This is a genomic window from Burkholderiaceae bacterium DAT-1, from assembly GCA_019084025.1.
Lineage (GTDB): Bacteria > Pseudomonadota > Gammaproteobacteria > Burkholderiales > Chitinimonadaceae > DAT-1.
The window spans coordinates 1-57671 of sequence record JAHRBI010000008.1 but is presented as its reverse complement, the minus strand read 5'-3'; the positions used below and the strand labels follow the sequence as shown (position 1 = coordinate 57671).

Below are 57671 nucleotides of genomic sequence, written 5' to 3'. Positions count from 1 at the left end.
TTAACACCTTTTCCAATTACGCTTTCTAACGTATTTGAAGTTCCCTTACACTTCAAAGTACGATCGTTCAGTACACATAAACCTTTACTTCCCCAGAAACGGTTTAGTCCATCGCCAATTGGATCCCCAATCGAGCCGCCGATAGCTTCGGAAGACGCAGCGTCAACAGTAAGTGGCTCCCCCCAGCAATCCACACCTACTTCTGTACTCAAGCAGATAAATCTGGACGCCCCTTTGCCGCCTGCGGGCATAATGGTACCAGGTGGATAATCAGGAGGCGTAGACACGCTATTCCCACCTCCGAAATCCCAAGTATACGGCCACGTATAAAAGACGAAATCGGTGAGCCCACTTCCCGTCAGGCTACCCACAGTTGCTCCCGATGAAATGGCGGGCAGTGCAAAGGCTGGATTACTTGGTTGCGTAACCGATGCAAAGAAAATAGTCTGACAATCAATGGTGCCTTTATTTGTACAAACCGTTACTCCCTGGGTTGTACCGGATGTCATTTTGCTCCTATTGCTCCAGACAGAATAAAAATCTGTCATGTCATACCGGCTGGAATGAATGGGAACCGGGTTAAAAAGCATTTGAGTAAACGGATTAGATTGAACTGGACCTCCAATAAATTTACCCAATACATCCTTACAATCAAACAGCTTGCTCGCGTTATTGTATGAACATGACTTGGATTTGTATTTATCACTTAATCCATACAGAAACTCCATCTTCCGATCATTGTCCATGTCAACCAATGTCGGCAGGCTATCTTCCCAAGAGTCCGCGGTCATATTCGCAACGGGTCCGCCACCGGAGCAGTCGAAGTCAGGTTCACCATTTACCTTTGGTCGGCTGAAACAGACTGCAAATACTTTATTGCCAATGGCATAGCTACTGACCATAGCAATATCGTCAATACCATCTCCATCTAAGTCGCCAATAAACAGTGTACTTACACCGGATTTAATCCCAGTGGATAAAGCCGTCGACCCAGTCCACACTCGGGACATAGTGAGTTGTTTATCAAACTTTCGGCCATCTGGCAGAACAAGGCTAATTTCACCTGTAAGTACGTTCTTACCAGTCCACTCTTTCTTCTCATCAGAGATTGGCGGCTGTTTGGGGCATTCAACATCCGCGCTAAAACCACATCGAATAGTTGTTTTAGCTGCAATTAGAGTTGGGCGACCCGAACCATCCAAATTTCCCCTGTAATTTCGGGTTTCTTCTAACGGAACAATCATTGCCCGTTTGTATTTCCACGAAATGTCAGTGGTATTTCCCCAGTCAAACGTGGTTTTGGGGAGCATATCCATTTTTTGGGTAGCCTGATTGAGTGCAGACAATTGCACATAGTCAATCAAACTACGTCCGCTTGTAGGGCTATAAGTGTAATGGATAGCGTAATCCTGAACCATCCCACCACCAGTCCCATCACTTTTAACATCACTTAATACCTGAATATTAGTTAAACGGCTGCGCACGTCATTTCTAGCCCCTCCGATATACTGAAGAGAAATGTCGTCTCGGCTCTCATATTTAAACTGAATCATCAAGTCAGGTGTTTGACCCGCAACAGAATTTCCACCATATTTAATTGAGCTAGGCAGGTATTCACCTGTTGTAGAATCATTGGTGTAGGTGAAGGTCATGTAATTACCAAAGCGATCTTCTACCTTGCCAAGCGCCCACAGCAAAGCCTTAAATCTTAATCCGTTGGCATTATTATTAGTAAAGTTAATAAAGCTACTTGGATCAGAACCATAATAGTGCGTTCTACCATCACGGGTTTCAACCTTAAAATATGGCTCAGACTGACTATTAGTCAGCATGGTTATCCTAGAGAAATCATCTATTTCGGTTCTAAACTCTCCGCCGGTCTTCCAATAAGCTTCATCAACATCGGCGCTATTGCCAGAGTTTGGCTGTGGGTCGTTAACGCGAACCAGCCTTTTCCCGTCAATACATAGGCGATCCGCTTTATCAAAGTTAATCCGCCACGTTTGACCATCTTGCGCAATTGTTTTTGCACAGCGATGAATCGTTGACAAGCCGCCAAGCGTCCATCCTAAGCCGAGGTAGCCATTTGGCGCATGACTGTTATAACTTAAGTTCAGCGCTGGCTGCATGCCAGCAGTTGCGGGCGGAACCGCGATTGGAAGTGAATATATAGCCGCGCCGTTTTGGATAGTTAATTCCCCCGGCAAGGTGCCCGCATCGGCATTGTTCAGCCCCGGCGGTGTAATCGTCACCGCCTTCGGCGTAGCATCACTGGCCCCCCCCGTGCCGCCTCCCGACCCCGCCGGCACCACCACCGTCTGCACTGGAGACGTCATCAATATGCCGCCGCTACTATCCTGCGCGGTCGCCGTGATTTGATACGTCCCCGCCGCCAGATTGCTCACCGCATAGGTGTAATTCCCGTTCGATCCCGTCGCGCTGCCGCTCACAACGGTCGTGCTCCCCTGCCCCACCGTCACCTTCACACTGGCAATGCTGCCCATGGACGCACCGGTGGCATTGATCGACACATTGAAACTTGCCGGAGCGGACGGAATCGTGGCCGGTGCGCTCACCGCCAGATTGATTGCCCCTGCTTCGATCACATTAATCGTGATCGGCGCCGAGGTCAGTGTGGTCACCGTGCCATTGGCCAGACGCAGATCCGCCATCGTTTTGATGACATAGGTGCCTTTCGCCAAGGTCGTCGTGGTGCTATAGAACCCTGCCCCCAGGCTGCTATCTGCCTGGGCGGTGATCGCCGCTTGCGTCCCCACTTGCATGCGCACCGCCGTCACGGTGGCACCTGCCGGTACCCCGCCCACTTGCGTGCTCATGAACACATTGCCACCGCCGTAGGTCTGCCCGTTTTTCGGGGTGCTGAAGCCAATGGTGGCCCCTGCCGTCAGCTGGCAGCTGCCGGTACACGGCAGATTCGGGCTCGCCCCAGAGGTGACCGGCACTGCCTGCACATACACCGTCGCCGCGTTGTAGCCGGTGAGACTGGTCAATTCGTGCTTGAAGTAATGGCCCAGCCCATCGCCACAGGCAGTGGCGAGATTGGCGGTGGTGGTGCTGGTGGACACATCATTGCTTAAGGCGCTGGCCTTCCCCGCCCCTAGCGCTGTTGCGTTGGCATCCGGCTGCGCGCCGACAAACACCTTGTAGCCAATCGCCTGGTTCTGCCCCTTTTGACAGACCCAGCCTTCGACAAAGGTCTTGCCGTCGGCACTGATATAGACACCCGACACTTCCCCGTTAATGCCCGGGGCGCCGGCGATGGTGGTCAGCGTCTCGGTATACTGTGCACTCCCCCCTGCCCCGGTCGCCGTCCAGGTACAACTTGACGGTTTTCCGACCCACTCCGCTTTGGCGGTGTCGGTCACCGATCCATTGGGGGCCAGACTTAAATTCGTCACCGCATACCCACCCGCCGATGCGGTACAGGTCAGCGTGACCGAATCTGCATCGGTCGTCGACCACGTGCTGGTATAGCTGTAATTGGACAGCATGGTGCTCGGGGTTCGGTTAACTTGAAGGGTCGGCTTTTGCGCGACCTTCACCTTGATGTCCGGGCTAATCGCCACGCCATCAAAGTCATCCCAGACCTTCACACTGAGCAGATGCTCGCCCCCCGACAAGGTCGGCGAGGGTACATTAATGGCATATGCTTGATTCTGCAGCCCACTGCCGGTCTGCGGATATTCCTTCCCATCGACAATCAGACTGAATTTGCTGATACGGCCGTACGCTTCGCTGGCCGATCCCTTCACCGTGACCGTGCCACCTTGGGCCAGGACGGTGTTGTTCGCGGGTTCCGAAATCGATACGACGGGCGTCGCCGAGATATTGATCTTCACCTTGGCGGATTGTACTTGCTGCCCTGCCCCATCCTTGACGATGACATAGGCGGCGTACTGGCCAGGGATAAATGTTTCTGTTGCCTGGCTACGAATACCGGCTCCGGCAAAATCAAAGCGGTCTTGCACACCCAAATATTGGCCAGTTCCGCCCGGACCATCTAAATAATACTTGAACTCTGCCCCCCCATACGCATTGGTGACGGCGCGCATCCCAAGCGTATCCGGCTTCCTCACGGTTAAATTATCTGATGGATCAGTCAGCGAAACCGTCGGCAACGGGGCAATAACGCTATTTACCCCAATTTGCCGACTGTACCCAACATTCCCCAAACTATCGGTGGCCCATACTTCTACCTTGTGCGTCCCCAACGGCAGGGCCCAGGCACTGGTTAGGCTCGCGGCATTGGCGGTGTAGCTGATAACATTGTCTACTACCAGATCCAACTTGCTGATGCTTGCCCCTGTTTGCGTCGCCGATGCTTTGATGGCAAAGGTGGCTTGCTGGGTTGAGCCTTGCGGCAGGTATTGCATGCTATTGGCAATGTCCAGTGTCACCACTGGCTTACCTGCCACCGTCACCGTGGATTTCCCGCTCGAGCCCATCAGGTTCTGGCTATCCCACGCCTGCACTTCCAGGGTGTGGTTGCCTACGGCTAAATCCGTCACCGAGAACGAATACGGCGAGGGCTGACCCATGCTGCCGGATAGATCCTGAGTGGCATAAGCGGTTCCATCCACCACTAAGGCCGCCTTAACAATCCGGCCACTGCTCGGCGTCGCCTTCCCGGAGACGGTGAGAGTGCGGGCGATCGTCGCGTTGTTTGATGGATTATCCAGGCTGACCACAGGAGCCGTCGGAGCCTTGACGACATTCCCCAGTACTTTGCGCGAGACCGTCGTGCCGCCAAAACTGTCTGTCGTCGTCAACCAGATTTGATGCTGGCCTTCGGACAATGCGATCGGTGTCGAGACCGTCGCACCGGCAGTGCTGTACACCACAGAGCCATCGACCACCACTTGCATCTGGGTAATGGTGGCACCGCAGCCTGGTGCCGATGCAGTACCTGACACTGTTACCGAGGGTGTGGGATTTCCTGTGCTCGCTTGCAGTTCAAACCCATCAGTGGGTGCGCTGATCGACACCCCGGGCAGGCCCGGTGCCACAGTTGAAAATGAATCATTTGAATTGATCGTGCCCCCCGGCCCGGTTGCCGTCCAGGTACACGATGATGGATGCCCCACCCACGCCGCACTGGCGGTATCGGTCACTTGCCCCGATGTGGGCAAGCTGAGGTTACTGACGGTGTACCCCCCTGCGGAGGCAGTACAGCTCAAACTCACGGATGTGGCATTGGTACTCGACCAGGTGCTGGTATATTGCCCGCATGCCACCAGCGTTGTTGGATTGCGCGTGGCGGAAAATGTCGGGGGGGCGGGTAGCCTGATGGTGAAGTTTGCCAGACCCGATACGCTATACCCTGTTGCATCATCGGCTTCGGCATAGACCTCATAGGATCCTTCGCCTAAGGTAGACGCATTAATCGATGCCGTGTAGGTGTTGCCACCCGCCGCACTCGCTACCACCCCACTCGGGGCGCCACTGGCGGGGGTACTGGTCCCCGGGTAACGGATCCAGAAAATCTGCCGGCTCATCGGATAGGTTCCGGCGGTCGCTGACATCGACAAACTAATGGTCTGGCCAGGCGTAAAAGTGGCGCCGTTCGAGGGGGCATTCAGCGACACTGACGGCTTCACCACCACCAGCGGGGGCGACACCATGACGGATACATTCGTCGAGCCGGCGGTTCGACCCAATTCATTGGTCACCCGTGCGGAGACCGTATGCTGTCCGGCTCCGAGTCCTTGAATGGTGGCCTTCCACGGTGGACTGACTGTCGTCGATTGCAGTGTGCCATCGAGATAGAAATCGACGCGGCTGGGATCCATGGTGTGCCCATCCCCGTCCGTTCCACCATCGGGGTAAGCCGTCAGTTGAATGGTGGCAGGTGCGGTCGCGCTGACTGGGTCGGCGCCCAGAGAGATAGCGGGTGCCTTATTGCGGATCACCACCGCCATCGCTGGCTGCATGATCACCATCCACACACCCAGCATCACGAGCGCGGATGTGCCCTTCCCTCTCAACCCCAACAGCTTGCGCAGCATTGGCATACCTGAATCTAAATATCTTGATTGAATACGCGTCCGGCCGTGCATCGACAAAGCGGACGGCCGGACGTTTACAAGGGACGCGAGTATAGAGATATCTTGAAACAAATGGAAATACAAATTTATATAGCGTTACTTATTAATTTTAAAATTAAGCCTCCGCATTTTAAGATGCATTCGAAATTGAAGGCAGGACTGCAAATTGTTTCAGTATCCTCCGACGTCCCTCGGATTTGAGTAGCCCGCCGATTTGGAGTCCAATCACATCCAGGGAAGGGGATAGAACATGAAGAAAGAGTTTACTGAAGAGCAGATCATCAGATTTCTACATGAAGAGGAGGCTGGTTTGCCCATTGAGGAACTGTGCCAGATGCACGGCTTTTCCGAGGCAAGCTGTGATCTGAGTCGAAGCAAGTTCGGAAAAACGTCTGAAAGACCTTGAAGCAGAGAATTCCCAGCTCAAATGGATGCTGACCAATGCGCTGCTGGAAAACGAAGTCACTAAGGTCGTAGAACGATTCGGTGAAGTCGAACACTTGTCTGCTTTGATTGAGTAGCCTGATTCGAAGATCGGAGGCATCAAGTTTGAACTCCCCCGTATTTATGTCAGGTAATCATTCATAAGTATCACTGTCGCCCATTACGAATGCAGCACAACACGATGGATGAAATGTGTCCAACGGTTGGACAGTCAGTCCATATGGGCTTCTACATTTTTACAAATCATGTGACATCTTGTTCCCATCGACCGCAACCAGCCGGTACAATGAACACACTTTATTAAACTATCGGGCACACAAATGAGTGGGATAGCAACGAAAGTCATCGCCATTACCAACCATAAGGGTGGCTGTGGCAAGACAACTACTGCAGTTCAATTAGCAGCAGAGCTCGGTCGGCAGGGATATTCTGTATTGCTTGTTGATCTTGATCCTCAGAGCAATGCAAGCCTACATGTTGGAAAGCTCCACCCTAGTGAAGTGTTGGTTAATGCTTCGCAACTACTTTTAGGTGACCTTGATTTGCTGCCCCGTGCAGTGATTGAGGAAACCGAAATTCCCAATGTATCTCTAATTTGCGGTCATCTTTCACTGAATGAAGTCGAGGAAAAGCTCAGAGATCAGTCACCGAGACCAAATGAGGAACTGAAAGAAAAGCTTGCGCCAACGCTTGGTGTCTTCGACTTCATTATTATCGATACCCCACCGAGCTTGAAGCTCTTAACCAGCAATGCACTGGCTGCAGCAACTCATATCATCATTCCGATCGAGTCGGGATCTCAATACGGTATGTACGGTGTAAGCGATTTAGTTAAACATCTGGAGAAAGTAAAAAGGATCAACCCCAAGCTTGTTGTCCTGGGCGCTCTTCTCACCAAACATGACGATAGAACCTCGGTTAGCAAAATTATTGAGAACGCTGCACGTCAGGAATTTGGCGTCATTTTGAATACAAAGATTCCTAGTAGCACCAAGGTCAATCAAGCTGCAATGGTTAAAAGCTCAGTTCATCAAGTTGACCGAAGCGCAAAGGTTGCACGTGCATTTACCGCACTAGCAGCAGAGATATGTGAAAAGTTGAATATGCCTGTCATGAGGCATGAAGCGGAGTTAGAGGAGTCAAGTAATGTCTAAAAAGTTGAGTGATCTGCTGGCAGAACGTGCGAATGCACAGTTAAAGAAACATCATGATGCAGTACAAACAGTTGAGTTTGATGAAGGCAAGCGACATGAGCGTATTGCCGTTGATTCCATTGCTCCAAATCCCTATCAACCTCGACGATTGTTTGATGAAGCTAAGCTAAATGCTTTGGCCGAATCCATCAAACATCAGGGACTGATACATCCAATCAGCTTGCGCATGGTAGAACATGGCAAATATGAAATTGTTGCAGGTGAGCGACGCTGGCGGGCTGTAAAGTTAAACGGTGGCGCGTACATTGATGCCATTGTGGGTGCTTGCAGTGATGACGACATGCTCATCAATGCAATGACCGAAAACATTGCTCGCGACGATCTGACTGATTTTGAAAAGGCACTGCAAATCAGATCTATGATTGCTCATTTTGATGAGAGTAAAACTTCACTTGCTGCACGTCTTGGGATGGAGCGTAGTGATTTGTATCGGTATCTTGCTTTCTTTGATCTACCAGAATCTGCACTTGCTCTGCTAGAGGCACAGCCCAATCTGTTGTCGCGACGTTTTGCCGAAGACGTAAAAAAGGCGATTAGTAAATCGGATGATAAGGTACTAGCAGAGGCAAATTTGCTTGAGGGACTTCGATTAGTTTCCGAGAAGTTGCTTGAGCCTAGTTCACTAGCAGCTCATGTTCTCGAACAACCAAAGCTTGTTAAACCTGTAACGACTGCATTACCCCTATCCACCTTTATGATTGGGAACAAAAAGGTTGGAAGCATGGTTGTTAAAGGTAAACAGCTTCAATTGACCCTACCACTGGAACATGTCGACGTGCTCAAACAGAAGCAATTGTCAGATTTTGTCACGGCTCTTCTTCTGGAACATACAACAAGCTAGCTTTTTATAAAAACTAGCAAGCTTTATGGTCTTGTATCTATATGATAATAAAGCGTTTTTCTGACCTAAAGTGTACTGTGGCGTTTAAAGGTGTACTTCTGTGGTCGATTTTTACCTGCAAAGTGTACTTTTTTGTTGTTCCTATGGTGTACTGCTGTTCTTAAAAGTGTCCGTTTCTGATCAAAGGTGGCTATCAATGATATCCACCTTTGTACTCAGCCCTACTTTTCTCCAGATTTGCCGGCAAAGTACATGTGATTGCCGGCACTTCTTTCGAAAATTCCAATGAAAATTCGTCATCGCCGGCGATGGTGTACGTTTTTGGTATTGGCTCTGTTTCTCGTTGCTTGCGTTTCTTATTAGCCCCATCAGATTCGTACACCTTTCTGTCAGGGTAAGTACTTTGGTTTGCCGGCAATGTGAATTTGAGCGCCTCGACTTATCAAAAACGTACACTTTGCGTCCGGTCTTCCTGCTCTTCATCCTGCTATGGTGAGTCGCTCATTTTCCCTATCATATCTGTACACTTTTCAAGTACATCAAAGCGTTAGCATGGCATTTTCGTTCGTGATGAACGGCTAGTAAGCCTACCTCTGCGTTGCAAAAATACCAATTTCTGCTTTTTTGATCACCAAGATGAAGCGTTCAGGGCTGAGCGGGGGAAATTGACGATTTTTCTGCCTGGAGCCGTTATTCTCGCCCCAAAAAAGTACACTTTGAGCAGAAGAAAACAATTTTTCTCCTGCACACATTTCTGCTCAGATCGATCACTCGTGGGTGATTTCGTCTAAGTATATGATTTTAAGCTATTTTTTGGAACAAATTAAAATTTTTTTGTCAACAAATCTGTACACCTTTGCTCACTTGTAGAAACCCGACGTTTAGATCGGAGGCAGCTTCGGATGTTCATTTTTGGGGGCGACGATTGGGTAGAGGGTTGGTTAGAAAGGACTTTCTTGCAGAAGGTGTACGTTTATGATGTTGACCATCCGAAACACCCCTAGTATGGTGGAAAGATGTAGACACAGGCGTACACCATGAGCACATCAGAGATGGTTGTAAAGCAACTTGCGTTTGAACTTTTCCAAGAAGCGGATCGTAGCGCAACACCCATTACCGACATTGAACGAGATATTGGATTAAACAGATCCAATGCGACGATCCATGTTGGTGGGAACAAGCTGTCCCTCCTTGGTCGCCGCCTTGTAAATGCGTTGTTCTTCATTGCCCATCGTGATGCGATGGAGACAGAAATCCATTCGGCACCGCTAGACTATTTCAAGTGGTTAGCGAACTACGATAGCAACAACCACAAGTATCTAAAAGATTGCCTACGCGAGGTTCAGAAAACTTTAATTGATATTCAGATCGACAATGCTGATTTGGATACCAATCATGAGAAATGGGCATCGATTCCATATATCAACGAAGTGTACTTTACCAATGGAAAGATACACTTTTCTATCCCGAAAAAGCTGCGACCGACCTTGCAGCAGCCGACCAGTTTTACGTACCTGTCCCTTCGCATGACAAATGCGTTTTCCAGTGAGTATGCACACAATCTGTATGAGCGTTGTGCAGCTGTAAAATATATTGGGCATACGCCTTGGTGGTCTGTCGAAGAGTTCCGGCGCCTGACTAATACGCTGGACTTAGCTTCCTATGACGAATTCAAAGAACTTCGTCGTAAGGTGATTACACCGGCGATTACTCAGATCAACGAGTTCTCAGATATCAAGATTGCACTGGAGACGCGCTCGGTGACTGGCTCAAAGCGGATTGGCGCGTTGCGATTTGTGATCGAAGACAACAAGGAAGGCAAGTATGTGCTGGCCAAGCCGTTGGACGAAATGCTTTTCAATGTGCTCAAGGAAGAGTTTGGTTTAAGCAATACGGAAATTGCTGCTATCTCAGGGCAGTTTGACAATGAATACATTCAATCCAAAGTGGATTTCATGCGGCAGCGCATGTTGAAGAAGAAGATCGAATACCCTGGTAAGTACTTCCGTAAGGTACTGGATGAAGACATGAATCTGGTACGACAATCTTTGCCGGAGCAACCTGCGTCGTCAACGACCAAAACACGAAAGCCGAGAAAAGCTGTGATTGTTGAGGAGGATACCTTGTCGGTGGTGGATGCCTCATCTTCGGAGGTGCGTACGTTCTGGGAAGCTCAGAGCAGAAAATCTCAGTCAGAGTTACTCGAAGCCTTTAGAGCCTCTCCATTTTTCTCTAGCTTCAGACGTCGCTTTGCTGGTAAGGAAATAGATGTGGATAGCAATCCGATGATGCGTGCGCAGTTAGATGCATTCCTGATGACGCGGCTGGAAACTAAAGCGTGACTGAAGACCAGATTATACGCATTCCGCCAAATGCAGCGGAGGCAGAGTCCTCACTGATCGGTGGACTGCTATTAGACAATGCGGCGTTTGATTCAATCGCAGATATCGTCTCAGTCGACGACTTTTATCGTGGAGATCACCGCGAAATATTTGAACATACCGTAGGGCTCATTGCTGATTCACGACCGGCTGATGCCATTACCGTGGCTGAATCTCTGGATCGATCAGGACGCCTCGAGTATGTTGGCGGACTAAAAGTCATCGCCAATATAATCCAGAACACGCCCAGTGCGGCAAATATCCGGCGCTACGCAGAGATTGTTCGCGACAAGGCAATCTTGCGCCGTGTGATTACTGTCACCAACGAGCTCGCTGAGGCGGCGTTTAATCCTGCGGGGCGCGAAGCGCGGGATATTCTGGATTTGGCAGAGGCTCGCCTCAGCAGCTTGAGTCAAGCTGCTCAGCAAAAAGCCGATACTGGGCGGGATATGCCGCAGATCATGCATGATGTCGTACTAGATCTTGATCGCTTGTATTCTCTGCGGGGGGAAGGCGGCCTTTCCGGTATCGCCACTGGGCTGAATGATTTTGATCAGTTGACTTCAGGATTGCAGCGCGGAGATTTGATTATCTTAGCTGCGCGGCCATCCATGGGGAAAACTGCGTTGGCGATCAATATTGCAGAACATGTTGCTTTGACCCTTAAGCTCCCAGTCATGATATTTAGTATGGAGATGTCGGATCAGCAACTTGCTAAGCGTATGCTAAGTTCTATCGGCCGTATTCATGCATCAAAACTGCGCAATGGTGATATTGAAGCAGATGACTGGGCAAAACTGACCTATGGATCAAGCAAGCTTTCTGAAGCGCGTATTCACATTGATGATTCACAGGCATTGACAGCGTTTGATGTCCGATCTCGTGCGCGGCGTTACCAGCGCAAGATTCGTGAGCCTCTGGGTCTCATTATTATTGACTATATCCAGATGATGGCGGGAGCAACCACTGGACGTGAATCCAATCGTGCAGTGGAACTAGGTGAAATCTCGCGTGCGCTGAAAAATCTAGCTCGAGAGCTAAACGTGCCTGTAATCGCGTTGTCGCAGCTGTCTCGTGGAGTTGAGTCCAGAGTGAATAAACGTCCGATGATGTCGGATCTGCGAGAAAGTGGTTCTCTGGAGCAAGATAGTGATGTAATCGGGTTTCTTTACCGAGATGACTATTATCATCCCGATACGATGGATCCTGGGGTAACCGAACTCATCATAAGCAAGCAGCGCAATGGTCCAACCGATACCGTGAAGTTGTTATTCAGAGGAGAATATACCCGTTTTGATACGTTAAAAAGCGGCTAATTGAAATGTCCAACGGTTGGACACAAGCGACTAAAGAGCTTTCCCAGACGAATCTTGTTAAACCGGCGATGTTGAAATTGACGGAATAGGTGTTAGGGAAATTCCTAAGCGAGTGATGCTATCGCGCCGAATCTACCAATGTACTACCAATTCAAATTCTACCGTTTCCACATGTTCCCGACTCAGCTGGACCTCATGCTGTAGCTCCGCGTTGCGCACAAGCGGGTGATGGCGCATGCGATCTACATACGCAGCAATATCCTTGAATTGCCGTGCTTCGCCTTTCAGAATCATCTGTTGACGCGTGTAGTCTGGATGAAACTCTAGCAGTGCAATGTCTTTGTGCGTTGATTGTTCCACAATCAGTAGGGGCGTGGCCCACGTGCGATCAAGCTGAGCAAGGATGTCATTGGCTGCTTTTTCCTGTGCTGCACGATGCTTGTCTGACTGTGGATCAACAACCTGGACAGGGGATCTGCTAGGGATATGGGCACGGGCTTGCGCTGCCTGCAGCCAGAGCCGATCCGGACGATTGATCGCGAACGCCGTTACGGTTGAGAGAAGCCCTGCAAGCAGAGCCATATTGACCAGTGTATGGTGTGGCCGGGGGGGGCGGGTAAGGTAGCGGGCGGGCTTCATGCTCGTTCCCACGAAGTTTCTCTAACCATGATGGCCTCACTCAAGCCGGCTTGACGGAGGTCACGTTCGCTACAGCCAACACACTCCACATGGGTGATCTGGTCGGGCGGCAACACAAACGTAAGCCGTTGCAGCAATCGCTTCAACGCGACAGGTTGCTCTGAATCCGCCTCCTGTAGCCAATCGAGCAGGCGTGCATGATGATAGGCAAGGGCACTGATTCGGTGGCCCTGTCGCAGCAGATGCACATGCACATGCTTTTGGCGAAGCAGTGGCCGGTAATGACAATGGGCGGAGGCAGGCATCAGGTGATCGAGTACAAGCCCATGTGTGGCCAGATGAGCCTGAATGCGCTCAATCAGCTGATCTGGCAGCGCATAGGCAAGCGCTGATGCGCCTCGCGCATGCCAATCACACTGCAGCGTCCAGCCTTCTTTGAGGGCGAGTCCTTGCAGCTCGAATTGAACGCGCGCATATTGCAATAGTTCGTCGCCCTGTCGAATGTCAGGGCTCCATGGGACGGTTGTCAATCGTGCCAGCGAATCTGGGAGCTGTACCGCCACCGTACCGGCCATGCGGATCCCATTTAGCACCGCTGGGCTCACCATGCCCAACGCCACGTCTAAGGCGAAGGGAACCTGTTCCGCATCCTCTAGGCGAACATCAGGCGAATGCCAGGTGTGCGACTGCATCCCGGCCCATTTAACCTGAACAATGCACTGATGCGCCACATTGATCCGCAACTGCGGTCCGAGCTTACGCCACGAAGGTAACACGGTTGACTTCCTGTAGAGTGGTATGACCGGCCTTGACCAGCTCCAGTGCGACATCGCGCAGGAAGCGGGTCCCTTCGAGTCGCGCTTGCTCCTTGAGGCGGCGAATGGAGGCGCGCTGGATGATCAGTTCGCGGATGTCATCCGATAATTTCAGTACCTCGGCGATGGCGCGTCGGCCTTTGAAGCCGGTGCCCCGGCAATGCGCACAGCCCTTGCCGGCCATAAAGCGATAGGACTCAGGATCACTGATCCCCGAGAAGGCCAGCAAGGCGGCATCGGGGGTGACCGGTTCGGCGCAGTGACTGCAGTTTTGCCGCACCAGACGCTGTGCCACCACCCCGGTGAGCGACGATACGAAGCTATACGGATCGACGCCCATATGGATGAAGCGCCCGATCACGTCAAACGTATTGTTGGCATGCACTGAGGTGAACACCAGGTGGCCGGTCAGCGCCGACTGCACGGCGATCTGGGCGGTTTCTGGGTCGCGGATTTCACCGACGAGAATCTTGTCTGGATCATGACGCAAGATGGAGCGTAGACCCACCGCAAAGGTCAGGCCCTTTTTTTCGTTCACCGGAATCTGCAACACCCCGGGCAGCTGATATTCCACTGGATCTTCAATGGTGATCAATTTGTCGTGCCCAGTGTTGATTTCACTGAGCGCCGCATACAGCGTCGTGGTCTTGCCGCTGCCGGTGGGGCCGGTGACTAGCAGCATACCGTAAGGCTCTGCCGCCAGACGGCGCATCAAAGCCATGGTGGCCTCATCAAAGCCCAGCGTATCCAGGGTCAGCCGTTGTAGTTGGTCAATCAGCGCCTGTTTGTCGAGAATCCGCAGGACGGCGTCTTCCCCATGAATACTGGGCATGATGGACACACGGATATCAATCTCGCGGCCATGCATGGCAATACGGAAGCGCCCATCTTGCGGTATGCGTTTTTCGGCGATATCGAGATCCGACAGCACCTTGACGCGTGAAATAACCTGTTCGGCCAGCGTCGGGTTGGGCAGGGTGGCCACATTGATCAGCACCCCATCCACGCGGAATTTGACCACGAGACCGGATGGAATGGTTTCCAGATGGATATCGCTGGCCTCAAAGCGCAGACCGTCAAACAGGGTTGAACTCACAAACTTGACCGCTGGACTCGGTTCGTTGGCGATGGAAATCAGCGTCAGTTCGTCGCTGAGTGCTTTGGACACCTCTTCGGTATCACTGTGACTGACCGCAGCAGCCACCGCATTGAAGTTGCCGGCATAGTGATGCAGCACGGCATCCAGGACCCACGGATCAACCAGTACGGTGCGCTGGACGGGCACGTCGAGGTGGCTGATCCAGCTACGCGGTGCCTGGGCAATGGGCGCATCGATGCCGGCCAGCCAGTCACCGTCGGCTTCACGAAACAGTAGCACCCGTCGCGCCAGCATGGCTTCATAGGGCACCACATCGTATCCGGGCAGATGCCGCAGGATGGCCTCCTGCGTGAGGGTGGGCAGGCCCAGATAGTCGGCGACGGCGTCCAGCGCCTGGGCGCGATCAAGCTGCAGGGCGTCACTCATGCGTGTCAGCCAGTCGTGGCCGACCGTGTCGCTGCTCAGTGCCTGCTGCAAATGGGTCATCAGGGCGGTGGGGGAGGTCATTGTACGGAATTCGCCAGTTCAAAAATGGGCATGTAAAGCAGCAGTACCACGACGCCAATGATGAGGCCAATGCCCACCATCAAGGCGGGTTCTATGATGCGGCCAATCATATCGACCCAGCCGGCCACTTCCTGATCATGAAAGTCGGCGACACGCTCCAGCATCTCATCAAGATTACCTGAGGATTCGCCGGCTACCAGCAACCGTGCCGCCACCTCGGTCCCCAGTTGCTGCTGAGACAAGGCACGCGAGAGCGGATGACCCGCTTCGACCAGCATGCGCGCGGCATCGATGGGGGGCTGAAAATAGGCGGGCATGGAGGCGCGAGCCATGTGCATGGACTGGGTCAGTGGCAACCCGCTGCGTTGTAGCAGACCGAGCGTGCGGTAGAGCCGCGCTAGCTGGAAGATGCGGATGCGTCGGCCAATGGCCGGGATGGCAATCAGTGTCGTCAGCGCCTTGTGGCGGGCCGCTGGATGGATGACTGCTGACGCCATGGCCGCAATCAAGGCAAAAAAGGCTCCCCACGCCAGAACGGTGTGTTCGCGCACCACATTGCCCCAGGCAAAGACAAAGCCGGCCACCTGCGCTTTGTTCTGCACATCATCAAACGCCAGGCTAAAGCGCGGCACCACATACAGCATCAGAAACCCAATCACCAGAAAGCCGACACTGACCAGAATGGCCGGGTAAATTGACGCCGAGACCAACTTGCCGCGAATCAGTGCCACCTGCTGGCGGTACCGCATGAACCGCTGAACAGCAATGGGGACACTGCCGGTGGTCTCACTGGCCTTGACCAGCGCAACATACAGCGGCGGAAAAACCGTCGGCAGTTGCGCCATCGCCTGCGACAGCTGCTTGCCTTGACGCAAAGATTGCAGGAGTTGTGCGTATACGTGATGGGTGGTGCCGCTACTGTCGTTGTGCTGCAGGATATCGATGCAATCGACAATGGATTGCCCGGCCTCTAGCAGCGAATACAGCTGTTGATTGAACACATCCAGCTGAAAACTGCTGCCTTGAAAGGGCAGACGCAGGCCATTGCCTTGCGCCTGCACGCTCAAGACGTGCAGGCCTTCGGTTTTGAGGCGCGCTTCAGCAGCGTCGCGGGAATCGGCTTCCAGTTCCCGGATGTCAATTTGCCCGGACGCACGGACGACTTTGGCCTGGTAACGCATGGCAATCGCCGCTGACCTTAGTAACTCAGGATATCTGCGTCGTCATCGCTGCCACCGGCCGCACCATCCCGGCCGAGCGACACAATGTCGTAATCGCGAGCGGGGGTACCTCCCCCTGGAGCGGTGTACACATAGGCATGACCCCACGGATCCAGCGGGATGCCCTTTTTGAGGTAAGGACCCGCCCAGCGGGTGACATCGGTGGGTTGTGCCACCAGGGCATTCAAGCCCTGGGCGGTGGTGGGGAACTGGCCGGTGTCGACCCGGAATTGATCAATGGCTTTGGAAAACGCCTCGATCTGTGCTGCGGCCACGGTGCGGTTAGAGCGCCCGATTTGCGAGAAATACTTGGGGCCGACGTAGCCTGCCAGCAAGCCGATAATCAGCAGTACCACCAGCAGTTCCAAAAGCGTAAAGCCCCCTTGATGCGTCCGTTTCATATGTCTTCCCGAATGATGAAGTTGATTGCCGGTGTCTACGCGTCAGGCGTAAACACAAATTTCCAGTCTTGATACTGTTTTGCACCCTTGAATGCGGCATCACTGGGTGCGAAGTTATCCTGCTTAATCGGTTGTCCGGTAGATCGCGAATAGACGCCGATGATGCCGACACCGTCCTTGGGATCCATCACCAGCCCCCACTCGGACGTGCGGGTCATCGGATCGATAAATATCTTCCGTAAGGGGCGCGCCGTACGGGTCAAATTACGATCAAGTAGCAGGTCGCTCAATTCATGCGGATAGCGCTTCTGGCTGCCCGGTGACTCGGCATAATACAGTGCAATGGCCTGACGGAACTGATGGCCGATGTACAGCAACTCGTCCTCGCGCTGTCTGCGCTCGCTCATGGTCCATTCCTCGGCCACACGCAGGCTTAGCACCGACAGGATGACCAGGATGCACAACGCCGCGATATAGGTAAACCCGGCCTCACCAGGTTTGATAATAGGTGCCATCCAGCCCTTTCCCCGGCGCGGAACTTTTGATATCAAACACGCCCCCTAGCGCAGGATTGTCCGGTGGAATGACCACCCAGCTCACATTACTGCTGGTGACCGGATCGACCGGAATCTTGCGGAGATATTTGTCGGTGACCAGATCCGCCAATTCCTTCGGGTACTTGCCGCGATCCGCGTAGTAATGATCAATGGCTTGACGCAGGCTGTAGAGGTTCTCGCGCAGCACATCATCTTGCGCCTTGGTGATGCCCCCCAGATAGCGGGGCGCAGCCAGTGTCAGCAAGGTCGCGATAATCGCCAGTGCCACCAGCAACTCGATCATGGTAAAGCCGGGTATACGGTTGCGCATGTCACCAGTTCCTATAGGGAATGCCGTTGAGTCCGGTGAGCGGCGACTGCGAATACACATCGAAGACGTCATCCCCTGCCAGGGGCGTCTCCGGATCAGAGGCATAACTGCGCAGGCCCCAGCTCTGATTGGCAGGCAATGCCTCATTGGCAAACGGATCGCGGGGAATCCGCCGCAAAAAGTACAGTTTGCTACCGGGCTGTTTAACATTGGTGATGCCGCCCGCAAGCGTATCCAGTGTTGCGGGATAGCCGGTGGATTGACGGTCTTTGGCGATCAAGCCTTGATCTACCGCTGCCTTGTAGGCATCAATGGCCGTACGAATCTCGCGCAGGGCGCGGCGCAACTGCACTTCCTTGTCGCGCTTCACCGCGACTTCTGCCAGCGGCAGGGCGCCGAGGGCCAGGATCGACAAAATGGCAAGCGAGATCACCAGCTCGATATAGGTAAAGCCGGCATGGCGCGAAGCCAGATACCTGCGCGAGTGCATCAGGATGGCGTACATGTCATGCTGACTTTCACTGGCAAGGCGGGACGCTGGATGGACTGGCTGCTGCCGACCGGGGTCACCGATTCGAGACTCAGGCTGGATGCGCCGGGAACCACTGCCTTGACCTTGACCACGAGCAGGGCACCTTGTCCAGGCGTGGCTTCTTGATTGCCACCTGCCGCGATGGCAATGCGGCCGCTGGCCGGGTCAATGGTATAGCTGAAATTGGCTTGGTTGCCGTCACGACTGAAGAAGCCCCCCTCACGGATCGACACGATCTCCACTTTTTGCGGGTCGAAGGCCAGTTGCGACGGCAAACCGCGTAGGCCGGCGGTGCTATTCAGCTGCAATTGATATTCGGCTTGCTCGCCGACTTTCAAGGTAGCGGGGCCTTGCCAATTCAGACGCAAAGGACTGTCAACGATCTGGGGTGCCATCTCACCGGGGACGCTGGCCGGTGGGGTGGCGGTCGCATTGGGCTGGGTACCCGGAACCGGGGCGGCCGCTCCTTCCGGCTGGATGCGCAGCTGCAGCGGCTTATTACGCAGCACCGCATCGGTTCCCGACCAGAACATCTCGGCCCCTGGCCCCTGGCGCGGTATGCCGCGAATGAGGTGTGGGGTGATCGACAGCACGATTTCCGACTTGTTGCGACTGCTGGTGCGGTTGCCAAACAGGCTGCCGATGATGGGCAGACCACTGAGACCGGCCAGCCCCTTGGCGCTGGCGCGTTCCTGATGGTTGATCAGACCAGCCAGTATTTGGGTTTCACCATCTTTGAGGCGCAGCGTGGTTTCCGCGGTACGGGTGCCGATCTGGTAGGCCACGGTACCCGTCTTGGTTTGCACCTGCTGCCCGAGCGAGCTGACTTCCAGGTTCACCTTGATGGCCACCTCGTCCTTGGGGAAGATGGTGGGCTCAACATTGAGCTTCATCCCCACCTCTTCATACTGAATGTTTTCTGCGACAAAGCCGGTATTGGAGGTCGTCGTCGAGATCACCGGAATCTTGTCGCCGATCAGGATGCGCGCCTTGTCATGGTTACGCACGCGGATGCGTGGATTGGCCAGCAAATCGGAATCACCATCTTGTTGGTCGGCACTGATGGTCACAGACGGGGTGGTGACGCCAAAATTGTTCTTGTTCAGATGCAGCAGGTTCTGCAAGGTCATTGACGAGGTGGTGGTGGTGCCGGTCGTGGTGGTGGTGGCATTCAACGGCGTCACCGTCAGTTGATCGGTGATCTGGATGCCGAGATTCAGCGCCAGATTACGGTCGATCTCCAGTACTTCGACTTCCAGCATCACTTCCGGATCGGGAATATCGTAGATGGTCACCAGCCGTTCGGTGAGCGCAATGGCATCGGCTGTATCACGCACCACCAGCATATTGAGCTTGTCGTCGACATATAGATCCTTCAGCTTCAGGATCGCCTTGATCAGCTCGGCCGTCGCCTTGGCGTTGGCGCTGTTCAGATAAAAGGCTCGTACCACCAGATCCTGATATTCCTTGGTTTTGCTGGGGGTATTGGGATAGATCAGGACGCTGGTGGGGTTGAGGATCTTCTTGTCCAGCTGATTGGTGGCCGCCAGCATGTCGATGGCGTCTTCGAGTGAGGCCTGCTTCAGGAAGATCGACGTCCGCTGATCGGTTTTGACCTCACGATCGAGCACAAAATTAATGCCGGTACTCTTAGAGAGCACATCAAAAATCATCTTCAGGCTGGCTTCACGGAATTCCAGCGAGATGGGCTTCTGATACAGGTTTGACAGGGTCGGGGTAGCCAACAGGTCACGCGCCGCCTGCTCATCGAGTGCCCGAATCACTTGTTTGGCGGTGGCCTGATTGGGCATGATGCTGAGGACCTGATTGGCCAGGTCGCGTGCCCGTTTGAATTCCTTATCAAGCAAGGCTTGATTGGCGGCATCGGCGGTGCGATTGGCTTCGTCCAATGACTGCAACCCATCGAGCGCTGCTTTGGCACGGACATTGTCCGGATCATATGCGAGGATGGTGAGGTAAATCTCGCGCGCCTTGTCGACATGATTGCTGTCGATGGCCTGTTTTGCCCTGGTCATCAGTAGATTGGTGACTTCCTCCCGTTTCACCAGCCAGTCGCGGCGGAAGGCCAGGTTGGTCTTGGCGCGTTCGGCGGCGCTTTGTAGATCCTGCAGACCGCGGGCATAGTCTCCTGCCTGAATGCGGGTCCACCCCTGCATGTGCGACAGCTCAGCGCAGGCAGACAAACCCGCCAGCGCCACAGCACAGGCAAGGCGGGTCAGGGCAGTGTGGGCGAGATGCGTGGGCGGAAACGTCATTGCGGTTTGTCCAGACTGATTTCGTGGCGGTTATTCATGGGGAGGTATTCAATCACCAGCGTGCTGTCATCGACCGAGATCAGCTTGTAATGGCCATCGATCATGTCGCCGGCGCGGCTGATCAGCGTGTCCTGACCGCGGGCAAAGTAGACGACGGTCGCCCCGTGTTCATCGCGCATGCGCCCCATGTATTGGAACGGGATAGGGGGTTCAACGGGCGGGGGCGGCGGTGCCACGGTCGTGACCAACACCGGTGCTACGGGTGCAGGCGTGGGAGTGGGGGGGGCGCTGTCCCAATCGCGGGGGGCAAAGGGGTCCGACTCCAGATCGGCAAGGACTGCTCGAGTATGGGTAGTGGAACCCGATTGACTCATCAACGCAGATACCACCGCGGGACGAGGGGCCACCGGCCCTGTGGAGACGACCCGGCGGGGCCGGGTTGCCGAAACTTTGACGGCATCGTGCTCTTCAGAAGGGGCAAACCATGCGGCAATCAATGTGGCGACTAGGATGATGCCGATTATTCCTTGTCGAACCGAGGCCTTCATGTGCCCGACCGTGCTGGCGCACGCCAAGCCACCAACCGGATGGCGCACTCCACCTCAGGCTCAGCGATGTCGGGCCGGGTGCACTGTAAGGTATCCAGCGCCGTATTCGGATGATTGGAGAGTATAGAAGTCAGAAACGTACGCACTGTTTGATAGCGTGAGGTCACCGAAAAGGAGGCTGCGCTTTTGTGCAACCCCAGCGAAGTAACCTCCGCTTGTTCATAGTTGATTTCATCAGCTGATAATTGACTACTGTCGAGTGCTTGATGAATCACAACAGCGAGATCGGCATCCGCTTGGCGAATAATCGCGTTCAGTTTCAGATGCTTAGCATCCGGTTGCCCGGTGGGCATGGATGGCTTCACTGCTGCGCGAACAGGCGTAGCAAGATGCTCGCTGGATAAATGCGAGGATGGGAAAAAATTGATTAGAACTGCACTTGATATTAAAAGCAATGAGGCAATTAACTTTAATGCATTTGATTTATTTAAGAACATCTTTAAGTGTTATGAATTGCGACGTCAGCACTTCCTCCCGTGAAGGATTTTACAGACAGATGATTGAAATGGCAAAGAATTTTGATGGATGGTCAGGTACCGAACCAAGCCTTCGTGTCGAAAAAACTGATCTTGATAATATTGGAGCGATGGGAAAACCAATACAAGTATTAGCGACACAAAATGTGTTACTTGAATAATTCATTTAAATGGAAATCACGTTATATATATTTGTATTTCCATTTGTTTCAAGAGATCTCTATAATCGCGCCCCTTGTAAAAGTCCGGTAGTGGGTCCTGTGGACGCGTGGTCGGACGAGTATCCAATAAATACATTCAGATTCAGGTAAGCCAATGTTGCGCAAGCTGTTGGGGTGGAAGAGTGGGGCGTCGTTTGTAGGCGCTGTCCGTGCGGTATTGATGGGTGGGGTGCTGGCTGTGGTCGCCCCTGCGCTGATGCCAGTGGCGGATGTGCAGGCAATTGGCGGCAGTAAGCTCACTAATCCAACGGTGTCTTTGCGCGCATCGGCGACAACGGCCACGGCGCCGGCGACGATCACGCTGACGGCCAACCCGACACCGGCTTACGATAACGACGGCTTTGATCCGGTTGATAGCGTTGCCATTGTTGTTAATGGGAATGTCCACCAGATTCTCGGCGGTGCGCCTTGGCAAAGCACGCTCAGTAATCTGGGCCAAGGTACTTATAACGTACATGCCGAAGTCGTCACCATGAATGGCGCGCGGGCAGGATCTGCCGTGACGACGATTACGGTCTCTTCGCCGGTTTCACCGCCACCAACTTTTACAGCAAGTCGCTATCCCGCGCCTTTGGTGGCGGGACGGTCATGGTCATCAGAATGGCATAGTACGAACGCCACTTCCATCACCTTTAATTGTACCGCTTCAGGTACCGGGTACAGTGGAACAGGTTCCTTGCCACCTGGGGATGGTAAGTGGGACGCGCCATCGACGCCCGATGAATGGATTGGCTATCCGTCCCGATGCGTGTACACCGCAACGGGACCGGGCGGATCGACCCAGTTTGTTGAAAACCTGGTGACCTACCCACAAGTCCCCGGCGTATCCCAGACATCTGCAACGTCGCAGATGGGGTCGACGCTGCAGCTGTCGGCCAACGTGAGTAACCCGAACAATCGCCCGCTGACGGTTAAATATTTCAATGCGGATACCGGTGCGGTGTTAGGACAGTCAAGCAGCGCACCATACAGTGTGAGCGTTGGCGGACTGGCTGCTGGGACATATCGCATTAATGTTGTGGTGACCGATGACTTTGGTCAAAGTGCCTCAAGCTTAACAACCATCACGTTGACGCCACTGCCGTTGCCGACGTTCTCTGCGAATCGAACCCCTACAACGTTGACAGCGTGTGGGCAATACACCAGCACTTGGTCGAGTACCAATGCCTCGTCAGTGAGCTTGAGTTGTACTGCTTCAGGGGGCGGGTATTCCGTCAGCAACCTCAGTTTGCCTACGTCGGGCAAAGTGACTGATACCGCCAGTGCGGCGTGGGTGGGCTATCCATCTTCGTGTACCTGGACAGTTTCAGGACCGGGCGGCACGATCTATTCAAATGAGTCATTTTCGACGGTTGCTCCTGGCTTGCCTGGCGTATCGATCTCAGTGCCTGATGCGAATAAAACGCTACAGGTCGCCAATGGCAACGCGACTGTCTCATTGTCAGTAACGGGCAATGCATCGGCCCCGGGTTGCGGCTCCTCCATTACCCAGATCCAAGTGGTTGTGGATGGTAGCGTGGTGAACAGTACACCCAGCGCCGCAGTCTCGACAACGGTTGCCTTGTCCGAAGGCCAGCATCAAATCTGGTTGACGACAACGGACAGCTTTGGCGGAACCGCCGTTTCAACCAAAATTCCGGTAACGGTCACCAGGGCACCAAGTGCACCTTCAGTCAGCCTGGATAGTCCGTCAAACAACGCGACGATCGCCAGAAATATCACAGTCTCCGGGAAGGCGACGCCTAGCGTTGTTCGCATCGTCAAGACGTCATTGCTGGTCGATGGGACTGTTTATGCCACTCAGGATATAGCTGGCAGCATGGGGCAGCCCTCGCCGTATTCGTTCTCGGTGACGGATTTAGCCGTAGGCAACCACACCCTGGAAGTGCAGGCATGGGATAGCCAGAACCTGATGGGCTCGAGCGGGAAATCCACGGTGACGGTGGCGGGTAAGCCAGTGGTGACGCTGGATATTCCCAATTCGACACGTTATGTCGTGGCCGGAACCAGTGCGGTGAGCTTTGCTCTGAGTGCATCAGCGTCTCAAAGTGGTGCCACGATCGCGAAACTGGAACTGGTGGTCGATGATGTCATCAGTTACACCACCAGTAATGCAACCTTGAATGCCTCTTGGTCGATGCCAGTGGGATCGCACTTTGTAGAGGTTTGGGCGACAGATAGCCTCGGGAACGTGGGTCGCAGCCTTCGCAGACAAGTGTCTAGTTATATTGCTGTTGTACCCTCGATTAGTCTGAGTAAGCCAACGGCGAACGCAGCGTATACGCGTCCCGACACCATCAATTTGTCAGCATCGGTCAGACAATCCGGGTCGGGTGATATTCGCTTCTTTGCAAGTGGCCCCAGCGGACAAGACCAATTCCTCGGCAATCCATCCTCGTATGACTTTGCCGGCAACCCCTTGCTAAGTGTGAGTACCAGCACATTTGTTCCGGGTAACTATACGTTCTTTGTAGCGATCAAGGATGAGGCTGGACAGCAAGCACGCTCTCCTGATGTGAAGGTCACGATTTCCGCGCAGCCACAGGTCTCGGTGAGCGAACCGGCCAACAATACCGTGCTGACACAATCGGGTACGGTTACCATCAAGGGCACTGCCAGCGAGTCTCTGGGTCGCATTAGCAAGCTCAGCCTGTTCGTGGATGGCAAGGAATACCCGCAAAGTGGTAGCGGCGTGCAAAATCAGGTCTACGCATTCAGCATCGTGTCGCCGGTATTAACAGGCGGCGATCACACCCTGAGCATCAAGGTGTGGGATGATTTCAATGGCGTGGCGATCAGTCCGGACATCAAGGTAAAGGTCGCGCAAAAGCCGACCATACAAGTCACCCGAATCCCGAGCACCATGCTGTCCAACTACAGCTACACCAGCGCGTGGTCGACGACCGACGCAGATTCGGTGACGCTCGACTGTACGACAACAGGCACGGGCTATCAGGTGAGCGGTTTGCAACTGGCCACCAGTGGATCCGTCACCGATACTGCGAAAGCAGAGTGGGTCGGTTATCCCTCCAGCTGTACGTGGACCGCCAAGGGTGTGGGCGGCACGGCCACCAAAACGGAAACCCTGACCACAATCGCCGGCGCGCCCGGCATCAAGGGTGAAGTGTCGGGTGTCTACATCAGTGCCGACGGCAAGACCTTTGTCGAAGGCTGGGTGTGTCAGGCCGGGCAAAACAAGGCGATTGGCTACAAAGTGTTTGTCGGCGCGCAGCCGGATGCCAACGCGACCGCGACGGGTGCAGGAACGGCCAGCGCCTTAAGCAACGATGTCTCCACCAGCACCACGACCGCCAATATCGTTACAGCCTGTGGCGATGCGCTGGGCCATTACTTCAAGCACGAATTGACGAGCCTGACGGGCTACAACGCAGCGACGGTGTATGTGCAAGCGGTGCCGGTTGCCACTGCCACGGGTGCCAGCCCGAACCTGCCGTGTACCGGTAACTGCCAGCTGACGGCAGGGGCCACCATTGGTTTCAGCACCCCGAAAAATGGGCAGACCTATGGCGGCGGCAATGTGTTCATGAGCACGCAAGTGGGCGGGGTACCGGCAGGTGCCACCGTGACGGCGGTGCGCATGCAAGTGGGGACGCAAGCGGCGATCACCGCTCAGGCAGATAGTAGCCTGGGGGCAGGGTTCTATAGCACACAGATGGTTCTTTCTGAAGGAACATACTCGGCCAAGACCATGGCGGATATCCGACTTGCGGATGGTACTGTCACGACCATCGTATCCGCACCCATTTCGTTCTATGTCATTTCAGGCGGAGGCATTAATTTGAATGTCGTTCCGCTGACATCCACTCTCACAGCACCAGCAACCTTTAATTTGCAAATCAATGCCACGGGTACGTCCATTGGCAGCATTGGCAGTGTAAAAGTTGAATTAGCGCAGGGTAAGGACATTAAAGCCAGTGGCAAGTCGACAGGTTCAAACGGCAGCTATACCTTTGGTGTGAGCAATCTGGCGGCGGGCACCTATCAAGTTACTGCGATGGCGTTGGACGGCGCGGATAAAGTGCTGACTACTTCACCGGTGATGAATGTGGTGGTTACTTCATCATCAAGCAGTGGTGGAACAGAACCTGCGCAACCTGTTATTTCTGATCCAAGTAAACAGATTGTGCTTGAGACAGGTAGCCCTTTGCGTGTTTTACCGCTGACGGCCGATGTGTCTTCGCGAGGAGCGGCGACATTTGGTGTTGATATTGGATTACCCATTGGCTCGGGTGGCGTTAAACCAACGCTGGGATTGACCTATGATAGCCAGGGCGGTTATGGCCCACTCGGGATTGGTTGGGGTATTAGTGGTCTATCCTCGATTACCCGTTGTCCACGTCAAATCAATATTGATGGTGTGCGCCGTGCTGTAACACATACAGCAGAGGATCGGTTCTGCCTGGATGGTCAGCGTCTGGTCATGGTGAAGGGGGATACCTACGGGGCAGAGGGCACTGAGTATCGCACTTACTCTGAGTCTTTTAGCAAAATTGTCTCCTATGGCACATCAGGAACGGGTCCGCAGTATTTCAAGGTATGGACCAAGAGCGGTTTGGTGTTTACATATGGTGGAACTACTGAGTCCCGTTTGCTGGGTAATGCCAAGGCTTCAGATAAAGCCGAAGTTCTGGTCTGGGCTCAGAGCTCGATTGCTGATGTAGTCGGGAATACGATCAAGTTCGCGTATACCAATGATTTTGCCAGCGGCGAAATGAACATCGCCAGCATTAAATATGCGGAAAATGCTACGACTACGCCGGTTACAACAGCTGTAAATGAAGTGAAGTTTGTGTACAGCACCCGTAATGATGCAAGTGTGGCATATGCGGTGGGTTCAAAGATCACTGCATCGAAATTGCTTAAAAACATCGAAGTCTGGATCGATAGTAAAAAACAATACCAATACGATACAGCCTATGGCACTAGTCAAGTAAACAATCGGAGCTTGCTGCAATCGATCCAGCGATGTGTGGGTGAATCAGGTGCCGAGTGTACCAAGCCGCTGACCTTCTCTTGGGATTCTGCAAGTGGTGGAGCTGGTGACTTCTTTAGTATGCCGTCTGCATTTAATGGAAGGGTGTTTACGGGGGGAGACCTTTCAAATAAAAAGCATTTTTTTGAAGGGGACTTCAACGGAGATGGTAAAACAGACTTGCTTTCGTATAAGAATGATCAAAAAGAAGGTGGCCAGGTTATTTGTTTGAAAGGCGAGGATAACTTTTCGTGTAAAACCATCACTGCGACATGGGGCGAACCGGATATTGTCGGAGATTTCAATGGCGATGGGATGACCGATATTGCCCACCGGATGACGGATTATGCTTCGTCTAAAGAAACTCTGGCGGTTTGTCTCTCAAAAGGGGATGGAGAGTTTGATTGCAAAACGCTGGATGCCGAACCTGAGGTTGATCATCAATCCCCGTTTGTGCCTGGGGATTTCAATGGAGACGGGCGTCTCGATTATATTCATGGAAAATATGTTTGTGCATATACAGGCATTCGCAAAGAGGGAACTGAAAAATTAGCGTGCGATAAATGGGATACAGCATTGCCACCCAAATTGGCCGCATCGGTATTTGGAGCAATGATAGCAAATGGGATCGCCACAAAACTGACCACGCCCAATAGTTCCAGTACAAATGGAGCTTCTGTTCTTTCGTCGAAAGATCATGCGGTGATATTTAATTCACCTGAAAATCCTAGTTCAACAGGTAAGTATACGATTGCTGAATTTAATGGTGATGGTCGATCAGATATGTTGTATATCGAGCCACAAGTATCAATCGACGAAAATGGTACACCCATCACGACAGGGTTCGTAAAACGTCTTTTACTTGCCTCCGATAAAGGATTTATTGATTCGGATGTTGATCTTTCCAACTTAGATCTCAATATTGAAGATTACGCTTCACCTGGTGCTTTTATTCCACATGTGGCTGATGTGAATGGAGATGGCCTTCCTGATATTTTGATTTTTGGCACAAATTATAGAAAAATTGCGATTAATGAAGATGGGAATACGAGGCCTGTTCAGGCTGCTTACTGCCTAAATACTGGCGACATTAGAAGCGGAAAGCGGGCATTTAAATGTGCTGAGTTTAAATTGAAAGGCGAAACCAGCTATTGGCGGGATGGAAAGCTGCTTGGGCAAGATATCAAAATTCCGGTTAACCTCAATTTTGACAATCTATTTAAAGGAAAAATTGCGGATTTCAATGGCGACGGCTTGGCTGACTTTGCAATGTACATTGATGAAGGCAAGTGGGCTGTTTGTTCTGGCACAGGTAGCGACTGGAACTGCAAGGTTGTCAATGGAGGTCTGTGGGAAAGTGATAATGATGTTCGCATGGGCGACTACAACGGTGATGGTTCCACAGACTTCATCCGTTATCGCTGTGCGGACAACACTAAGAAATGCTACGGTAATTATGACCCTCTTACGTGGGAGTTACGTCTAGGTGCGGCTCCCTATCGTGATCGCATAAAGGCCGTTGATAATAGCCTGCTGTCGGCCAAATTTACGTATAAATCTGGAACTGATTCAACGGTATATACACGCCCGTCAACACGGCCGGTGTATCCAAAACGTGAAGTCGATTCGCCCGTTCCTGTCGTGAGTGCGCTGGAGATCGAGAATGGCTTGTCAGCAGGCGGTGTGACCACGCAGCAATATACCTACGCCGGATTGGTAACCAATATGGAGGGTGGCGCGCCGCCGACCTATACTAGCCGCACGGTGACTGCCATTACAGGGGATATCACACGTAGCAGTACCATGCAGTTCCGTACAGATTGGCCATATGCAGGCATGCTCGATTCGCAAATCGGTTACGTTCGCAAAAATGGCGTTGATGTCAAAGTTAGTGAAACGACTAATGTATTCGATCTGCTCAATGGTAGCGAAGCCAAGGATCTGCCGGTCGCCGCTGGCAGCAAGCGAACCTTTTTCCCTTATGTCTCGAGCAGTATTGCCAAAAATTATGACCCGGATTCGACGTCCTCAACTCTGCTGAGTACTGTGGAAACCAAGACCGAATACGGCGCGGTGGAAAAGGGGGCATCATCATGCGGCCCAAACAAGAATTGCGGTAATCCGACCACGATTACGGTTCAAACAACAGGAAATGATCCTGTTTCTGGATTGAGCAAGACTTACAAAACCACTACGGTGAACACTTACTACGACAACGAGTCGAGCTGGTACTTGGCTCGTTTAACGAACACGAAGGTGACACACGAGTCGGGCGGAAAGAGTGTGATTCGTGAATCATCATTCTCCTATCGTGCTGCAGATGGTCTTTTGGAGTCAGAGACGGTTGAGCCTAATCAACCGGACTACATGAAAACCACCAAATATGCATATGACCAATGGGGGAATCGTCAGTCCAGTACAGTGAGCGGGGATAGCAAGGCAGCGAATCCGTTTACGAGTTTCAGCAGCAAAGTGACGTATGAAAAAACCGGACGGTTTGTTGAAACAACCGAAAATGCACTCAAGCATACGGAAACAAAGACGTACACGGATCTGGGGTTGCCGTCGACGCTGACCGGGCCGAACGGGCTTAAAACAAAGTGGGAATATGATGCATTTGGTCAGGTGATCACCGAGTATCAGGCCTACGGCACCAGCAATCAGACCAAAACCGAAAAGCGCTCGCTCGCATGTACAACCTTTGGCGATACGCCGGGGACGGGTGGCATTGCCATGACCGGTGAAGATAGCGGTCATGTATGCCCCAGCCGTGCAAAGACTTTTGCGGTTGCTGTGTCAACGGGGGGCTATCCGGTTTACAGCTATTACGATGCGGCTGGCCGCTTGCTGCGGACGCATACTCGAGACTTGAACGGCAAATCTGTATTTGTAGACGTCGACTATACAAGCGCCGGACAGGAGTATCGCCGCACACGTCCATATCGTCGTGGGGATGCGAGCGTCAAATATGCACTAACGACCTATTACGACTATATGGGACGTGCATACAAGGCATGCCGTTTGGAACATTCGGGCGAAGTGTGTGATGGCATCGCTTACGATGGCTTTAGCACGACAACAACCAATGCGCTGAAACAGGTTCGCAAGGAAACCAAGAATCTGATTGGGAAGTTGGTGAAGGTCGTTGATAACGGCAACAACGTATTGGGCTACGAATACGATGTTCAAGGCAATCTGGTCAAGATGGGTGCCGCAGATGCACAAGGCAATGTGTTGACCAGTAGTGCCAATATCAATGAGGTGGACTTGCTGGGTCGTGTGACGAAGCATACTGATCCAAATCTGGGAGTAGGAACTAGCGTATATAACGCGCTGGGGCAGGTAGTTAAAAAGACCAATGCACGCAAGCAGGATACGACCTACGAGTACGATCTCTTGGGCCGGATGATCAAGCGTGTCGATGTCGATATGACCGCAAGCTGGGTGTACGACAAACCTGCTGCGACAACAACAAAGACCTTGGCCAAACTGGCAGCACCAGATTGCAGTCAATCCGGCTGGATTGGCGCACTCTGCTACACCGCTGCGGACAATGGCTATCAACGCGAGGTGGTATACGATGCGATTGGGCGTGTGAGCTCCGGTACAACTCGTCTGGATGCAAGCAATGCCTACACCGTATCGTCCGAATACGATGGCGCCAATCGCGCTTTCGCGGTGACCTATCCGGGTAATATCCGTCTGCGTCATGTGTATAACGATCGCGGGCAACTGAAGGGTATCTGGCGCAAGGATGGCTATATCTGGGAAGGCAAGGAAACTGATGCGGCCGGTCGATGGACCAAGGAAGCCTACGGCAACGGCATGTCGATCACCAATGGCTACGACGCCCAGAGTGACCGCCTGATCAGCGTCGATGCCCTTACCTCGGCCAATATCAAAGGCGTAAGCCAGACCTATGATTACGACGATGTGGGCCGACTGACCAGCAAGACAGATTCTGGTGGCGTAGCCGCTTCCATGCTGTATGGCTACGACAAGCTGAACCGCCTTAACAAAGTGACGATGGGGACGACGGTCCAGACCATCTGTTACGACGCGACCTGTAGTGATCAGAGTGGCAGTGGCAATGGCCGGATTCTGTCTAAATCCGATGTGGGTAGCTACATCTATGGGGATACATCGCATCCGGATGCGGTTACTGAAATACAGGATGCCAAGGGTAGCAAGTTGTACGGCTATTCCTACGATGCATCGGGCAATATGCTCACAGGCAAGGGCGGCAATACCTATTCTTGGTACAGCTTCAATCAGCCGAAGAACATGACCGGCAACGGTCATTCGGTCGATTTCCTCTACGACGTGGATTACGGACGCGTGAAGGAAACCGATAACAGCAAGGTCACGCTGACCATTAATCCGCGTCTGGATCTGGGGCATGGCTGGCAACGCGAAATTGACGGCAGCAAAACCACCGACAAGGTATATGTCTCGGCTGCGGGCCATAGTGTGGCGGTGATCGAAGTCAGTGGTACGCAGGACACGACCCGCTGGATGCATACCGATATGCTGGGCTCAGTGGTGGCGGTGAGCGATGCCAAGGGCAGCATTCTGGCGCGCTATCGTTACGATGCCTGGGGCAAGCGGATCGTGGAAGAAGGCGCGACCGTCACCCGTCGTGGCTACACTGGCCACGAGGAAATCGAAAGTCTTGGCCTGATCAATATGAATGGCCGGGTGTACGATCCGATGCTGGCGCGCTTTATGGGCGCGGATCCGGTGATTTCGGATGCGGGCAACTGGCAGAGTTATAACGGCTATAGCTATGTGGCGAACAATCCGCTGATTTACACCGATCCGACGGGGTTCTCGTATAACAATAGTGGGTTGAATCGGTTCTTTGGGACGATCACCGGGTCGTATCTGGCGCGTGACATTTTGTCGCATGTTTCTGAATCGACAGGTCAGATATTGGTCACCCTTGCTTCTATGGCATGTGGTGGTGCTGCACCTGTCTGCGCTGCTAGATTCAGTTATGACAATGCACGCGCCCATGGTGCGAGTGGTGGGGATGCGGTTCAGGGCGGGATTCAGGCGGGTACATTTGCCTATGTGAATCAGGCTATTGGAGGAAGTACGGTCGCGGGATCGTTTGAAAATATAGCCTTGCATGCGCTAGTGGGCGGGGTTCAGTCGGATTTGGCGGGTGACAGCTTTTTTAGTGGTGCGTTTGCTGGTGGATTGTCGTCTGCGTTGGCGCCGAAGATTGATGGCATTATGCGAGGTGACACTGGATTTCTGGCAAGTAGCGCTCGAGTGTCTGCCGCTGCGGTACTGGGTGGCACGGCGTCAGTGATTGCTGGCGGCAAGTTTGCCAATGGAGCGATCGTGGCGGCGTTTGATCGGGCGTATAATGCTGAGGGGCATTTAGAAGGCCCATCAACTTTGGAAAAGTTTGCAATGGCGGTGCCACTTCCACAGGGGGTGGTAGATGCCGCAGGGGGGTTTGGTGATGGTGTTTCTAGTGTTTTAACTTTTGGAACGTTCTCAACTGCTGACGCACGTAAGTATTTCGATATTGGTGGGGTCGATTCTAGTTCCGGAGTTTACAAAGGTGCGAAGGCGACTGGATATGTTTGGGGTGTCGGTACCAATTGGTCTGCAGGCTTAAATGGCGGCGCAAATTCGGTTTTTTGGTCTGGAAGTGGGAATTTGGAAAGAGCAATGAGTTTGGGCAGATCATTGGAGTCTACTCCAATTGGTTCCCTTATGAATCAATTTGGAAGTAAAGTACCTTACTGGATGTGGAAGGCGGCTTCTGCGACATATGCAGCTAATGCGAAGGGAGTTGCCTTAAAAGTCGGTGTTCAGTCTGGAAATATTTGGAGGACCATTGAACAGCCAATTCTTAACTGGCGTAATATTTTGATAAAGACAGTACCATGAGTTGCTTCTTTAATTCAGTTCCTAAGAAATGGGCATTTTCGGGTGGCTTTGTCGAATGGGTTGATAGAGAAACGGTTCGATATTCAGGGCCGAAAGGGGAGATGCTGGTTTGGGTTGACTATGAGCCAGGTTTTTTTTCGAGAGGAAGGATAATTAGAGGTATGACAGAAGGCAATGGAGCCAATAAGGATTATGAACTGAAAAATGAAGTAAAAATAAAAGTCGTTGAATATTTTGAGACTCACGGAATTTCATGTCGAATAGAAAGTTGATGGGTCGTCCGTGTAGCGCGCTGCACTCCCATCATATCGGCATCCATCCTCCCGATCATACGATTCGGGAAATTTTCGGTCGGATTGTCGAATTGGCGTCGAACGATTATTGGGGTGTGCCGGGCTGCTGTTGTACTTTGCCGTAGTAGCGTCAAAAGCACCACGTTATGATGTACGACAAGCCTGCAGCAAGTACTATCCAGACACTGGCCAAGCTCAATGCACCGGATTGCAGCAAAACCGGCTGGATCGGCGCACTGTGCTACACCGCTGCGGACAATGGCTATCAACGCGAGGTGATTTACGATGCGATTGGGCGTGTAAGCTCCGGTACAACCCGTCTGGATGCAAGCAATGCCTACACCGTATCGTCCGAATACGATGGCGCCAATCGCGCTTTCGCGGTGACCTATCCGGGTAATATCCGTCTGCGTCATGTGTATAACGATCGCGGGCAACTGAAGGGTATCTGGCGCAAGGATGGCTATATCTGGGAAGGCAAGGAAACTGATGCGGCCGGTCGATGGACCAAGGAAGCCTACGGCAACGGCATGTCTATCACCAATGGCTACGATGCCCAGAGCGACCGCCTGATCAGCGTCGATGCCATTACCTCGGCCAATATCAAAGGCGTAAGCCAGACCTATGATTACGACGATGTAGGCCGACTGACCAGCAAGACAGATTCTGGTGGCGTAGCCGCATCTATGCTGTATGGCTACGACAAACTGAACCGCCTGTACAAAGTGACGATGGGGACGGCGGTTCAAACCATCTGTTACGACGCGACCTGTAGTGATCAGAGTGGCAGTGGCAACGGGCGCATCACGTCAAAATCCGATGTGGGTAACTACATCTATGGGGATACATCGCATCCAGATGCGGTCACCGAAATTCAGGATGCCAAGGGTGGCAAGTTGTACGGCTATTCCTACGATGCATCGGGCAATATGCTGACGGGTAAGGGCGGCAATACCTATGCTTGGTACAGCTTTAACCAGCCGAAGAACATGACCGGCAATGGTCATTCGGTCGATTTCCTCTACGACGTGGATTACGGGCGCGTGAAGGAAACCGATAACAACAAAGTCACGCTGACGATTAATCCGCGTCTGGATCTGGGGCATGGCTGGCAGCGGGAAATTGACGGCAGCAAAACCACCGACAAGGTATATGTCTCGGCTGCGGGCCATAGTGTGGCGGTGATCGAAGTCAGTGGTACGCAAGACACCACCCGCTGGATGCATACCGATATGCTGGGCTCGGTGGTGGCGGTGAGCGATGTCAAGGGCAGCATTCTGGCACGCTATCGTTACGATGCCTGGGGCAAGCGGATCGTGGAAGAAGGCGCGACGGTGACCCGTCGTGGCTACACCGGCCACGAGGAAATCGAAAGCCTAGGCCTGATCAACATGAATGGCCGGGTATACGACCCGATGCTGGCGCGCTTTATGGGCGCGGATCCGGTGATTTCCGATACGGGCAACTGGCAGAGCTTTAACGGCTATAGCTATGTGGCGAACAATCCGCTGATTTACACTGATCCGACGGGGTTCTCGTATAACAATAGTTCGCTGAATCGGTTCTTTGGGACGATCACCGGATCGTATCTGGCGCGTGACATTTTGTCGCATGTGTCTGAATCGACAGGTCAGATATTGGTCACCCTTGCTTCTATGGCATGTGGTGGTGCTGCACCTGTCTGTGCTGCCAGATTAAACTATGACAACGCACGCGCCCATGGTGCGAGTGGTGGGGATGCGGTTCAGGGCGGGATTCAGGCGGGTACATTTGCCTATGTGAATCAGTTAATTGGGGATGGAACCATCTCCGGTTCGTATGCCAATGTGGCTTTGCATGCTGGGGTGGGCGGCATTCAGTCAGAGTTGGCAGGTGAAAGCTTCTTGAGCGGGGCGTTTGCTGGTGGATTGTCGTCTGCTCTGGGGCCGAAGATCGATGGCATTATGCAAGGCGACACAAGCTTTCTGGCGCGTAGCGCCCGTGTATCAGCTGCGGCGGTACTAGGTGGCACGGCGTCAGTGATTGCTGGTGGCAAGTTCGCCAATGGCGCGATCGTAGCGGCGTTTGATCGGGCGTATAATGCTGAGGGGCATATGAGGGATATGAAGGAAGGTTTGAGTGCAAAGAAATCATTGAAAGCTTTCTGGGATAAGCTTTTTGGTTGGATGTCAACGCCCCAACAAGCAAGTGCAAATCGTAAAGCGCTCCGATCCACTGGGGTCATTTCAAAGATTGAAGAGGGTGGCAATATATCTTCTGGCGTGACTGGTCAGGTCATGCTCGGGCCAGGAGGCATTGCGGGTGATTTTGTTACTGTCATCGATAGCAATGGAAACGCCTGTTCTGCCTATTCCATGTGTGCAATAGTTGGTCTCGGCATCGGTGCATCTGCTGGACCAACTGTCCAGGCAGGAACGGGTGCGGCATCAAAAGGGACTTCTGTGAATGTCGGCCTTGCCGGTGTTGCTGTACCTATTGCGGGCGCAGAGCTTGATGGGTCTGTTGCAACTGATGGTGGATTGCAAGCTAGCCTTGCGCATCAGTACGGATTGGCTGTAGGTGGTGGCGTAAAAGCGTGCATTCAAACAACATTTTCATGTACAAATTAGAATAGGGTATTTTAATGGAAAAACATTTCGATAAAATAATGGCAGTGATATCCCTGCTTGCTTCAGGGATGATCATTTATACTGTTTTTTTTGGCAAGGTTCACCGAGTCTTCTGGGGATTATTTATGATTCTATTTTTTTTTGGAATCGTTTCCGCCTTTTCTAAAATAAGGGAAGACGGCAAAGAAATGCTTAAGAGCAAGGTGGAAAAGAGTGATAACGAAGAATAATACTGGATTCTGCCAAGTCTTATAGGGTTCGAATTTCCAAGAGTCATTGCGTCATACCATTAATCGTCATTCAATTTGGATGACGATTACAGGCGGAAAGGCAAATAATCCTACGGCAACGGCGCCCAGAGCGACCGCCTGATCAGCGTCGATGCCATCCTCGGCCAATATTAAAGGCGTAAGCCAGACTTATGATTACGACGATGTAGGCCGACTGACCAGTAAGACTGACTCAGGTGGCGTAGCCGCATCCATGCTGTATGGCTACGACAAGCTGAACCGCCTGTACAAAGTGACGATGGGGACGACGGTTCAAACCATCTGTTACGACGCGATCTGTAGTGATCAGAGTGCCAGTGGCAACGGGCGCATCACATCAAAATCCGATGTGGGTAGCTACATCTATGGTGATACATAGCATCCGGATGCGGTTACTGACATACAGGATGCCGAGAGTAGCAAGCTGTACGGCTATTCCTACGATGCATCGGGCAAGTGTGTTTACAGGCAAACATCCTATGCATCCTCATCGTAGCGGATGCATATGCGCGAGCAACCGGGCGATATTGCGCGCATCATCCAGCCCGCGATGGTGCGTCCCCTGCAGGGGCAGACCCGTCATGGCTAGTGCTCTGGCCATGCCAACTTCCTTGATCCGCCGCTGCCTGGCAAAGAGCCGCTTCAGATTGACGTGTTCAAAATCACTCAACGGATGAGGCACGCCGTGACGTGCACACTCGCGTGCAAGTTGTCGACAGTCGTACTGTCCCCAACTCCCCCAGGATCGCAGGCTCGGTTCATATTGCATGGCGAATGCCTGCAGCTGAGTGGCGACAGCGGGGAAGGTCGCCGCCTGATCGACATCGTGCTGCTGAATGCCGGTCAGCTGTGTGCAGAAAGGGGTGAGCGTTGGGTGAAGCACCGGCCGGACGAAAGACTGGTATTCCGCCAGTACCTGACCGGTGGCATCCGCCCATACCGCGCCAATTTCGATGATTTCCATCTCCTCTGCTGGCAGGGCATCGCCTTCGTCGCAGGTCGCCTCCAGATCAATGATCAGCATCATGATGGGTCCTTCGGTGAAGGTTGCCAGGCCATCCAGCCTGCCCGTAATGCATTTGCATCGTGCCAAGCATGAGGCCACGGTTGATTTGGCTGGGCGTGATACTGGCACACGGCCTCATTAAACATCGGCGACGCCATTGCTGGGCGCAGGTTGTGATATCCCGCCAGGTTCGCCGGTGTGGTATCGCCCAACGCATCCAGCAGCAAGTCAACATCGGTACGGTCGTCATACGCGATCACCCCCGGTTCGGGCAACCGGGCGAACCAAGTGTGCAGGCATCTGTTCAACGCGCCACGATCCATGATCTGATCCGGTGGCGCATCCAGCAGCGGCAGGACCGCGGCGTGTACAAATGCACTGCACATGTCGCGCTTGAAATCGCTCAGTTCAGCATAAAAATGATGGCTCCCATCCTCCGTGATCAGCGCAATGCTGATGAGGCCGCTGTCGATGGGGTCGGTGTATTCGGTGTCGAGGAAGATCAGCACGGTCGCGGCCCCGAGACTGCACGATGGAGGCGCGCCAGATACTCTGCGAATCCATCCAGTGTCTGCGCTTTCAACCAGGCTTGGCGCAGTGCCATCGCATCATGGAGTGCATGGTGTTCAGGGGTGGCATGGGTGTAATACCGGCGACGTTCACTGGCCAGTAGGTCTCTCAACCCGTCGCCCAGGGCATGACGGTCAAACAGCATCGCCTGTGGGTGCAGGTTGGCAGGCCACGTGTGCAGTAAGGGCTTCAACATCCGTTCCATATCGTAATATGGCGCATCGCTCAGGATGACCACCTGTTCGGGGATAGCCTTGAGCCAGGTCTGTACATTCAACGCCAGTGTGTCGAGGTCCTGGCAATAGGATCCGCCCCAGAGGTGCACCATGACATTCTCCCGTACCCAATGACTGGCACGGTAGGCGTATTGTCCGGGCGGCACCTCTGCGTATAAATACTCGCCATCTTCACGAACCAAGGCGACGCTGATCAGCAGTGGATCAGGTGCATCCAGGCCTGTGAATTCGGTATCCAGAAAAACCATCATCGTGCGGGTCCTTGCGTAAACCGGTTGAGGGCCGCGCGCAAGGCGACCTCCACGGTGGCATCCAATCCAATGGACGACTGGCAGGCAACCAGATGGTCGCGGTGATCACGGAATTGCCACTCAGCATCGTCAAGGGCGATCCATGGTGCATGGATCCGGCCATTGGCATTGAGCCACGCCAGTATTTCCTGTTCTCGCTGGGCGGGTAAATATTTCCCTGCTTCCCTCGGCACCGTCGGGGTCACATCGATGAGGCGATGGGCAAAATCGGGGGAAAAGTACGCCTTCAACGCATCCAGGGGCTGCAGCTCACGCCACATTGAACTGATGACGATGTCGACGTGCGGGTAATCACGCATCACGCCTTCAAATCGCGGCAAATGACAAAATTCCTGAATGCCAGCCTGTACGGATTCGCTGCATTCCGGATGCAAGACCCCATCGAAATCCAGAAAAAGAATCATGGTCAGATCACGCCTTCCAGTGTATCGAACAAGGTCATCCCCTGCCTGCGATTGAGTCTGCGGGCCTGCAGGCCAGAGGCCCGCGGGCCGTCCACATCGCAGCGCTGACTGTCGCCAATAAAGAGCAGGTGTTCGGGCGGGCAGGCCAGCGCCGTGCACACGGCGGCATACATGGCCGGATCGGGCTTGGCCACGCCGAGCGCATAACTGAGTAAATAGGCGTCCATGTCAGGTAACAGACGATAAAGCGCACCGCCAAAGTCATACGCCAGATTGCTGCATACCGCGATGGGTCGACCGGATGCCCGCACGGCATTGAGCACGGTGCTTACCTCGGGAAAGAGGCGAAGGCTCGCCAGCAGCGCGTCGAGTTCGCGGCGCATGTCCGGCACGACGTGGCTCAGACCCAGTTCATCGGCAAAGATGTCAATCGGGACATTGCGCGTCATAAAGGGCAGGCGGGTGGATGCATCAATATGCGCGAGCACATGGCGGTAAGGATGGTTCCACGGGCCGGTGTACTGAATCAGTGTGCCAAATGCGTCAAACACCACTGCTTGAATATCATGCATGAATGCCCCCTGGGGACAGTGGCCCAGTCGGGCCGATCAACACGAGGGGGTTCATGCGCGTAGTCACCCTGATATTGCATGAGCTGTCGCGGGTGTACCGCTGGCGCATCATGTAATGGTGGGGGCAAGGACGCATGTGAACCCGCTCACTTCATCAACGTAGTAATTGTGGTAATGTGAGTATTATGTGTAAATGCCGTATTGGCAAGTGATTTCACGCTATCCTGCGATAGGATGGCCGCTCTGTAGAGAAAAGGTAGAGGGATGAGCCGTTATCGAACCATTGCACAGACGCTGCTTGAGCTGACCCGGGTCCGTCCGGCGGAGGTGGCGCGCATGGCAGAAGTGAACCGCTCCAATTTGGCGAAATGGCTCGCCGGTCAGGATTCCGCTCTGGCAGCAGACAAGCAATTGTCGGTATGTGCCGCGCTGGGCTGGCGTATGGGGAGTTTGCGGCGCGATCGCGTGTGGCGGGTGTGTATTGAGGCCGACTGGACGCCACTTCATCGAATGCTGACGGTGCTGGACAACGCCGGTGCGTTTTCGTCGGTGGATGTGTTCCCCACTGAGGGGCGCCTACTGGCGCATGGCGCAGTGATTCTCGCCAGACGTGTCGGTGAACCGGTGCCGCTGGTGATATTGCTGTCGAGACCGCTGGCGGATCATCCCTGGCTGCCGCCCTCGGCGGAGGTGATTCCCCGGGCGCGAATGGGGGGCATTCATGCGGTCAGTGAGCGCGAATGGACACTGTGGTGGCATGGCAAAGCCCCGCGCGGGGAGGTGACGGACTATCTCATGGAGTTTGGCCAGGAGATGATGGAACAGGTATGCCGCGACGAAGTGCTGCAGGCTCCGCTTTTTGATGAAGCGGACCATGATGGATCCGTCGTACCCAGTTCGAGGTCTGGGGCGCTTACCTTTCCCGCGCTGAGCGGTGATCCAACTGGCGAGTGGCAGCGCTGGCAGGAGACGCTTGCACATGTGAGCACACGCACCGGGCTTGGGCTTGAGCAGCTCAGGGAAATCTTCTTGCGCAGTGTTCGGGTCAATCCGCCCGATGATAAATGACTGGCATGCATTTTGATGAGATATGGTGTCGTCGTTGCCATGCTTACCAACTACCTTCCCACCGGTCTGATCTCAGGCCAGACAGATTCAGTCTCGCATCCCCATAGCACGCAGAAGCGCATCGATTTGGCCGAATGCATCTTGCTGCCACTGCTCCGGCGTGCGATCGCCCAGCACCTGCGTGTCTTCTACAAAGCGTCGCACACAGGTTGGGCCAAACCCATCAATGGTGTCGAACTTTACGGCTATTTGCTGAAAGCCTCGCTTGCCACTGGTATGCTCGAGCAACGGTCGACACTCCTGTGCCAGCACATCGATCCCTTCAGGGTAATTTCGTACGCAATAGTATATGTCGTAGGCATCCTTTTGTTTGTAGCGCCCGGCCAGCGCATGACCCTTCATCGCCAGTAAAGCGGGTATTGAACACACTGCAATCTCCACGCGATTCGTCCCTCCATCCGGCATCGGTCCCGCTACGGCGACCAGTTGATAGAATCGCATCGCCAAGTCTGCGCCATCGGCCCGCTGCACGGCGAAGTCACTAATCAAGGGGGGATTATTCTTGACGATTTCAGCGTCGCGCGGCATCAGGAAATCGACCACAATGTCGATTGCCGCGCCACTGTCGAGTGCAGGAACCTTGCGCACCAATTGGAAGCGCCGTAGACCATCGCGCTGAGCATAGCCATGCTGTTGCAGCGCACTGATCAAGGTTGCATATTCACCATCACCTAGTGCTTCTGCGTCCAGTCCAATGTCCACGTCGAGTGTCCCGACGTGGGGCATGTCGTCACTGTCTAGCAGTAGCCAAGGGACGGCGCCGCCAATGATCGCAAACTTGCCTTTGAAGCTGCCAAGGATCTGGCCGATCTCGATCAGCACGGCCTTTACGGCCATGGTCGTACGGTCGTCGTACTCAGCAGCGGATTGCGGCTCTTTCATGGGGGTCATCTGGGCCATTTGAGTCGTGCCTGTCGAAGATACTCCGCAGCCTCGGCGCCGCGCTCACCCGCAATAGAGAGATCAAGATAAGTTTGAACCGGACTCGTACAGACTGCACCCTGTACCGGTTCGACGCTGTCGGCAAACCATCCCACATCCTTCAGCACAGTGATGACCACGTTCTCGCCTTTTGCGACGGGAGTGAGTTTCAGTACTGGCTGAAGTTTGTGCAGGCCTTGATCATCGCAAAAAAAGTAGTGAGTCCCGGTGCGCGCGTATGGAGCAAGCCACTGCGCCGCTGAAAATGATGCGAAAACAGCACCTCCGTTACCATTGCCGGCGAACAGTACGCTTCGCGCTGCATCTTCGAGCGAACTGCCATGCAGTGGAGTGTAAAAGCGCAGCCTCTCCCCAGATGGCGCAGTATAGTTTTCCCGCCATGCGTCCAGCAGCGCATCTGGCTCAGAGAGAATCAGGCCATTGTTCGAGACGCTCGCCCATTCTCGATTGATCAAGCCAGTTCGTACATTACTGACGTGTCCGAGGCTAACACCTGTGAGCTCCGACAATTCGTTGACCCGCCACGCACGGTTGGGCTCACGCAGCAGAGCGCGCAATACTTGAGCAGATTTCGGCTTAAACAGTGACTTGAGCTCACGCTGTTGCGCCACTGGCTTGCTTGCGACCATACGCTCGATGAATACGCCACCAAATGTAATCCTTGCGTTTCCCTCTAGGTCTAGATAGCTGACGCCATTCTCTTCGCACATTTGTCCGACGGCTGTGGAAATATAGGGGGCGATCAGGACGGGCGTGGCCTGATGGTCGTGGTGCATGACGTAATTCGATAGTTCCAGCATTGCCAATCGGGCGTATCGAGGCTGTCCATTCTGGATGTACGCGCAAGCAAGCTGGTGCGGCTGACGGCCCACAAGGAGACGAGCGACCAAGTCCGGTTGCCAATCACCGAAGGTCGCTTCCGTAGTGATGCTCTCCACCTGGAGGATCGGGATCCTCTCAAGGATCCCTCGCAGAGCCTCACTGGCATGCGCTTCTGACTTTTTCAGTGAATTTTTATCTTTCAGCATTTGCTGAAAATATCACATACAGTGAAAGCGTGCCAGTGCGATTTCACCCAATCCAATAGTTTCAACAAATGCTGAAACCAGGGCTAATAATGATGCGCTGTCCTGACAACCATAGACATACTTGCTCGGTAAAATAGCGCAGGCAAGCAGCGTAGTAGCTACTGCTTTCTGGGCAATTCAGGGGCGTTCGGCAGCCTTTAGCCAATCTGTTACTCCATTGACTCCAAGCGAAAGTAGCGTGTCTTGTATTTCTACCACGTTTCTTAGCATTACACCTCCGTCGGACTCTTCTCGCTCTTCTGCCTCACCGAAAAGCCGCGTCATTAATTGGGTGAGGCTATCCTTATAGTCATAGAGATATGGTTTGCAACGGCTAACGTAAGCCAGATAGATTTTAGCTGCATCCAGTGCTTGCTCTGGATCATTCAGAGCAACTACATTCAGCCATTCATGGAAACCAAAAAGCCGATGGTGTTTGTTTTCGCTCTCGCTGTCGTTTTCCAATACAGAAAAACAGCGACGAATGAGTTCTATCGGCACAGAAATCGTAGCTCCCTTGTCACTGAAAATGCGGCCAATTTGTCTGGCGATAGCCAAGGCATGTGCGCCACCTGCATTCAAGCCGGCATCCAGCCCGAGAAGACATTGCTCAAGGTGCTGTTGGATATTTTCAGTATTTGTCCAGACCGTTGCAGCACCAAGCCAAGCCGCTGTGTTATCAAGAGCCTTCAAAACCCCAAGGAATTCAGCAAAGTCGACGTGGCTGGTCATGCTAGCCAACGCTGAGATGCGCCCCCATGTTTCCAGATCATTGCCCCTACCCTCAAGGCGAAGACGCGCCAGCAAAGGCTTCACTACCTCAAAGTGATTGAGATAAGCGTAATAGAGACAGGGTTCGGCAATTTGCCAGAGCCCTTTTGCGTCATGCATTGCAAGATGAAATAAATCCCAACCCAGCTCTAAATTCTTGCTTTGTAAATAAGGCAGGCGGCGAAGAATCAAGGCGCGAATTGCAGGATTTTTGTCTCCTGCAAAACGGCGTAACGTGGGTTGTAACAGTTCGGGTAATACGCCTCCGAATTTTCGAGAATTCGTTGCCAGAATCATCAAGGCTTCGGTAACGTCTCCTTTGACCATGTTGATCCCCAAAGCGATCAAATCAACATTATCACCCTTGATCGGATCATCTTCATCCAGTCGCTCAAAGCCTATGGCCCAAAATACCAATCGTTCAGCATCTTCCAAATTTTGTACAACGTTGGCACAGGCTTCCAATGCCTTGGCTGCAGGGCGTCGGAGTTGCCAATGCTGCGGATGCCTTTCTAGTTCATCGAGAATATGACTAGCCAAAACATGGGCATCTGGCTCTTCGATTGGGTGCCATGTTTCGTTCGTCTGCAAGTTGCCAAAGCGATATGCCAAATATGTAGCGACACCATCCATAATTTCATCGCGAAACCTTTCGGAAATATCCGCCCAATAGGCTGATAAAAACCCCAAGAATCGACTGGGATAACGAGAGGAAGCTTCTCGAAGTTGCCAGCCAACCTCACGCTCGCCACCGACCAGAAAGTCAGCACCACGCCAATCTGAATAACCGTTGTAATGTGCAAGTAAGCGCAACACTCCATCGTCACAGGTACCGAGAAATATCTCAAACGAGAACGGCGCGCTAACTACGCCGCCACGAGAGCGAATATCTGGCTGACGAACAAATACCCCGGCCTTCTTTACGTATTCATCAACTACCGCTTGCGCTTCAGGCGAACGCAGGAAGCAAGGGATCGCACTGATTAATTCGGCGCGTTTCTTCAATACCCAAAAACGCTCTGAATCTTCAGAGGTATATTCATCCCAAATGGCCAAAATAATTGCCATAACGGCATCTTGGTCATTATCGTCTAGATAGATGAATGCTGATTTAATCAATGTGCCCAGTTCGTAATCCAGTTCGAACTCAAGCATATTTTCGTCGCGCAACATGCGGCCTATCAAATCAATATTTAATTCAGGCGATTCTGTACAAGCTAATACAGCGAAGTAGAGCAAGGCGCCTTCGTGATTGAAACATAGGCGTTCGCGGTTGTTCTGCCACCACTCTGAATGCGTTTTGGCGTGGTAAAGAATAGATGCCTCAACAGCATCAAGCAGTGTATCCATATTATCCACATGGTGCATGTCTCTTAGACTGTGGGCATTTTCGTACGAGGTTTCGCCAAGGAATCCATAGCTATAACCTACTCGTGTTTCTCCATGAAGTGATATACGTGCATTGCTCCACTGCTCAATCGCCGCTACGGCCAGATCGAGTAAATCAATGGACTGCACCATACGTTGACGGATAAAGTCGTCATTACGCTCGCCAAATTCATGCGCATGGCAGTGCAATTTATTATCGAACCGGTATTCCAAAAGATCGTTTTCGCTAACCCCACCTACCATAAAGCACCAAAGTAGGTCGTCTCCTACGACCCCCGCTTCTATGCAGCGAGCGATGGTACGTCCCAGGAAGCTGTGATCGGGATTCGGCATATTGAGCAACCGCTGGAGCAGTGGCACAACTAGAGCCAAGTTTCCCAATGTGATTTCAGATATATAAAGCGGAAGCTGCCCGGCGACTCGGTTGCCATCAATCCACTCCAGAGATAGCGCCTCCTGCCAGAATGACAAGATCCCCTGAGTGTCCTCATTCTTCCACTGCGCGATCCGATAGGCATGTCCAGCATAGCCTTCGGCGTCACGCTCGGTTTTCAATACAGGCACTAGATACTTGAGCCAAAATCGATGCCACTCTATCGCCTTGGCTGAGGCATAGATCACCTGAAATACATCGCGGTGATTTTTTCGTAATTCGCGCATCAAGGGCCAGTCATCGTCCACAGGTATCTGTTCGGAAAACGACTCGGCAACCAAGCGCCGGATGTGGAAGGCTACGTTACTAGTCAACACCGCCCGCGTTTGCTTTCTGAACTCACATCGCTCACCCAAAGCCAACTGTGCGACAAAGTTACGTATGCTGGGGCGGACAAACGGAACTGGGGGAAGGCTCTGTATGAATTGATTCAGCGTAACGCCGCTACGCAAGGCTCTACTGATGACTAAAACGTCAAGCAGTGTCTGATGACCGAAGGTCAGCTTGGCATCCTGAGTTTCTTGCAAAACGTTCAGGCTGCACAGTGCCCGCAGAATCTCTTGTGAGGACGAAAAGCGTTGATGTGGTACGGCCAGGCTACGGGATTTGAGCATTTCTGCGGCGATGGCTTCAATTGCTTGTATTGCAGAATCACCCAGCGAGGCGTTGGCCCGTACAATCACATCGAGATAACGCTGTGCCAGAGCTTGGCTGGTTACGACGCTGAAACCACCCTCTCGTTGCGCTAACTCGACAAACAATCCCAGTTCCCGAGGATTTCGAATCAGTTCTCGTGTAACAGGATCAATATTGGCGGATGCAATCCCCAGCCTTTCAAATAAAGGCGCAATGTCATCATCCCAGTCCAAGGGGAGACACTTGAGTTCGCAATCCCATTTCCTTTCCGCAATTCGGTGGTCGTACTTTCGGTCAAAGTCACGGCAAGCGGTGATTACGCTCACGTTTGGAATCAATAGGAGTCGGTCTATTTGAGCCAGAAAATAGCTCAGTACCCGATTATCACGGGCGATAGACAGCACATCCAGAGAATCGATTACGACAAGCACCTGCGCACTTTCGGCCATACGAGCAACTTGATTGACCCAATGCTCAGACAGGCCAAAAGCTTGTCGATCCTGTGAAGTCACCAGATCAGCAAATTCACGCGACTGGATGAAAAGCGGCACGATATCTGAGCGGGTTTGTGCTTGTCGCTCTAGGTTCTCCAGTACATCAAGCATCACACAGGTTTTTCCAGAACCAGGCAAACCTGTGAGCAAGATGGCACGTTTCCCGGCATTGATGGCAGCCAGCAGTTCCTTCACCACCGGGTTGGTTAAACGCTGACCTGCCACATCACGCCGCCACGATCTGCCGATGGCAGAGGTATTGGAAAATGATGCGCGCACCTCGGCAATATTTACGGAAGGAACCAGCAGTGCTCCTGCCTTGAGGAGAATGGCTTCGAGATCTTTTTTGGTGAATCGATGTGGAGCGTTTACGGATGAGCCATCGCTGCTCATGCGCCCCCCCAATTGATCTAGACGAACCCAGAGCGCGTTGAATGCCGAATCTGGATTGCTGGCCATACTACGCAAACGTTCTCGGAGCTGACTTTCCATGCGATCCAAGGCGCTGCTGGTTTCAAACTCAGTACGGCGGAGGAATTCGTAGGTGGAGAGACCTGGGGAGGCATTGGATAGCAATTTTGACAGGGCTAAATCGGTTTTCTGATTTGTGATACCCAAACTGGTTTGATAGGTGCCGGCATCATGCTGAGTCGTACTGTGTTCCTTTAGCTTTCCAAGCTCCCCAAAGTTGTTGCGTGAATAGAAACGAACTTCTGTATTTGTATACTGTTTGAGTAGCTTGGCGGCTTTATCCAATTCGTCGGAGAGGTCTGCTAAGGACCATGCTTCGAAATCGATTTGATTTTTTTTGCACTGACAAGCGATCAATCTGCCATCCGCTTTACCGACGACCACATCGTCGACTAGATAAGTTATCGAATCAATTTCAAGCCATTGATAGTTTTCGTCAGATAAAACAGTCAATGCCCAATCAAATGCTACCAAGGTCTGGTAGCCATCGCCTCTGTTAGAGCGTATGCCTGCAATACTCATATTGATTCCCGTTGATAGGGTGTCCATTACCCGGATTCACATAACGCCCAGTTTATGACGGTCACCCTCAACATCATTAACCACTAAGGGATCTGTATGGCGGCTAAGGCTCGATTCAATACCTCATACCGAATGCCGCTCAGGCCGAACTACAATCACCTGGAGGGACATCGCTGCCTAGCCAAAAGTTGCTATCAGGAGGGGAACTGGTGGCAAACCCAGCTAATCTGTGGATCCGGTGTTCGAATTGTGAGTCAGCTTCATCGACTTTTCCAAACGACGACGACTGGCTTCGCGCGCACGTTGCCGCATCTTCTCGGGTGAGAATCCTAGAAGCAGCCTTATGTCTTGGGTGGGGGACGAGTCTTTGTGAGTCATCGTATTAACCAAATCGTGTTGTGAAAAATTCAGCCGAGTTCGCTATGCTATCGGCATGCCCTTCTGAAGCCCCGTTGAAGTCCGCCATGTTGGTATGCGTGCAAGTGTTTCTGCACTGTTATGCAAATTTAGGCCTCCTCTAACTCCACCGCTTGCCCCGCTTCTGACTCGAGTTCTTCTTGATGGCGTAGCCAATCGCTGGCCAAGGATGGGTTATCCTTCAAGCGCTGCTCGATCACTAGGCTTTCTCGATATTCTTGTGCCGCTGCGCTCATCGTCCAGCTTGCTTCTACACCCCGATCCTCAATGGCTTGTCGTAAATCAGCTAACCCCAGCCTGAAGAATTCTTTGCGAGGGTTCACTTTATTGATCTGCGACTGCACGAATTGCTTATGCAACGCACGCTCCAACGCTGGCGCGTCATCGCTCCAGATCATGGCATGCACGTCAAAACTGAAAGGAACGCTTGCGTCGCCCAGTTCACGAACACGATCCAAGGGTTCAAGGCGGCGTGTCATGCCGACCTTGAAGACATTTTCACCAAAGGAACCAATGTTCGAAATCACATACACATGCCCGGCCCGTGTTTGCTGTGCCATCGACAATGCCCGCTTATTGCGTTCTTCTGCCTCGGTCAACTTCACTTGCAGCTCAGCGAGCTTGGCTTCGAATTGCGCACGTTGTTCTTCATTTGCCTTAGCCACTTGAGCCTGAACTTTCTCCATTGATTTAAGAAGGGTTTCTTCTTCTTTTGCTGCGTCTTTTAACGCACGTTCGATTTCGCGGCGAGCCCGTTCCTCTTCGCGGATCTGTTCGCGAATGATGCGTTGCTCTTCCTTTTCCCGCTCCCGTAATGCCAGAACCGCAGTCGCCCAACGAAGCTCGCCCAAACGTGCTTGCAAATATTCCTGGGTAATCCGAGCATCACGAAACGCTGTACCATTATTGTTGACCAAGGCGCATGCATCTTGAATCTGACGCTCCAATGTGCCGAAATTATCTGCTTTGGTACGAGATAGAATCGAGTCGACTTTGCCATTGAATGCATCAATCACGAAGCGAATTGCGGTTTCCCGGCGATTTTTCTCGACGTATTCACAGGTTGCGGCCCGATCTGTTTCAACCATTAATTTGCTGCGCTCGCGAGCTTGCTTCAGCTGCTGGCCGGCTTCATCAAAGCCATAAGTCTCTGCCAATTCATCTAGTAGGCTGTAGGTCGGCTTTAAGTAACGATCACCGTACCCCTCAATCACGTTGCGCATCGCCGTTGCTGTCTCTTTGAGCTGGTCGACCTCTTTTAATGCACGGTAGGCATCACCGGCGATTTCTTCTGCGCGCTGATTGGCTTCGGTGATAATTTGAGATGCCTGCTGATTGGCCTTCGTCAGGAGTTCCTCTGCGCGTTCTCGCCTGTCTTTTGCCTCAAGGTTTGCATTCTTTCGAATTTCGTCGGCCATCTTGGCTGCCTCGGTGCGAACTACATTAGCCTGATTTTCAGCCGCAGCAAGGATTCCTTCTACTTCTCTTTGCGTCGCAACCTTGAGCGCCGTTGCCGCGCCTCTAAGTTGTTCCGCGGTCGCTGACGCGTCACGCACCTCCTTGAATTTGGCTAGAGATTCAACCTCAGCCTGGAGCAACTGGATGGTTTGCTCAGTCCGTGTTACAAGCTCTTCATACTGCTTCTGAACTGCGTCAGCACGGGCATCAGCCGAAGCTGCTAACTTCCGGGCCGCAACCCGCTGGGCGTAAAATGCGATGGCGCCGATGACTGCGAGTATAAATAAAAATTCCACGAGTCTTTTTCCTCATTTTCAAGTGAATAACTACTGATTGAAAATCAAATTAGGGTAGCAGCGGCCAGCGCTAACCGTCATATTTTGAAAAGGCAATGACCGAATAATGTGGCAATTGCCTCATAACAACTATTACTTTATTAGAATATTACAAGTGGTAACCCCGTATCGTCTTTTGGGCAACGCGCGCACGTGCGATTGAGAAAATGCACCGTAATGTACCATGTGGTCTACCGACATTGATATTTGCAATATTGCCGTATATTGCCATGCTTGAGGCAATTTCAGAAGGAATGCAGTGCTGGCCAAACATCAGTTGTGCCTTACTCATTCCCAGTAAAGCTCCTGTATAAGCTATTCGAGCAATTAGACGCTGCATCACGCCTGCCTTTGGCGCAAACACCATTAGGCGAGGTAGGACTACATATTCGTACGGTCCGTCAGAGCAGAGAATAAACGATTGAGGAGGCGGCCGAACACGCCGTGTGTTAATGGCCATCTAAACTGACCCACCTGCGGCCAATAAAATTGACCCACTCCTTGGATGGGGGCAATTGCCCCAGTACATTCCCTGCAGCATCGATGTGGGGAGATTCAGTTGAAGGAGTGGTCTGTGATTCACAAGATCAAAGCGTTGTATGACGAGGGGCGCGGACTGTCGATCCGAGGGATCGCCCAAGAACTCGCGTTGTCTCGCAATACCGTTCGCAAGTATCTCAATCTCTCGGTCGAAGATATTAGCGTCAACCTGAGTCAGACTTCCCGGCACAAGCTGCTGGATGACTACAAGCCCTTTGTCATCAGCCTGTTACAGGGATTTCCCAGCCTGAGCGCAGTCAAGATTGAACGACGGCTGCGAGAGCAGTTTCCGGAGCTGGACTGTTCGCGACGAACGCTACGTCGGTATGTCAGCGCATTAAAGGAACAGGTTTGCGTCAAGCAGCCCCGGTACTATCAACCCGTGGTGGACATGGTGCCTGGGCATCAATGTCAGGTCGATCTGGGAGAGTTGCGTGATGTATCGATCGGAGGAGTGCTGCAGCAGGTTTACTTTGTCGTGTTTGTACTGTCCTATTCACGGCTGATGTATGTGACAGCCTCGCTCAAGCCGGTAGACACATCCATTTTCATCCGCATGCATGATGCTGCATTTCGCTACTTTGGCGGCTGCCCGCATGAATGCGTGTATGACCAGACCAAACTGGTCGTCATTCGCGAAGAGTTTCGCGAGCTGACACTCAACTCCCGATTTGCCGAGTATGCGACCCGCGCCGGTTTTACCATCCGCGCCTGTGAAGGCTATGACCCTGAAAGCAAGGGGAAGGTGGAAGCCGGGGTCAAATACGTCAAGCACGATGGCTTTTACGGTGAGACCTTTCATTCGGCAGAAGATCTGCACGGATACCTGGCCACCTGGCTGGATGAAGTCGCCAATCAGCGTAGGCATGGAATAACGGGCGAATCACCGCGCGATCGCTTTGATCGTGAAGAATCCGACAGGCTGGCGGGATATATTGCACCTGCTGACCACCCGGATGGCCACGAGACCGTGACCCGGCAAGTAGATCGAACGGGGCTGATTTCTTGGGCGGGCAATCGCTACTCGGTCCCGATGCACTGGCAGCGGCAAGCAGTATCCGTTCGGGACGTGGGTACGCACATTATTGTGCTGGGTGCCGACGGGCAGGAAATTGCTCGGCATGAACGACTGTCAGGTAAAGGTGGGTTGAGCCGCAATACGGATCACTATCGCAATAAGGAAACCACGATCCGCCAATTGGAGACGGACATCCGTGATCACATGCATCCGTTAGACAGTCATCGCCTCCTCGCTCTAATCAGGCATACCTCACCGGCCATCTACAAGGATCAACTGGCCGGAATCCGGCAAATACTGCGACAGCATCAGACACCGATCGAACCGGAACAACTGGACTGGATCTGCGACCGCCCAGTGCTGACGGCCACCCGGTTTCGCGAATTACTGGCGGTTGCGCCGGACATGATGAGTCGTAGAAAGGAACAGAGCGTGCCCGTGTCGACAGGTGTACTGAGTCGCTATGCTGGCGTTGCAGGGGGCAAGCATGCACACGTTTGATGATGTTGGCCGCATGATGCGCAGTCTGAATCTGAAACATGGACAGGAAGTGCTCTCGACACTGCTGACACAAGCAGGTGATCAGGAGCTGACGCACCTGCAATGGACTGGAATGCTGCTGGATCATGAGCTGAAAGCGCGAGAGCATCACCGCCGGAGCCTCAATCGACGCATGGCGGGGATTCAGGTGGAAAAGCACCTGGAGGAATTCGACTACCGTCACCAGACTACCATTACCAAGCGGCAAGTGGCGCAGTTACTAGACTTCCAATTCATTGATACCCGACAGAACCTGATCTTCATTGGACCACCTGGCGTAGGTAAAACGCATCTGGCAACAGGACTGGCGCTCAAGGCATTGGAGCAAGGGTACAAGGTCTGGTTCTGTACCGCACTGGCCTTGACCGAGGATCTGGAAATGGCGGAAATCAAAGGTCGGCTCAAGGCACGAATCGCCCAACTTTGCCGGTACGATTTGGTCGTGATCGACGAGCTGGGATACCTGCCGATGAATCGGCAGAACAACCATAACCTGTTTCAGTTGATTCATGCCCTGTATGAATATCGGTCAGTCATTCTGACCACGAACAAAGACTTCACTCGCTGGGGAGATTTCTTTGTAGATGAAAACGTCGCCGTTCCGATCGTGGACCGGCTGATACATCATGCCCAGATATTCATGCTGGGCGGAGACAGTTACCGACTCCGGCAGAAAATGGGTACGAGTTCAGTGGTGGGGGTGGGTCAAAATTAATGGCCACTGGTGGGTCAAATTTGTTGACCATTGACACCGTGATTTTCTCCGCCACATATAAGTGCATAGAGGCAGGGAATGCTTCCGTCTCCATGGCGTCATATGCGACGTCACTGTTTCAGCTGCAACTACTGCCGCAATGGGTAAGTTGCGCCTTTCCCTACTTTATGATGTGGTGCCGGCGCCGACTCATGCCCAAGAGCGACACCTGCACTAATCCGTCGGACAACAGAGCCGTCTGGCCACCTTGCCCAATGCCCTGAGCCACCATGGGGTATTCGGCCTTAGCCGAGCACAAGCTCACGCCATCATTGCTCACATTGCTGCTGTGGTAAGTAAATGGAAAAGGGTATTCGATGCCACAGACGTACCCTCAACAGATATCGACCGGATGCCCCTGGCAAGCCGACATCCGCGTGAGATAGGGTTGAACGACCTGTGATGGAGCAGGGGTGTTGTCATGTGATGGATGCAACATCGATTTGTACTGTCTGCATAAAGCTCATGATAACTATGATTATCATGGTATAGTTTTCCACCCAAAATCATATCGCTCCATCATGCCAGACTTCAGCTTGCTGCGACCGCTCGAACGACTCGATACATTGCCTGAGTACCTATCGGGTTGCCATGGCAGCAATCGTTTTACCGGACAATGCCAGATTGCTGCCAATAATGATTTAGCGGCAATTCACACATGGCTGAACGAATTTCCGGCGCAATCACCGACCTGGCGTGCATATCGCAAAGCAGCAGAGCGCATCTTTTTGTGGTCGCTGTGCGCCAAGGGAAAACCCTTATCTAGCCTGAATCGTGATGATCTCGATGAATACGAGGCTTTTTTGATTTCGCCCCCCGCATCATGGTGTGCTCCTCGGGCAACGCGTAGGGAGACCAGCGAATGGCGCCCGTTTGAAGGTGCATTGTCAGCCAACTCGCGTCGACTAACCTTGATTGCCGCAAATGCGCTGTTCAGCTGGTTGGTCGAAGCACGCTATCTGGTCGGCAATCCCTTAGCACTACGTAAATCCCGGCTTGAAGCCCATCCAGCAAGCAATGCCCGGGCCGACCGACGCGAGGTGCAGCAATTACTGGAAAGCCGACAGTATGTGACGCGATTTTTCCCGCGAGAAACATTTGAGTGCTTGCTGACTTTTATTGATCGATTACCCAATCGGACTACACGCGAACGACATCGTAAAGCACGCGCCGCATTTGCGGTGCCATTTTTACAGCAGACCGGACTACGCCTGACCGAATTTTGTATGGCGCAAATGGGTGATATTCGTAAAGACAAGCACGGCTGGTGGATTCATGTATTAGGAAAAGGAAACCAGCTCGATCAAGTGCCCCTTCCCGATGCGGCAGTTGAACAGCTTAAACAGTACAGGATACATAATCGTTTATCCCCGCTGCCAAAACCTAATGAAGCCACGCCATTATTGTTGCAGGCGCGGACATATCAACCGCTCGAACCTGGTTCTTTCTATCGCTGGCTACGCGATTTATTCGTTGAAGCTGCACGATATGCTCAGGCAAATCATCAGGAAGAGCACGCAATTATTTTGGAAAAAGCAAGTACGCATTGGTTACGCCATACGGCATTTTCACATCAAGCGGATGAAGGGATTGATTTACGTGTTATCCAGGCCAATGCACGACATAAAAGCCTAAACACGACCTCACTCTATCTGCACGCAGGCGATGCAGAACAACATTGGCAGACCACGGCAAAACATGTTCTCAGTAAAAAGGAATCGTGACAACAAAGCATACCTGCATTGCAGTGTACACATTCAATATGTGCGGTAATTGAACTTATTCAATCCCAAAATCATCTGGACTGGGAGGCTGTAAACGTCTGAGTTGATTCAGCTCATGTTCAAGACTTTTAATCAACTCATGTGCATGTTGAAGTTTTGCTTCGAGCTTCTCTTTTTGAATGAGCAATCCAGTTGCTGTCTGTTCATACGATTTTTCTTGATTCAATGCAGCTCGCAGTTTGGCAAGCTCAACGCGCTCTTGTTCATTTTGTATTTTCTGTTTATGGGTTTTATCCGCATCATTGATGGCGTTTTCAAGAATGCGTTCAGCTTGACGCAACTTGGCTGCGCTATATCGCGTTTTCTCATGGGTAAATACGACTTTTTCTAATTCAGATACCCGTTTTCGTAGCGCTTTATTTTCAATGAGCATCGCTTTGTATTGAGTGAGCTTATCCAGCAAACCAGGTATTTCCGCCTGCCCTGCGGCCTTCCCCGGGTCGTGTGGTTTACCACCGCGTCTAGATCTAGGAGTATAGGTACATGGCACAGATTTTGATACAAACTGATGCGCTTTTGCATATAGTCGACCCATTGCTGCTGGGCCATTTAGCCAACATTTTGATTGCAGCTTATTTTCTATACTGACAGGAATGACAACTGCATGATAATGTGGCGTACTTTCGTCCAAATGCAACTCAAGCGATATGATATTTTGTTCACCAAAAACCGCATTTAGAAAATCGGAAATATCGATTGCCATTTTATGCAAATCAGCTGGCCAATCCTTTGGATCTTTGGGTTTTCCCCACGGAAAGTCTTTCGTTGGCATTTTTCGCCAATCCTGTTGTCGTCCCACTTGGAAAAACAGTTCGATTCCAATGACGGCATCTTTTCTTTTCGCCAGCGAGTTTGCGTAACGCACCCTATCATTATCCCACGTGATAATTGTATATTTAGGTCTTTGTGTAAACCAAGCAGCATCGGGAAGTTGACTTGCCGTCGGATGCTCTCGCAAATTGTGTCCCTTGGCAATTGTCATGTCGCCGCGATGTTTTTTCTCAATTTGAAATGAAAATGACAACATGAAATCGCCTTTAATTACCAAAATAATCATTGAATCATAGGTGAAAAATTCAAGAATTCAAGTTTTTGGAAAGGGTACTCCCTATACTTTGATGTGCTGATCTTCAGATGAGCAGGGGCTCGGGGCAACGCCCTGAGTCGACCGCGACGGGTACGAAGCAACCTAGCGGGCGAACCCTGGATGGACGTCGTTGTACGTACATCTGGCATCCTGCCCTAAGAGTTCATTGAAGTTTTGCCGCAAATTTGTAGTGGATTTGCGGCAGATTTTCAGCGGTCTTGCGGTACCCGTGCAGTGGATCGGTGGCAGACTCAAGAGGGATGCTCAGTGGACTGGCAGCCCATCCATCACACATCAATGGCGTCCGATGGGTAGACTCGCAATGCCTATTTGATGAATTGATAGCGGAATTGCGACGAATGAATCAAATCTAATTTGCCCCTTTTAAATACTTCAAATGTAATTTTGAGATGCTTAAATAACCGATCCGACAGGCGGGTTTAATAGAAATGCACGCACTATGTTACAATTGAACCCAATGCCTATAAATTTACCATCCACCACCAGCCCATATTATAAATAAGCAATTATTATTAGAATTAAAATAATCCACAATGAAACTGGCAATCTATAGCGACCTTCACATTGAATTTGCAGCATTTCAACCACCCAAGACAGATGCTGACGTAGCAATCTTGGCTGGCGACATTGCAACCGGTGTGAATGGTTTAAAATGGATTAAGCGCAATCTACCCAATATCCCGGTTGTATACGTTGTCGGGAACCATGAGTTTTACGGAAGCAGCCTAGAATCTACCTGGCAAGATTTACGACGTTTATGTCCAGCGAATGTGCATTTACTGGAGAATGAATCGGTCATCATCGATGGCGTGCGGTTTCTGGGGTGCACCCTATGGACGGATTATGCTTTTTTTGGTGCCGATAAAGTACAGGAAGCCATGGAATTATGTGCGCAGTCCATTTCTGATCATTTTCAAATCAGTACACGGCGCGATATAAAGAAGCGGAAGTTTTCGCCTGAAGATGCGTTAAATCTGCATATCACCAGTCGCCAATGGCTTAAAGATAGCCTTTCTGATGGCAGCACTGGAAGAACTGTGGTCGTGACACACCATGCACCATCAAGCGGCAGTGTCTCAGACAGATTTTCAGCGGATATGCTCACCAGTGGGTATGCAAGTGACCTATCCGATTTAATGGGCGTGCCCCAGCTTTGGATTCACGGCCATATGCATGAGTCATTTGACTATTCAATGAATGGCACGCGCATCATTTGCAATCCACGCGGCTATCGTCTGAATACGGGCGCATTTGAGAATGCGCATTTCAATCCCGCGCTTATTGTTGAAATCTAATACTTGTGCCTTGCCCCCCCACCAGGGGGTGCGTATGGTGTGTAGGATGTTTAGGGGTGGTCACACCGCCCCTAAAAAGCGGTTTGTGGGGCATTAAAGGCCCCAAAACCGGGGCGTACTCCCATGCACAATGCCGGAATCAGCGCAGCCAACGGGGATGCAGCCAATATGCAGAAGATGTGCAGGGAATATGCAGTAAAAGTGCGGCACAGATGCAGAGAAAGTGCAAACCCATGCAGCTCTATGCAGGGTTTGTGCACGAAACAGGCAGGAAAGATGCAGAGATGATGCAGAAAACAGGCAGATATAGGGCAGGAAACAGGCAACAGCCCACCCCAGCCCCCAAAGCCTTCAAGATCACCGCCAAACCAGGCGCTGATCTCGCCTGAATCAACCGCCCCTGCGCGCCTCGCGTTCAATCAGGCGATATTCCCGCACGATTCCACGGATGGCACCGGTCAGTGGGGCGAAGTAGAGGCGCAGGCTGTGTTTGGCGGTGCGCTTCAGGTCTTGGAGAGTGATGTATCCGGTCATGTGGTTCTCCATGGGGAATTTAATCCTGCCAGCCCCAAATCAGTCGCTCGGGCATGCAATTGGCAGGCTGAATGGTCAATCCCCCAGCACCTGGATTACGCGGCAATGCGTCTAATCCAGTCTACGAGTACAATCACTACGAGTTACGGCCTTACGAGGGTAAGTTACGTGGGCGCATTTCCCTAATGTGGCGAGCTCGCAGTCACGGTTGAGTAATTGAATTGATAGGCCTTCACGTCCGATTGCCTGTCGACAAAATTATTCCATTCAACCACCAAATTTGCCCTGCCGCTATTCAATTCCAGACTCAGAACCTCACCATCATCCATTTCCATAAACAAACTATCTACTTCACATCCATCCCTTAGTATTTCGTGAACCCCATTGAAGGTAACCTGCACATTACACACCTCACCGTTATCAGTATGCACACCTTCTATGCTGAATTGAACAATTTCGCCATTTTGGCTAACCGCTTCAATGGTTGCCTCATGAAAATATAATTTTTCCATATTAATCACCAGGGTAAAGGTGTGACGCATCACTGCCACGTGGTGTTGGATTACCGTTCTTATCTAGGTATTGATCACCTTTGCCAGTGGAATCGGGGTTGTAACGATGGTAATGATCCTTTCCTTCGTGACCAGGAGCACCATCTTTACCCTTGTCATGACGCAATTCATCACCTGTCTCAGGATGTTTAAATGATCGATGTCCCCTCTTTGCGGCTTCAGGGTGACTTGTTTCATCATATCCCTTTTCTTTTAGCTTATCTGGATCTTTAGGAAGACCTTCCTTCTTTCCTTCTCCACTGTCTGGGGCATCAGGTGAGTCCACCGCGTCATATCATACGCAAACGGCCAGACCCCAGATGCAGCAAGGCTTCCCGCACATCACGCAGACTGCAATATCCAGTTTAAAGAGCGAGACCCCCCAGAGGCGG

42 protein-coding genes (1 of these 42 running past the window's edge) are annotated in these 57671 nt (G+C 52.4%); 17 read left to right on the top strand and 25 right to left on the bottom strand.

Annotated features, from left to right (window positions below):
• Positions 1-5027 carry the 5' portion of a hypothetical protein gene (locus tag KSF73_16870; GenBank protein ID MBV1777396.1) on the bottom strand. The gene continues 4327 nt to the left of window position 1, outside the view, so only the first 5027 of its 9354 coding nucleotides appear in the window; its start codon is at positions 5025-5027; its stop codon lies off the left edge, out of view.
• Between the two features lie 22 nt (positions 5028-5049).
• Here KSF73_16870 and KSF73_16865 point away from each other — a divergent pair, with 22 nt between their 5' ends.
• The 6 genes from KSF73_16865 (at position 5050) to dnaB (ending at position 12261) form a co-directional block, all read left to right on the top strand.
• Positions 5050-5367, top strand: coding sequence for a hypothetical protein (locus KSF73_16865; GenBank protein ID MBV1777395.1), 318 nt, complete (start codon positions 5050-5052; stop codon positions 5365-5367).
• Positions 5368-6315: 948 nt separating this feature from the next.
• Positions 6316-6471: a transposase gene (locus KSF73_16860; GenBank protein MBV1777394.1), complete on the top strand. Its 156-nt coding sequence runs from the start codon at positions 6316-6318 to the stop codon at positions 6469-6471.
• Between the two features lie 358 nt (positions 6472-6829).
• Complete coding sequence (locus tag KSF73_16855) at positions 6830-7663, top strand: ParA family protein (protein ID MBV1777393.1); 834 nt, start codon at positions 6830-6832, stop codon at positions 7661-7663.
• Positions 7656-8564 carry a ParB/RepB/Spo0J family partition protein gene (locus KSF73_16850; GenBank protein MBV1777392.1) on the top strand — a complete coding sequence of 303 codons (909 nt, stop codon included), beginning with the start codon at positions 7656-7658 and terminating at the stop codon, positions 8562-8564. Before KSF73_16855 ends, KSF73_16850 begins: the two co-directional genes overlap by 8 nt.
• 1037 nt (positions 8565-9601) lie before the next feature.
• Positions 9602-10906, top strand: a complete 1305-nt coding sequence (locus KSF73_16845; protein MBV1777391.1) for a replication initiation protein — start codon at positions 9602-9604, stop codon at positions 10904-10906.
• Complete coding sequence (dnaB, locus tag KSF73_16840) at positions 10903-12261, top strand: replicative DNA helicase (GenBank protein MBV1777390.1); 1359 nt, start codon at positions 10903-10905, stop codon at positions 12259-12261. The genes KSF73_16845 and dnaB overlap by 4 nt, the downstream gene beginning before the upstream one ends.
• Positions 12262-12393: 132 nt before the next feature.
• Here dnaB and KSF73_16835 read toward each other — a convergent pair whose 3' ends face one another.
• The 11 genes from KSF73_16835 to KSF73_16785 all read right to left on the bottom strand — a co-directional run bounded on the left by KSF73_16835 (position 12394) and on the right by KSF73_16785 (position 21662).
• Positions 12394-12900, bottom strand: a complete 507-nt coding sequence (locus KSF73_16835) for a PilN domain-containing protein (GenBank protein MBV1777389.1) — start codon at positions 12898-12900, stop codon at positions 12394-12396.
• The gene (locus KSF73_16830) at positions 12897-13676 is read right to left on the bottom strand and encodes a hypothetical protein (GenBank protein ID MBV1777388.1); all 780 of its coding nucleotides are present in this window, start codon (positions 13674-13676) and stop codon (positions 12897-12899) included. Before KSF73_16830 ends, KSF73_16835 begins: the two co-directional genes overlap by 4 nt.
• Positions 13657-15321: a GspE/PulE family protein gene (locus KSF73_16825; protein ID MBV1777387.1), complete on the bottom strand. Its 1665-nt coding sequence runs from the start codon at positions 15319-15321 to the stop codon at positions 13657-13659. The genes KSF73_16830 and KSF73_16825 overlap by 20 nt, the downstream gene beginning before the upstream one ends.
• The gene (locus KSF73_16820) at positions 15318-16502 is read right to left on the bottom strand and encodes a type II secretion system F family protein (GenBank protein ID MBV1777386.1); all 1185 of its coding nucleotides are present in this window, start codon (positions 16500-16502) and stop codon (positions 15318-15320) included. The genes KSF73_16825 and KSF73_16820 overlap by 4 nt, the downstream gene beginning before the upstream one ends.
• 17 nt (positions 16503-16519) lie before the next feature.
• Positions 16520-16942 (bottom strand): type II secretion system major pseudopilin GspG, encoded by a 423-nt coding sequence (gene gspG / locus KSF73_16815; protein ID MBV1777385.1) that lies wholly within the window; start codon positions 16940-16942, stop codon positions 16520-16522.
• A gap of 35 nt (positions 16943-16977) precedes the next feature.
• Complete coding sequence (locus KSF73_16810; protein ID MBV1777384.1) at positions 16978-17457, bottom strand: type II secretion system GspH family protein; 480 nt, start codon at positions 17455-17457, stop codon at positions 16978-16980.
• Positions 17432-17809, bottom strand: coding sequence for a type II secretion system GspH family protein (locus tag KSF73_16805; protein ID MBV1777383.1), 378 nt, complete (start codon positions 17807-17809; stop codon positions 17432-17434). The genes KSF73_16810 and KSF73_16805 overlap by 26 nt, the downstream gene beginning before the upstream one ends.
• 1 nt (position 17810) lies before the next feature.
• Complete coding sequence (locus KSF73_16800; protein MBV1777382.1) at positions 17811-18299, bottom strand: type II secretion system GspH family protein; 489 nt, start codon at positions 18297-18299, stop codon at positions 17811-17813.
• A complete protein-coding gene (locus KSF73_16795; protein ID MBV1777381.1) occupies positions 18299-20617 on the bottom strand; it encodes a general secretion pathway protein GspD in 2319 nt (772 codons plus the stop codon). Before KSF73_16795 ends, KSF73_16800 begins: the two co-directional genes overlap by 1 nt.
• Complete coding sequence (locus tag KSF73_16790) at positions 20614-20991, bottom strand: hypothetical protein (GenBank protein ID MBV1777380.1); 378 nt, start codon at positions 20989-20991, stop codon at positions 20614-20616. The genes KSF73_16795 and KSF73_16790 overlap by 4 nt, the downstream gene beginning before the upstream one ends.
• A gap of 170 nt (positions 20992-21161) precedes the next feature.
• The gene (locus KSF73_16785) at positions 21162-21662 is read right to left on the bottom strand and encodes a hypothetical protein (protein MBV1777379.1); all 501 of its coding nucleotides are present in this window, start codon (positions 21660-21662) and stop codon (positions 21162-21164) included.
• A gap of 59 nt (positions 21663-21721) precedes the next feature.
• Here KSF73_16785 and KSF73_16780 point away from each other — a divergent pair, with 59 nt between their 5' ends.
• From KSF73_16780 to KSF73_16755, 6 genes are all read left to right on the top strand, one after another.
• Complete coding sequence (locus KSF73_16780; protein ID MBV1777378.1) at positions 21722-21862, top strand: hypothetical protein; 141 nt, start codon at positions 21722-21724, stop codon at positions 21860-21862.
• A gap of 154 nt (positions 21863-22016) precedes the next feature.
• On the top strand, positions 22017-32822 hold the full coding sequence (locus KSF73_16775) for a VCBS repeat-containing protein (GenBank protein MBV1777377.1): 10806 nt from the start codon (positions 22017-22019) through the stop codon (positions 32820-32822).
• Entirely contained in the window at positions 32819-33094 is a 276-nt protein-coding gene (locus KSF73_16770) for a hypothetical protein (protein MBV1777376.1), read from the top strand. The genes KSF73_16775 and KSF73_16770 overlap by 4 nt, the downstream gene beginning before the upstream one ends.
• Positions 33095-33261: 167 nt before the next feature.
• Entirely contained in the window at positions 33262-35724 is a 2463-nt protein-coding gene (locus KSF73_16765) for a hypothetical protein (GenBank protein ID MBV1777375.1), read from the top strand.
• A gap of 14 nt (positions 35725-35738) precedes the next feature.
• A complete protein-coding gene (locus KSF73_16760) occupies positions 35739-35954 on the top strand; it encodes a hypothetical protein (GenBank protein ID MBV1777374.1) in 216 nt (71 codons plus the stop codon).
• 151 nt (positions 35955-36105) lie between these two features.
• Complete coding sequence (locus tag KSF73_16755) at positions 36106-36372, top strand: RHS repeat protein (protein ID MBV1777373.1); 267 nt, start codon at positions 36106-36108, stop codon at positions 36370-36372.
• 108 nt (positions 36373-36480) lie between these two features.
• On the opposite strand, the gene KSF73_16750 is transcribed toward KSF73_16755, so the two are convergent.
• The 5 genes from KSF73_16750 to KSF73_16730 are packed head-to-tail and all read right to left on the bottom strand — an operon-like array spanning position 36481 to position 39092.
• On the bottom strand, positions 36481-37020 hold the full coding sequence (locus KSF73_16750; GenBank protein MBV1777372.1) for an exonuclease domain-containing protein: 540 nt from the start codon (positions 37018-37020) through the stop codon (positions 36481-36483).
• A complete protein-coding gene (locus KSF73_16745; protein MBV1777371.1) occupies positions 37017-37508 on the bottom strand; it encodes a hypothetical protein in 492 nt (163 codons plus the stop codon). Before KSF73_16745 ends, KSF73_16750 begins: the two co-directional genes overlap by 4 nt.
• Positions 37502-38056, bottom strand: coding sequence for a 3'-5' exoribonuclease (locus KSF73_16740; protein ID MBV1777370.1), 555 nt, complete (start codon positions 38054-38056; stop codon positions 37502-37504). The genes KSF73_16745 and KSF73_16740 overlap by 7 nt, the downstream gene beginning before the upstream one ends.
• Complete coding sequence (locus KSF73_16735; protein MBV1777369.1) at positions 38053-38520, bottom strand: hypothetical protein; 468 nt, start codon at positions 38518-38520, stop codon at positions 38053-38055. Before KSF73_16735 ends, KSF73_16740 begins: the two co-directional genes overlap by 4 nt.
• A gap of 2 nt (positions 38521-38522) precedes the next feature.
• The gene (locus tag KSF73_16730) at positions 38523-39092 is read right to left on the bottom strand and encodes an HAD-IA family hydrolase (GenBank protein ID MBV1777368.1); all 570 of its coding nucleotides are present in this window, start codon (positions 39090-39092) and stop codon (positions 38523-38525) included.
• A 264-nt stretch (positions 39093-39356) separates the two neighbouring features.
• On the opposite strand from KSF73_16730, the gene KSF73_16725 reads away from it, so the two are divergent.
• The gene (locus tag KSF73_16725) at positions 39357-40160 is read left to right on the top strand and encodes a hypothetical protein (GenBank protein MBV1777367.1); all 804 of its coding nucleotides are present in this window, start codon (positions 39357-39359) and stop codon (positions 40158-40160) included.
• 87 nt (positions 40161-40247) lie between these two features.
• On the opposite strand, the gene KSF73_16720 is transcribed toward KSF73_16725, so the two are convergent.
• The 4 genes from KSF73_16720 to KSF73_16705 form a co-directional block, all read right to left on the bottom strand.
• A complete protein-coding gene (locus KSF73_16720; protein ID MBV1777366.1) occupies positions 40248-41120 on the bottom strand; it encodes a hypothetical protein in 873 nt (290 codons plus the stop codon).
• Complete coding sequence (locus tag KSF73_16715; protein MBV1777365.1) at positions 41108-42190, bottom strand: hypothetical protein; 1083 nt, start codon at positions 42188-42190, stop codon at positions 41108-41110. The genes KSF73_16720 and KSF73_16715 overlap by 13 nt, the downstream gene beginning before the upstream one ends.
• Positions 42191-42367: 177 nt before the next feature.
• Positions 42368-46945, bottom strand: coding sequence for an ATP-binding protein (locus KSF73_16710; GenBank protein MBV1777364.1), 4578 nt, complete (start codon positions 46943-46945; stop codon positions 42368-42370).
• A 506-nt stretch (positions 46946-47451) separates the two neighbouring features.
• A complete protein-coding gene (locus KSF73_16705) occupies positions 47452-49101 on the bottom strand; it encodes a DUF4041 domain-containing protein (GenBank protein ID MBV1777363.1) in 1650 nt (549 codons plus the stop codon).
• Positions 49102-49729: 628 nt separating this feature from the next.
• Between KSF73_16705 and istA the strand changes: the two genes are divergently transcribed.
• The 3 genes from istA (at position 49730) to KSF73_16690 (ending at position 53731) form a co-directional block, all read left to right on the top strand.
• Complete coding sequence (gene istA / locus KSF73_16700) at positions 49730-51214, top strand: IS21 family transposase (GenBank protein MBV1777362.1); 1485 nt, start codon at positions 49730-49732, stop codon at positions 51212-51214.
• Entirely contained in the window at positions 51201-51968 is a 768-nt protein-coding gene (gene istB, locus KSF73_16695) for an IS21-like element helper ATPase IstB (GenBank protein MBV1777361.1), read from the top strand. The genes istA and istB overlap by 14 nt, the downstream gene beginning before the upstream one ends.
• Before the next feature lie 560 nt (positions 51969-52528).
• Complete coding sequence (locus KSF73_16690) at positions 52529-53731, top strand: site-specific integrase (GenBank protein MBV1777360.1); 1203 nt, start codon at positions 52529-52531, stop codon at positions 53729-53731.
• 55 nt (positions 53732-53786) lie between these two features.
• On the opposite strand, the gene KSF73_16685 is transcribed toward KSF73_16690, so the two are convergent.
• Positions 53787-54848, bottom strand: coding sequence for a plasmid recombination protein (locus KSF73_16685; GenBank protein ID MBV1777359.1), 1062 nt, complete (start codon positions 54846-54848; stop codon positions 53787-53789).
• Between the two features lie 584 nt (positions 54849-55432).
• Here KSF73_16685 and KSF73_16680 point away from each other — a divergent pair.
• Positions 55433-56194: a metallophosphoesterase gene (locus KSF73_16680; GenBank protein MBV1777358.1), complete on the top strand. Its 762-nt coding sequence runs from the start codon at positions 55433-55435 to the stop codon at positions 56192-56194.
• A gap of 390 nt (positions 56195-56584) precedes the next feature.
• Here the strand turns inward: KSF73_16680 and KSF73_16675 are convergent, their stop codons facing one another.
• The 3 genes from KSF73_16675 to KSF73_16665 form a co-directional block, all read right to left on the bottom strand.
• Positions 56585-56728, bottom strand: coding sequence for a hypothetical protein (locus KSF73_16675; protein ID MBV1777357.1), 144 nt, complete (start codon positions 56726-56728; stop codon positions 56585-56587).
• A 182-nt stretch (positions 56729-56910) separates the two neighbouring features.
• A complete protein-coding gene (locus tag KSF73_16670; protein MBV1777356.1) occupies positions 56911-57270 on the bottom strand; it encodes a hypothetical protein in 360 nt (119 codons plus the stop codon).
• On the bottom strand, positions 57242-57565 hold the full coding sequence (locus KSF73_16665; GenBank protein MBV1777355.1) for a hypothetical protein: 324 nt from the start codon (positions 57563-57565) through the stop codon (positions 57242-57244). The genes KSF73_16670 and KSF73_16665 overlap by 29 nt, the downstream gene beginning before the upstream one ends.
• Positions 57566-57671: the final 106 nt, after the last annotated feature.

Excerpts from the sequence above, each read along its gene's own strand:
- KSF73_16670 (MBV1777356.1), bottom strand. The coding sequence starts at position 57,270 with ATGCGTCACACCTTTACCCTGGTGATTAATATGGAAAAATTATATTTT.
- KSF73_16730 (MBV1777368.1), bottom strand. The coding sequence starts at position 39,092 with ATGCATGATATTCAAGCAGTGGTGTTTGACGCATTTGGCACACTGATT.
- KSF73_16685 (MBV1777359.1), bottom strand. The coding sequence starts at position 54,848 with ATGATTATTTTGGTAATTAAAGGCGATTTCATGTTGTCATTTTCATTT.
- KSF73_16760 (MBV1777374.1), top strand. The coding sequence starts at position 35,739 with ATGGAAAAACATTTCGATAAAATAATGGCAGTGATATCCCTGCTTGCT.
- KSF73_16680 (MBV1777358.1), top strand. The coding sequence starts at position 55,433 with ATGAAACTGGCAATCTATAGCGACCTTCACATTGAATTTGCAGCATTT.
- KSF73_16775 (MBV1777377.1), top strand. The coding sequence starts at position 22,017 with ATGTTGCGCAAGCTGTTGGGGTGGAAGAGTGGGGCGTCGTTTGTAGGC.
- KSF73_16825 (MBV1777387.1), bottom strand. The coding sequence starts at position 15,321 with ATGACCTCCCCCACCGCCCTGATGACCCATTTGCAGCAGGCACTGAGC.
- KSF73_16710 (MBV1777364.1), bottom strand. The coding sequence starts at position 46,945 with ATGAGTATTGCAGGCATACGCTCTAACAGAGGCGATGGCTACCAGACC.
- KSF73_16780 (MBV1777378.1), top strand. The coding sequence starts at position 21,722 with ATGATTGAAATGGCAAAGAATTTTGATGGATGGTCAGGTACCGAACCA.
- KSF73_16675 (MBV1777357.1), bottom strand. The coding sequence starts at position 56,728 with ATGACCGGATACATCACTCTCCAAGACCTGAAGCGCACCGCCAAACAC.
- KSF73_16715 (MBV1777365.1), bottom strand. The coding sequence starts at position 42,190 with ATGCTGAAAGATAAAAATTCACTGAAAAAGTCAGAAGCGCATGCCAGT.
- KSF73_16735 (MBV1777369.1), bottom strand. The coding sequence starts at position 38,520 with ATGATTCTTTTTCTGGATTTCGATGGGGTCTTGCATCCGGAATGCAGC.
- KSF73_16820 (MBV1777386.1), bottom strand. The coding sequence starts at position 16,502 with ATGCGTTACCAGGCCAAAGTCGTCCGTGCGTCCGGGCAAATTGACATC.
- KSF73_16855 (MBV1777393.1), top strand. The coding sequence starts at position 6,830 with ATGAGTGGGATAGCAACGAAAGTCATCGCCATTACCAACCATAAGGGT.
- KSF73_16850 (MBV1777392.1), top strand. The coding sequence starts at position 7,656 with ATGTCTAAAAAGTTGAGTGATCTGCTGGCAGAACGTGCGAATGCACAG.
- KSF73_16755 (MBV1777373.1), top strand. The coding sequence starts at position 36,106 with ATGCCATCCTCGGCCAATATTAAAGGCGTAAGCCAGACTTATGATTAC.
- KSF73_16725 (MBV1777367.1), top strand. The coding sequence starts at position 39,357 with ATGAGCCGTTATCGAACCATTGCACAGACGCTGCTTGAGCTGACCCGG.
- KSF73_16835 (MBV1777389.1), bottom strand. The coding sequence starts at position 12,900 with ATGAAGCCCGCCCGCTACCTTACCCGCCCCCCCCGGCCACACCATACA.
- KSF73_16860 (MBV1777394.1), top strand. The coding sequence starts at position 6,316 with ATGAAGAAAGAGTTTACTGAAGAGCAGATCATCAGATTTCTACATGAA.
- KSF73_16720 (MBV1777366.1), bottom strand. The coding sequence starts at position 41,120 with ATGGCCCAGATGACCCCCATGAAAGAGCCGCAATCCGCTGCTGAGTAC.
- gspG (MBV1777385.1), bottom strand. The coding sequence starts at position 16,942 with ATGAAACGGACGCATCAAGGGGGCTTTACGCTTTTGGAACTGCTGGTG.
- KSF73_16790 (MBV1777380.1), bottom strand. The coding sequence starts at position 20,991 with ATGAGTCAATCGGGTTCCACTACCCATACTCGAGCAGTCCTTGCCGAT.
- KSF73_16795 (MBV1777381.1), bottom strand. The coding sequence starts at position 20,617 with ATGACGTTTCCGCCCACGCATCTCGCCCACACTGCCCTGACCCGCCTT.
- KSF73_16805 (MBV1777383.1), bottom strand. The coding sequence starts at position 17,809 with ATGCGCAACCGTATACCCGGCTTTACCATGATCGAGTTGCTGGTGGCA.
- istB (MBV1777361.1), top strand. The coding sequence starts at position 51,201 with ATGCACACGTTTGATGATGTTGGCCGCATGATGCGCAGTCTGAATCTG.
- KSF73_16690 (MBV1777360.1), top strand. The coding sequence starts at position 52,529 with ATGCCAGACTTCAGCTTGCTGCGACCGCTCGAACGACTCGATACATTG.
- KSF73_16740 (MBV1777370.1), bottom strand. The coding sequence starts at position 38,056 with ATGATGGTTTTTCTGGATACCGAATTCACAGGCCTGGATGCACCTGAT.
- KSF73_16800 (MBV1777382.1), bottom strand. The coding sequence starts at position 18,299 with ATGCACTCGCGCAGGTATCTGGCTTCGCGCCATGCCGGCTTTACCTAT.
- KSF73_16770 (MBV1777376.1), top strand. The coding sequence starts at position 32,819 with ATGAGTTGCTTCTTTAATTCAGTTCCTAAGAAATGGGCATTTTCGGGT.
- KSF73_16750 (MBV1777372.1), bottom strand. The coding sequence starts at position 37,020 with ATGATGCTGATCATTGATCTGGAGGCGACCTGCGACGAAGGCGATGCC.
- KSF73_16845 (MBV1777391.1), top strand. The coding sequence starts at position 9,602 with ATGAGCACATCAGAGATGGTTGTAAAGCAACTTGCGTTTGAACTTTTC.
- KSF73_16810 (MBV1777384.1), bottom strand. The coding sequence starts at position 17,457 with ATGGCACCTATTATCAAACCTGGTGAGGCCGGGTTTACCTATATCGCG.
- KSF73_16765 (MBV1777375.1), top strand. The coding sequence starts at position 33,262 with ATGATGTACGACAAGCCTGCAGCAAGTACTATCCAGACACTGGCCAAG.
- KSF73_16785 (MBV1777379.1), bottom strand. The coding sequence starts at position 21,662 with ATGTTCTTAAATAAATCAAATGCATTAAAGTTAATTGCCTCATTGCTT.